The organism is Vibrio chanodichtyis, assembly GCF_028863985.1.
Classification (GTDB): domain Bacteria; phylum Pseudomonadota; class Gammaproteobacteria; order Enterobacterales; family Vibrionaceae; genus Vibrio; species Vibrio chanodichtyis.
On record NZ_JARBFT010000003.1, the window covers coordinates 288357 to 345615 of the forward strand.

Annotated in this window: 60 protein-coding genes, 1 tRNA gene and 1 riboswitch (2 of these 62 only partly in view); of the genes, 16 read left to right on the top strand and 45 right to left on the bottom strand. The window is 46.1% G+C overall.

From position 1 onward, the window contains the following. Positions 1-964: the 5' portion of a Na+/H+ antiporter NhaC family protein gene (locus PUN32_RS04945; RefSeq protein ID WP_274722048.1), read on the bottom strand. Its footprint begins 638 nt before the window's first position; the window shows 964 of its 1602 coding nt (coding positions 1-964); its start codon is at positions 962-964; its stop codon lies off the left edge, out of view. A 116-nt stretch (positions 965-1080) separates the two neighbouring features. Continuing rightward, a riboswitch (Lysine riboswitch) is annotated at positions 1081-1263 on the bottom strand. Between the two features lie 415 nt (positions 1264-1678). Between PUN32_RS04945 and PUN32_RS04950 the strand changes: the two genes are divergently transcribed. Next, on the top strand, positions 1679-2095 hold the full coding sequence (locus PUN32_RS04950) for an H-NS family histone-like protein (RefSeq protein WP_274722049.1): 417 nt from the start codon (positions 1679-1681) through the stop codon (positions 2093-2095). Positions 2096-2159: 64 nt separating this feature from the next. On the opposite strand, the gene PUN32_RS04955 is transcribed toward PUN32_RS04950, so the two are convergent. After that, positions 2160-3464 (bottom strand): inosine/guanosine kinase, encoded by a 1305-nt coding sequence (locus PUN32_RS04955; RefSeq protein ID WP_274722050.1) that lies wholly within the window; start codon positions 3462-3464, stop codon positions 2160-2162. A gap of 264 nt (positions 3465-3728) precedes the next feature. Between PUN32_RS04955 and mnmA the strand changes: the two genes are divergently transcribed. The 3 genes from mnmA to purB are packed head-to-tail and all read left to right on the top strand — an operon-like array spanning position 3729 to position 6910. Further along, positions 3729-4841: a tRNA 2-thiouridine(34) synthase MnmA gene (gene mnmA, locus PUN32_RS04960; RefSeq protein WP_274722051.1), complete on the top strand. Its 1113-nt coding sequence runs from the start codon at positions 3729-3731 to the stop codon at positions 4839-4841. A gap of 23 nt (positions 4842-4864) precedes the next feature. Further along, the gene (gene hflD, locus PUN32_RS04965; protein ID WP_274722052.1) at positions 4865-5482 is read left to right on the top strand and encodes a high frequency lysogenization protein HflD; all 618 of its coding nucleotides are present in this window, start codon (positions 4865-4867) and stop codon (positions 5480-5482) included. A gap of 57 nt (positions 5483-5539) precedes the next feature. Next, positions 5540-6910 (top strand): adenylosuccinate lyase, encoded by a 1371-nt coding sequence (purB, locus tag PUN32_RS04970; RefSeq protein WP_274722053.1) that lies wholly within the window; start codon positions 5540-5542, stop codon positions 6908-6910. A gap of 77 nt (positions 6911-6987) precedes the next feature. On the opposite strand, the gene PUN32_RS04975 is transcribed toward purB, so the two are convergent. From PUN32_RS04975 to PUN32_RS05015, 9 genes are all read right to left on the bottom strand, one after another. Next, the gene (locus PUN32_RS04975) at positions 6988-7515 is read right to left on the bottom strand and encodes a DUF3833 domain-containing protein (protein ID WP_166013202.1); all 528 of its coding nucleotides are present in this window, start codon (positions 7513-7515) and stop codon (positions 6988-6990) included. Then, positions 7512-8048, bottom strand: coding sequence for a chalcone isomerase family protein (locus tag PUN32_RS04980; protein ID WP_274722109.1), 537 nt, complete (start codon positions 8046-8048; stop codon positions 7512-7514). Before PUN32_RS04980 ends, PUN32_RS04975 begins: the two co-directional genes overlap by 4 nt. Positions 8049-8055: 7 nt before the next feature. Further along, complete coding sequence (locus tag PUN32_RS04985; protein WP_274722054.1) at positions 8056-8550, bottom strand: DUF2878 domain-containing protein; 495 nt, start codon at positions 8548-8550, stop codon at positions 8056-8058. Between the two features lie 4 nt (positions 8551-8554). Continuing rightward, complete coding sequence (locus PUN32_RS04990; RefSeq protein WP_274722055.1) at positions 8555-9796, bottom strand: SAM-dependent methyltransferase; 1242 nt, start codon at positions 9794-9796, stop codon at positions 8555-8557. An 11-nt stretch (positions 9797-9807) separates the two neighbouring features. Continuing rightward, positions 9808-10593 carry a DUF1365 domain-containing protein gene (locus tag PUN32_RS04995; RefSeq protein ID WP_274722056.1) on the bottom strand — a complete coding sequence of 262 codons (786 nt, stop codon included), beginning with the start codon at positions 10591-10593 and terminating at the stop codon, positions 9808-9810. After that, entirely contained in the window at positions 10580-11878 is a 1299-nt protein-coding gene (locus PUN32_RS05000) for an NAD(P)/FAD-dependent oxidoreductase (protein ID WP_274722057.1), read from the bottom strand. Before PUN32_RS05000 ends, PUN32_RS04995 begins: the two co-directional genes overlap by 14 nt. Positions 11879-11890: 12 nt before the next feature. Beyond that, positions 11891-12616, bottom strand: coding sequence for an SDR family oxidoreductase (locus tag PUN32_RS05005; RefSeq protein ID WP_274722058.1), 726 nt, complete (start codon positions 12614-12616; stop codon positions 11891-11893). Next, on the bottom strand, positions 12613-13032 hold the full coding sequence (locus tag PUN32_RS05010; RefSeq protein WP_274722059.1) for a nuclear transport factor 2 family protein: 420 nt from the start codon (positions 13030-13032) through the stop codon (positions 12613-12615). Before PUN32_RS05010 ends, PUN32_RS05005 begins: the two co-directional genes overlap by 4 nt. Before the next feature lie 281 nt (positions 13033-13313). Continuing rightward, positions 13314-14162: a nickel/cobalt efflux protein RcnA gene (locus PUN32_RS05015; RefSeq protein WP_274722060.1), complete on the bottom strand. Its 849-nt coding sequence runs from the start codon at positions 14160-14162 to the stop codon at positions 13314-13316. Between the two features lie 134 nt (positions 14163-14296). Here PUN32_RS05015 and rcnR point away from each other — a divergent pair, with 134 nt between their 5' ends. Continuing rightward, positions 14297-14569, top strand: coding sequence for a Ni(II)/Co(II)-binding transcriptional repressor RcnR (rcnR, locus tag PUN32_RS05020; RefSeq protein WP_274722061.1), 273 nt, complete (start codon positions 14297-14299; stop codon positions 14567-14569). A gap of 170 nt (positions 14570-14739) precedes the next feature. On the opposite strand, the gene htpX is transcribed toward rcnR, so the two are convergent. After that, on the bottom strand, positions 14740-15603 hold the full coding sequence (htpX, locus tag PUN32_RS05025) for a protease HtpX (RefSeq protein ID WP_274722063.1): 864 nt from the start codon (positions 15601-15603) through the stop codon (positions 14740-14742). Between the two features lie 282 nt (positions 15604-15885). Here htpX and PUN32_RS05030 point away from each other — a divergent pair, with 282 nt between their 5' ends. After that, positions 15886-16080 (top strand): hypothetical protein, encoded by a 195-nt coding sequence (locus tag PUN32_RS05030; RefSeq protein WP_274722064.1) that lies wholly within the window; start codon positions 15886-15888, stop codon positions 16078-16080. Between the two features lie 190 nt (positions 16081-16270). Here PUN32_RS05030 and bioD read toward each other — a convergent pair whose 3' ends face one another. From bioD to bioB, 4 genes are read right to left on the bottom strand one after another with little or no spacing between them, the layout of a single operon-like run. Beyond that, the gene (gene bioD, locus PUN32_RS05035) at positions 16271-16966 is read right to left on the bottom strand and encodes a dethiobiotin synthase (protein ID WP_274722065.1); all 696 of its coding nucleotides are present in this window, start codon (positions 16964-16966) and stop codon (positions 16271-16273) included. Further along, the gene (gene bioC, locus PUN32_RS05040; protein ID WP_274722066.1) at positions 16963-17781 is read right to left on the bottom strand and encodes a malonyl-ACP O-methyltransferase BioC; all 819 of its coding nucleotides are present in this window, start codon (positions 17779-17781) and stop codon (positions 16963-16965) included. Before bioC ends, bioD begins: the two co-directional genes overlap by 4 nt. Beyond that, positions 17778-18932, bottom strand: a complete 1155-nt coding sequence (gene bioF, locus PUN32_RS05045; RefSeq protein WP_274722067.1) for an 8-amino-7-oxononanoate synthase — start codon at positions 18930-18932, stop codon at positions 17778-17780. The genes bioC and bioF overlap by 4 nt, the downstream gene beginning before the upstream one ends. Beyond that, positions 18916-19968 (bottom strand): biotin synthase BioB, encoded by a 1053-nt coding sequence (gene bioB, locus PUN32_RS05050; RefSeq protein ID WP_274722068.1) that lies wholly within the window; start codon positions 19966-19968, stop codon positions 18916-18918. Before bioB ends, bioF begins: the two co-directional genes overlap by 17 nt. A 132-nt stretch (positions 19969-20100) precedes the next feature. On the opposite strand from bioB, the gene bioA reads away from it, so the two are divergent. Then, positions 20101-21381 carry an adenosylmethionine--8-amino-7-oxononanoate transaminase gene (bioA, locus tag PUN32_RS05055; RefSeq protein ID WP_274722069.1) on the top strand — a complete coding sequence of 427 codons (1281 nt, stop codon included), beginning with the start codon at positions 20101-20103 and terminating at the stop codon, positions 21379-21381. A 110-nt stretch (positions 21382-21491) separates the two neighbouring features. On the opposite strand, the gene serS is transcribed toward bioA, so the two are convergent. The 4 genes from serS to PUN32_RS05075 form a co-directional block, all read right to left on the bottom strand. Then, complete coding sequence (gene serS, locus PUN32_RS05060; protein WP_274722070.1) at positions 21492-22799, bottom strand: serine--tRNA ligase; 1308 nt, start codon at positions 22797-22799, stop codon at positions 21492-21494. A gap of 103 nt (positions 22800-22902) precedes the next feature. Beyond that, positions 22903-24252 (bottom strand): replication-associated recombination protein A, encoded by a 1350-nt coding sequence (locus PUN32_RS05065; RefSeq protein ID WP_274722071.1) that lies wholly within the window; start codon positions 24250-24252, stop codon positions 22903-22905. 24 nt (positions 24253-24276) lie between these two features. Beyond that, on the bottom strand, positions 24277-24873 hold the full coding sequence (lolA, locus tag PUN32_RS05070; protein ID WP_274722072.1) for an outer membrane lipoprotein chaperone LolA: 597 nt from the start codon (positions 24871-24873) through the stop codon (positions 24277-24279). Positions 24874-24951: 78 nt separating this feature from the next. Then, entirely contained in the window at positions 24952-25590 is a 639-nt protein-coding gene (locus tag PUN32_RS05075; protein WP_274722073.1) for a YecA/YgfB family protein, read from the bottom strand. A gap of 166 nt (positions 25591-25756) precedes the next feature. On the opposite strand from PUN32_RS05075, the gene dusC reads away from it, so the two are divergent. Then, positions 25757-26722, top strand: a complete 966-nt coding sequence (dusC, locus tag PUN32_RS05080; RefSeq protein WP_274722110.1) for a tRNA dihydrouridine(16) synthase DusC — start codon at positions 25757-25759, stop codon at positions 26720-26722. Here dusC and PUN32_RS05085 read toward each other — a convergent pair. The 3 genes from PUN32_RS05085 to PUN32_RS05095 all read right to left on the bottom strand — a co-directional run bounded on the left by PUN32_RS05085 (position 26708) and on the right by PUN32_RS05095 (position 29515). Next, positions 26708-27502: an ABC transporter ATP-binding protein gene (locus PUN32_RS05085; RefSeq protein ID WP_274722074.1), complete on the bottom strand. Its 795-nt coding sequence runs from the start codon at positions 27500-27502 to the stop codon at positions 26708-26710. The genes dusC and PUN32_RS05085 overlap by 15 nt on opposite strands. Then, entirely contained in the window at positions 27499-28440 is a 942-nt protein-coding gene (locus PUN32_RS05090; RefSeq protein WP_274722075.1) for an ABC transporter permease, read from the bottom strand. Before PUN32_RS05090 ends, PUN32_RS05085 begins: the two co-directional genes overlap by 4 nt. A gap of 109 nt (positions 28441-28549) precedes the next feature. Further along, positions 28550-29515 (bottom strand): ABC transporter substrate-binding protein, encoded by a 966-nt coding sequence (locus tag PUN32_RS05095; protein WP_274722076.1) that lies wholly within the window; start codon positions 29513-29515, stop codon positions 28550-28552. Between the two features lie 434 nt (positions 29516-29949). Here PUN32_RS05095 and PUN32_RS05100 point away from each other — a divergent pair, with 434 nt between their 5' ends. After that, positions 29950-30360 carry a VF530 family protein gene (locus tag PUN32_RS05100; RefSeq protein ID WP_274722111.1) on the top strand — a complete coding sequence of 137 codons (411 nt, stop codon included), beginning with the start codon at positions 29950-29952 and terminating at the stop codon, positions 30358-30360. 242 nt (positions 30361-30602) lie between these two features. Here PUN32_RS05100 and yfbV read toward each other — a convergent pair whose 3' ends face one another. Then, positions 30603-31058, bottom strand: coding sequence for a terminus macrodomain insulation protein YfbV (gene yfbV, locus PUN32_RS05105; protein ID WP_274722077.1), 456 nt, complete (start codon positions 31056-31058; stop codon positions 30603-30605). A gap of 349 nt (positions 31059-31407) precedes the next feature. Here yfbV and PUN32_RS05110 point away from each other — a divergent pair, with 349 nt between their 5' ends. Further along, positions 31408-32604, top strand: coding sequence for an acetate kinase (locus PUN32_RS05110; RefSeq protein ID WP_166013225.1), 1197 nt, complete (start codon positions 31408-31410; stop codon positions 32602-32604). A 189-nt stretch (positions 32605-32793) separates the two neighbouring features. Next, positions 32794-34938, top strand: a complete 2145-nt coding sequence (pta, locus tag PUN32_RS05115) for a phosphate acetyltransferase (protein WP_274722078.1) — start codon at positions 32794-32796, stop codon at positions 34936-34938. 123 nt (positions 34939-35061) lie between these two features. Here pta and oppF read toward each other — a convergent pair whose 3' ends face one another. The 8 genes from oppF to PUN32_RS05155 form a co-directional block, all read right to left on the bottom strand. Next, complete coding sequence (oppF, locus tag PUN32_RS05120) at positions 35062-36054, bottom strand: murein tripeptide/oligopeptide ABC transporter ATP binding protein OppF (RefSeq protein WP_274722079.1); 993 nt, start codon at positions 36052-36054, stop codon at positions 35062-35064. Beyond that, complete coding sequence (oppD, locus tag PUN32_RS05125) at positions 36051-37022, bottom strand: ABC transporter ATP-binding protein (protein ID WP_274722080.1); 972 nt, start codon at positions 37020-37022, stop codon at positions 36051-36053. Before oppD ends, oppF begins: the two co-directional genes overlap by 4 nt. A gap of 27 nt (positions 37023-37049) precedes the next feature. Beyond that, on the bottom strand, positions 37050-37952 hold the full coding sequence (oppC, locus tag PUN32_RS05130) for an oligopeptide ABC transporter permease OppC (RefSeq protein WP_274722081.1): 903 nt from the start codon (positions 37950-37952) through the stop codon (positions 37050-37052). 13 nt (positions 37953-37965) lie between these two features. Continuing rightward, the gene (oppB, locus tag PUN32_RS05135) at positions 37966-38886 is read right to left on the bottom strand and encodes an oligopeptide ABC transporter permease OppB (protein ID WP_274722082.1); all 921 of its coding nucleotides are present in this window, start codon (positions 38884-38886) and stop codon (positions 37966-37968) included. A 93-nt stretch (positions 38887-38979) separates the two neighbouring features. Beyond that, complete coding sequence (locus PUN32_RS05140; RefSeq protein ID WP_274722083.1) at positions 38980-40611, bottom strand: ABC transporter substrate-binding protein; 1632 nt, start codon at positions 40609-40611, stop codon at positions 38980-38982. 309 nt (positions 40612-40920) lie between these two features. Further along, entirely contained in the window at positions 40921-41583 is a 663-nt protein-coding gene (locus PUN32_RS05145; protein ID WP_274722084.1) for an HAD-IB family hydrolase, read from the bottom strand. 236 nt (positions 41584-41819) lie between these two features. Continuing rightward, entirely contained in the window at positions 41820-43115 is a 1296-nt protein-coding gene (locus PUN32_RS05150) for an OpgC domain-containing protein (RefSeq protein ID WP_274722085.1), read from the bottom strand. A gap of 503 nt (positions 43116-43618) precedes the next feature. Continuing rightward, a complete protein-coding gene (locus PUN32_RS05155; RefSeq protein WP_274722086.1) occupies positions 43619-43822 on the bottom strand; it encodes a hypothetical protein in 204 nt (67 codons plus the stop codon). A gap of 791 nt (positions 43823-44613) precedes the next feature. Between PUN32_RS05155 and PUN32_RS05160 the strand changes: the two genes are divergently transcribed. Continuing rightward, complete coding sequence (locus PUN32_RS05160) at positions 44614-44826, top strand: cold-shock protein (protein ID WP_274722087.1); 213 nt, start codon at positions 44614-44616, stop codon at positions 44824-44826. Positions 44827-44890: 64 nt separating this feature from the next. On the opposite strand, the gene arsJ is transcribed toward PUN32_RS05160, so the two are convergent. The 7 genes from arsJ to PUN32_RS05195 all read right to left on the bottom strand — a co-directional run bounded on the left by arsJ (position 44891) and on the right by PUN32_RS05195 (position 50743). Continuing rightward, positions 44891-46120, bottom strand: coding sequence for an organoarsenical effux MFS transporter ArsJ (arsJ, locus tag PUN32_RS05165; protein WP_274722088.1), 1230 nt, complete (start codon positions 46118-46120; stop codon positions 44891-44893). A 49-nt stretch (positions 46121-46169) separates the two neighbouring features. Then, positions 46170-46664: a cyclin-dependent kinase inhibitor 3 family protein gene (locus tag PUN32_RS05170; protein WP_274722089.1), complete on the bottom strand. Its 495-nt coding sequence runs from the start codon at positions 46662-46664 to the stop codon at positions 46170-46172. Between the two features lie 12 nt (positions 46665-46676). After that, positions 46677-47678: an ArsJ-associated glyceraldehyde-3-phosphate dehydrogenase gene (locus PUN32_RS05175; protein WP_274722090.1), complete on the bottom strand. Its 1002-nt coding sequence runs from the start codon at positions 47676-47678 to the stop codon at positions 46677-46679. An 11-nt stretch (positions 47679-47689) separates the two neighbouring features. Further along, on the bottom strand, positions 47690-48031 hold the full coding sequence (locus PUN32_RS05180; RefSeq protein WP_274722091.1) for a metalloregulator ArsR/SmtB family transcription factor: 342 nt from the start codon (positions 48029-48031) through the stop codon (positions 47690-47692). A gap of 144 nt (positions 48032-48175) precedes the next feature. Continuing rightward, the gene (locus PUN32_RS05185) at positions 48176-48409 is read right to left on the bottom strand and encodes a thioredoxin family protein (RefSeq protein ID WP_274722092.1); all 234 of its coding nucleotides are present in this window, start codon (positions 48407-48409) and stop codon (positions 48176-48178) included. A 2-nt stretch (positions 48410-48411) separates the two neighbouring features. Beyond that, complete coding sequence (locus PUN32_RS05190) at positions 48412-49425, bottom strand: permease (RefSeq protein WP_274722093.1); 1014 nt, start codon at positions 49423-49425, stop codon at positions 48412-48414. A 235-nt stretch (positions 49426-49660) separates the two neighbouring features. Next, a complete protein-coding gene (locus PUN32_RS05195; protein WP_274722094.1) occupies positions 49661-50743 on the bottom strand; it encodes a permease in 1083 nt (360 codons plus the stop codon). Between the two features lie 238 nt (positions 50744-50981). Between PUN32_RS05195 and PUN32_RS05200 the strand changes: the two genes are divergently transcribed. Next, entirely contained in the window at positions 50982-51272 is a 291-nt protein-coding gene (locus PUN32_RS05200; protein ID WP_274722095.1) for an ArsR/SmtB family transcription factor, read from the top strand. A 31-nt stretch (positions 51273-51303) separates the two neighbouring features. On the opposite strand, the gene PUN32_RS05205 is transcribed toward PUN32_RS05200, so the two are convergent. From PUN32_RS05205 to PUN32_RS05220, 4 genes are all read right to left on the bottom strand, one after another. Next, positions 51304-51882 (bottom strand): sigma-70 family RNA polymerase sigma factor, encoded by a 579-nt coding sequence (locus PUN32_RS05205; RefSeq protein WP_274722096.1) that lies wholly within the window; start codon positions 51880-51882, stop codon positions 51304-51306. Then, positions 51875-52939: an ACR3 family arsenite efflux transporter gene (arsB, locus tag PUN32_RS05210; RefSeq protein WP_274722097.1), complete on the bottom strand. Its 1065-nt coding sequence runs from the start codon at positions 52937-52939 to the stop codon at positions 51875-51877. Before arsB ends, PUN32_RS05205 begins: the two co-directional genes overlap by 8 nt. Before the next feature lie 45 nt (positions 52940-52984). Next, on the bottom strand, positions 52985-53326 hold the full coding sequence (locus PUN32_RS05215; protein WP_274722112.1) for a metalloregulator ArsR/SmtB family transcription factor: 342 nt from the start codon (positions 53324-53326) through the stop codon (positions 52985-52987). A gap of 225 nt (positions 53327-53551) precedes the next feature. After that, positions 53552-53628 (bottom strand) — tRNA-Arg (locus PUN32_RS05220). 200 nt (positions 53629-53828) lie between these two features. On the opposite strand from PUN32_RS05220, the gene folD reads away from it, so the two are divergent. Continuing rightward, complete coding sequence (gene folD, locus PUN32_RS05225) at positions 53829-54689, top strand: bifunctional methylenetetrahydrofolate dehydrogenase/methenyltetrahydrofolate cyclohydrolase FolD (protein WP_274722098.1); 861 nt, start codon at positions 53829-53831, stop codon at positions 54687-54689. A gap of 86 nt (positions 54690-54775) precedes the next feature. Here the strand turns inward: folD and PUN32_RS05230 are convergent, their stop codons facing one another. Further along, positions 54776-55759 carry a lytic murein transglycosylase gene (locus PUN32_RS05230; RefSeq protein WP_274722099.1) on the bottom strand — a complete coding sequence of 328 codons (984 nt, stop codon included), beginning with the start codon at positions 55757-55759 and terminating at the stop codon, positions 54776-54778. A gap of 25 nt (positions 55760-55784) precedes the next feature. Next, positions 55785-56063 carry a YcgL domain-containing protein gene (locus tag PUN32_RS05235; protein ID WP_166013239.1) on the bottom strand — a complete coding sequence of 93 codons (279 nt, stop codon included), beginning with the start codon at positions 56061-56063 and terminating at the stop codon, positions 55785-55787. A gap of 200 nt (positions 56064-56263) precedes the next feature. Here PUN32_RS05235 and minC point away from each other — a divergent pair, with 200 nt between their 5' ends. Together minC and minD are read left to right on the top strand one after the other, a co-directional pair. Further along, positions 56264-56926 carry a septum site-determining protein MinC gene (minC, locus tag PUN32_RS05240; protein WP_274722100.1) on the top strand — a complete coding sequence of 221 codons (663 nt, stop codon included), beginning with the start codon at positions 56264-56266 and terminating at the stop codon, positions 56924-56926. A 27-nt stretch (positions 56927-56953) separates the two neighbouring features. Further along, positions 56954-57259: the 5' portion of a septum site-determining protein MinD gene (gene minD, locus PUN32_RS05245; RefSeq protein ID WP_166013241.1), read on the top strand. It continues 507 nt past the right edge of the window; 306 of the gene's 813 nt are visible here — the first part of the coding sequence; the start codon lies at positions 56954-56956; the stop codon falls past the right edge of the window.

Sequence of the window (57259 nt, forward strand, 5' to 3'; positions counted from 1 at the left end):
CATAAACCAGTGAGGTACCTACATCGGTATTTTCAAAAGCACCAAAAATATCAAATGGTTTGCCACTTTCCGTTAACGCGCTCGCGCCAGTCCAAATCATGGCACTGATCGTCGCCACTACTAAAAACACAATCGGCAATACCAGATCTAATACACTGCCACGCGGGCTTTGTTCAATATCGAGCTCTTCATTAAGTTGATGAGCCGATGGCGCATCGGTACTCGGATCTTCATCAAATCCCCGTCCTTGAGAGGCTGCAATTTCATGTTTGCGCATCTGGCCAACATCGATTTTGAACCACACCACAACAAATACCATCAGCAAAGCGAAGATCGCATAGAAGTTCATCGGTACTAAACGTAGATAGGCACCTAACGCAGAATACTCTTCGATCCCGTGCGCCACCAAAATACCGCCAATAATGGTCATAATGTAAGCACCCCAACTTGAGGCGGGCATCACAACACACATCGGCGCGGCAGTAGAGTCTAGGATATAAGCTAATTTGGCGCGAGAAACGTAGAAACGGTCCGTCACTGGGCGAGAAATTGACCCCACCGCGAGGCTATTAAAGTAGTCATCCACAAAAATGAATACGCCTAAAAATGCCGCCAATAATTGAGAGCCGCGTTTACTTTTTACTCGAACTTGAGCCCACTGAGCAAAAGCATGCGTCCCGCCCGACAGGGTCAATAAAGCGGTCATCATGCCCAGCAGCAGTAAAAAGCCAACAATGCTCATATTCCACGCATTAATCGCACCATCTTCGATAAATACACTGCCGACTCGAGTCGCAATATATTGTGCCGATTGGCCGAGCGCATAATCCGCTAACAGTAAAGCACCTAAGAAAATACCCACTCCGAGTGACAGGAGTACGCGACGAGTAATAATAGCCAGACTCAATGCTACCAGTGGTGGTAAAACAGAGAGTGGCGAAGAAGCAAAATCGATTAAATTCATGATCTTCCTAAACCAGTAAAAAAATGGTTAGAGATCTACTGCAGACAAATTAAGCGACTTCATGTCCACTTAATTTATGTTGAACTAAGCGAAAGGGAAGCGAACACTTCACCCAACCCTACAGTAGCGCTCCATAGTTTAACAAAAATATAGACTATGGCAGTGTTACACCTATTTGATGCAACCCCAGCCAACTGCTGTGATCGGCAAGTTGACTTCGGCGACAACGCCTTTCTCCACCATTGATTGGCATCACCCCAATTGTGGATACTCTTCGTAATCGCGCCTCTACGGCGAAACCCCCATCTTATCAGACCCATTCATTTGGCTCATTCAAAGATGCTTTTCGCATTAGGTAGTGGTTATTTTACTGAACAAAAATCGCAATGCAACTAGCTTTCGCGTGGAAAAATTCGTGTTACGGCTCGCAAATCAATCACTTATTAGATACTCGTTTCATAAAAAAAAACGGAGGCTGGATATATCGCATATATATTATTTACTGGTGTGATAAGTATCAAGCAACCATGTTTATATGCATAATCGATGATCAACAAATCACAGCGACGACGGTTCTTTACCTTCTTTTACTCAATAATTTTTATATTTTTACTTTCTTACTATTTTGAATTATTATTTACAGCGAATAACTTGTCAGAATAATAAGCTAGGTTTAATATTAACTCGTATCCAATTTGTGAACAGGAAATGGTAATGTCGGAAATCACTAAGACTTTATTAAATATTCGTAGCCTACGTGCTTATGCACGCGAGCTAACTTTTGAGCAACTTGAAGAAGCGTTAGATAAATTAACGACCGTCGTTCAAGAGCGTAAAGAAGCTGAAGCGGAAGAAATGGCAGCTCGTGCTGAGCAAGATGCGAAATTAGCAGCGATTGCAGAACAAATGGCAAAAGATGGCATTGACCTAGAAGCGCTTATTTCTGCGCTGTCTGGCGAAACCAAAATGAAAGCCAAAAGCAGCAAAGGCAAACGCGCACCTCGTCCTGCTAAATACAAGTATATCGACACTAATGGTGAAGAGAAAACTTGGACAGGCCAAGGTCGCACACCTTTAGCGATTCAAAAAGCACTCGATGCGGGTAAATCTTTGGACGTTTTTGCTATTTAATTGCAAAGTAACTATTCCAAAGCGTTTAGTTATAAAAAAAGGCTCCGAAATGGAGCCTTTTTTATTATCGTTCCCAATACGCCTCTTCGAGGCTATCTTCACGCTCAGGAAGCCCGCGCGATAAACGAGGAGAATGTTGTGCCAATACTTCATAACTCGCACGGTTAGAATATTTACACACCTGAGAAAAAGAAGAATAAGTCAAAAATTCATGTTGATGCTTGCTCGAGTTAGGCACATTTTCTTTATGATATTTATTGGCCGCCATATCGTGTAATAAAGCTGATAATGCTGCATCTCCAGCACCATTAGTATTTTTTATCTTCTCTGGTCCACCCATATACGGCGAAATGTGCGAATAAACCCGAATAGGATTGATACAACTCTCTTTACGCACTGGGCGACTAAATTCATAGCGGTTAAATTCTGCCACTGAACCCGGTAATAATGGTAACGAGGTTTGACGTTTCGCGGAATCTTCCGTGTATCCGGCCATAAATAAACCCACAGGCCCAGCCGTACACAGCACTAAATCGACCCAATCCAAGGCCTTATCTGAAGCGGCTAGCGGATCACTTTCACCGGTGAGTGCTAAAGCCTCGTCCTCGTTCATCGCCACTACAGTGACATGTTCACGTAAAAATTCTTGCCAAAATTGTGGGTCATCTTGAATTACAAATTTTGTACCTAAAGTTAATACCACTGGCACATCATGTTTTTTTGCATACTCAATGGCACGCATGGTCGCCTCTGGCATCGGATCGCCAGATTTACAGCGCACTAAATAAGCGGTAATCACTAAAGCGGAGGCACTGGCAAATATTTTTTCTGGAATACTTTCTGGGCGTAATTGGTTCATTTGCCCTTCGCTGATCGCGAAAGTGCGTTCACCCTCTTCGGTGATCAACGCAAAACAGCGACCGATCGCACCATCAACACCTTGTAAATAGTTAAGATCCACACGACTAGAAGTGTTGCACAAATAACGATAGCCATAACTGCCAATTTTAATATCTTGGCTCATTACCCCAAGTAACGTCGAACGATCGTCAGCCAATACAGAGTAGTTATGTAGCGTATTGCCGATGGTACCACCCGCATACTCATTAGTGATTAAACCATGATGTTTTAATTCGTTATACAGTGCTTCTGCCGTCTGATCATCAATCACTAATGAATGCCCTTTACTCAAGCCATAACGCTCGATCAGAGCTGAATCAACCTTGGCCTCAATATCCACCAGAGTTTGATCAATACCGATAATATGCGTGCGCGCCATCTTTTTATTTTCTTGCGCTTGAATGACCAAAGGGTCACGCGCATGAACTGGAAAATAATGCTTAGATTTGCGTTGGCCAGGAAATTTCATAAAGGTTACTTGAGGTCAAGGAGAAAAAGAGCGCCGATTCTACCGTGCTGCTGGTAGTGCAGCAACTGAGGAAAAAATAGCAAACGTTTGCTCCGTGTGGTTTTTATTTGAAAACTTTTCAATAGCACTGGTAGCACAAGAGATTCAATGAGTTAGTAGCATTGTAACCAATGCCAGTGAAGTGTGATTGCGGTCGCGGATCTGTCCTCGAAAAATTCTTTCTGTTAGAATCTTGCTCCAAGTTAATTGAGTGGTAGATAAGTGATGTCTGTAGAGCACGCAAACAGCCAAAAAAAAGTGATTGTCGGTATGTCTGGAGGGGTTGATTCCTCTGTTTCAGCCTATCTTCTCAAACAGCAGGGTTACCAAGTGGAAGGCCTGTTTATGAAAAACTGGGAAGAAGACGATAACGAAGAATATTGCACTGCAGCAGAAGATTTAGCCGATGCTCAGGCGGTGTGCGATAAGCTCAACATTCCACTGCATACCATTAACTTTGCCGCCGAATATTGGGATAACGTGTTTGAGTACTTCTTGGCCGAATATAAAGCCGGCCGTACTCCTAACCCAGATATTCTGTGCAATAAAGAGATCAAATTTAAAGCCTTCTTAGAATTTGCTGATGAAGTGCTTGATGCCGATTACATCGCGATGGGCCACTATGTGCGACGCACCTTCCCGTCTGCAGGTGAAAAACCACAAATGCTGCGCGGCTTAGACAGCAATAAAGATCAAAGTTACTTCCTTTATACACTCAGTCATGAGCAGGTAGCGCGCAGCCTGTTCCCTGTCGGCGATCTGGAAAAACCGGAAGTACGCCGCATTGCCGAAGAACAAGGGCTGATCACCGCGAAAAAGAAAGATTCGACTGGTATCTGTTTTATCGGTGAGCGCAAGTTTACCGACTTCTTAGCTCGCTATTTACCGGCTCAACCAGGTAAAATTGAGACTCCGGAAGGTAAAGTGATTGGCGAACATCAAGGCTTGATGTATCACACGCTCGGACAGCGTAAAGGTCTGCATATTGGTGGAATGAAAGAGTGTAGTGAGCAGCCATGGTATGTGGCAAAGAAAGATCTCAAGCGCAATGTGTTGATTGCGGTACAAGGTGCCGATCATCCACTGCTGCAATCGCAGGGTTTGATTGCTTCACAACTGCATTGGGTTAACCGCATGCCGATCACCGAGCCGCTGCGTTGCAGCGTCAAAACGCGTTATCGCCAAACCGACATTGCTTGCACCATTATCCCACTCAGTGATGATCAGATAAAAGTGATGTTTGACCAACCACAAGTGGCGGTCACTCCGGGACAATCGGCGGTATTTTATCAAGATGATGTCTGCCTTGGTGGCGGTATTATTGAACAGCGCATTTGATAGTCAATTTTTAGGAGATTTACGTGGCTAACGCAATTTACGATCGTACCCTCGCTTTTGCTGGCCTGTGCCAAGCAGTGACATTGGTTCAACAGATCGCCAAAAATGGCCATTGTGATCCTGATGCGTTTGCAACTTCGCTAAAAGCTATTACCTGCACTAACCCAAGTAATACTCTGGCCGTGTTCGGCCATGAACATCAACTCAAACTCGGCTTGGCGTGTCTCGTCAAAGGTATTGATAGCACGCCCGCAGGTAGCGAAATTACGCGTTATTTGATCAGCCTGATGGCACTTGAACGTAAGTTAAGTGGCCGTCGCGATACGATGAACCAACTGGGTGACCGCATTCAAATGATCGAGCGTCAGCTTGAGCATTTTGACTTATTCGATGATCAGATGATCAGTAACCTTGCCAGCATTTATCTCGATGTAATAAGCCCGATCGGGCCGCGCATTCAAGTCACCGGCACCCCATCGGTGTTACAGCTCACCACTAACCAGCACAAAGTACGCGCGCTACTGTTATCAGGGATCCGCTGCGCAGTATTGTGGCGTCAGGTTGGTGGACGTCGTCGTCACCTGATTTTTGGTCGCAAAAAAATGATCGAACAGGCGCAGATTTTGTTAGCGCGAATCTAAGTGATGACCCCCTATTCGAATTACTCACACCTTTAACTCACTATTCAGGAGAAGAACATGGAACTGTCAGCATTGACTGCTGTTTCACCGGTCGATGGCCGCTACGGAAGTAAAACGATTGCGTTACGCAGTATCTTCAGTGAATTTGGTCTCCTCAAGTACCGCACTATCGTAGAAATCCGCTGGTTACAAAAACTTGCTGCCACTGCCGAAATCGCAGAAGTGCCTGCATTCAGTGCCGAAGCTAACCAATTCCTTGATGCGATTGCCGCCAATTTCAGTGAGACGGATGCACTGCGTATCAAAGAGATTGAACGCACCACCAACCACGATGTGAAAGCGGTGGAATACTTCCTGAAAGAGAAAGTGGCGGCAATGCCTGAGCTGCATGCGGTCAATGAGTTCATCCATTTTGCTTGTACTTCAGAAGATATTAACAACACATCGCACGCGTTAATGCTTAAAGAAGCGCGTGATACCGTGATCCTACCGGAAATTCGCAACGTCATTGATGCGATTCGCAAGCTGGCCGAAGAGTACCGCGATATTCCACTGCTTTCTCGCACTCACGGACAACCGGCATCGCCTTCGACCATGGGTAAAGAGATGGCCAACGTGGCTTACCGTATGGAGCGCCAATACAAGCAGATCGCTAATGTAGAAATTCTGGCTAAAATCAATGGCGCAGTGGGTAACTACAACGCACACCTTTCTGCTTACCCAGCGGTAGATTGGCACCAATTCAGCGAACAGTTTATCACCCAATCACTAGGGGTAGATTGGAACCCGTACACCACGCAAATTGAGCCACACGATTATATTGCCGAGCTGTTTGAAGCGGTGGGCCGTTTTAATACCATCTTAATCGATTTTGATCGTGATATTTGGGGTTACATTGCCTTAGGCCACTTCAAACAAAGAACCATTGCAGGTGAAATTGGCTCTTCAACCATGCCACACAAAGTCAACCCGATTGATTTTGAAAACTCAGAAGGCAACTTGGGACTCGCCAATGCGGTATTTACCCATTTAGCGCAAAAACTGCCAATCTCTCGTTGGCAGCGTGACCTGACTGACTCTACCGTACTGCGTAACCTAGGTGTCGGTGTCGGTTATGCCATTATCGCGTACACCTCAACCCTAAAAGGCATCAGCAAACTGGAAGTGAACCGCGCTGCGCTATTGGCAGAGCTTGATCACAACTGGGAAGTTCTGGCTGAGCCAATTCAAACCGTGATGCGCCGCTATGGCATTGAAAAGCCTTATGAGAAGCTGAAAGAGCTGACTCGTGGCAAGCGAGTCGATGGCGAAGCGATGCGTCAATTTATCGATGGTTTAGCACTCCCTGCTGAAGAAAAAGCGCGTCTGCAAGCGATGACTCCAGCCAGCTACATTGGCTATGCGATTGAAATGACCGATCAGCTGTGATCTGAATACCAGAGAAAACAAATGACCAAGGGGAGCCGCGAGGCTCCCCTTGTTTTTAAATCTCAGTGTGACTGATTTTACTCCTGCTTTTCAAAAAATAGCGTTATTCGCCCAACCTCAAAGCCAAATTTGCGAATTTTGGTTAAATTGAATAGCCGCTTTTCATCTTGTCGATACAACCAATCATCAAAGTGGACCAATACTTCGCTACTGTTGCGTTTCAGCATAAAATCATATTGCCAGCGCAACGCATTACCAACTTCTTCCCCGCGAGCAGCCCCGACGATATCATCGGCATGGCCTTGGTACTGATCAGCTCCAGTCCGACTAATCGTCCAGATCCGCTGATCCATTTCGCCATCATCAAAGACAAAGTCCTCCACCAGGATCAGTTGATCATTTTCCACTCGGCCTTCAATCGTTACGGTAAAACGTCGGGTTTGCTTATTGGTATAATCTTGTACCATTCCCCACGCATGAGTCGTACCTAAAAAATAATTAAATAGATCAAATTTAGGTGTGGCAGCGCGATATTCATGAATATCTGCCGAGCAGCCCCACAGCCAACCTAAAGTCAGCAGTAAACCACTTTTCCAGAGTTTCATTGTCGATTAACTCCTATTAATTGATTGCGTAGCATTAAATATTCAGTTTGTGGTGATAACCAGATCGAGAGAAAAGCATCATTAAATGCTTCATCACTGATCTTACCGATCGAACGCTCATCCTCTTGCTGGCGATAAAAAAAGAACTCTCCATCTTTTCCATCAGAAACATAGACCAAACGATCTCCGCTTAAGAGATTTGGAAAAATTTGCTGTAAATTGGCCAACCAAGCTTGGCTAATCGTCGAAGCAATGCCGAGCTTACGCCACTGATTTTGAGTGGCTTCAATCAATTCCTGACGACTGATGGCGCGCAAATAAGTAATTTCTAATGCCATCGGATGTGGTGAAACATCTTGAGATTCTTGGTATTGACCGGTCGGCGTTCTCAGTTGTGCAGTGTAAATATCAAACCAGATCCAAGAAAGTGTCGCTTGCCCAACAATCGGCCAGTCGTGCCATCGACTTGTGACGGACTCCACTGGGACGGCTACTTTCAGCATGCTGATATAACTGATACCACAAGCCAGCATGACTAATTTAACTATTGGTGGTTTTTTCATACTTCATGACCTTGATTAACAACCAAGTTATTGCGAGCCATTGCAAAAATACCACTCCCAATACCAGCCAGTGTGAAGATAGCCAACTGACCGCACCAGCTCGATAGCCAACCCAATAACTTAAACTACCTAAGCTACCACCTACGACACACAGTATCGGCTTTGGATAACGATTGAGTGGTGGGATTACATAAGCCGCGTACCATGAAAATGCGAACCATAGCGCAACCAACCAGAGTGGTAACTGTTGATCAGAAAAGATAAATAATCCCAAGCTTAGATTGCCATAATCAATCACAATGCCGAGTAAGGCGACCCAAACCATGTTGATTAATAAGGGATGGCGCTGGATCATCGCCCATCCATAAGCCACAACAACCAGTCCAGAGGTCAACCATAACCACCTTTGCTGACCGAATACGGCCATTGCCCATATCAAGTCAAACCAGATGGAACTTAATAGCAGAGACATAGACTTAATCTCGCTCAAAAGTGAGATGAATCGTGCTGATGCTGCGCGCTAAGAAGCCCCCTTCACAGTAGCAAAAATAGTAATGCCACATGCGAATAAAGCGTTCGTCATAACCGAGTTCACGCACTTTGGGTAACTGCTGTTCAAAACGTTCACGCCAATGTTGTAGTGTTAAGGCATAATCAAGCCCAATATCGAATAGATCACGCACAATAAATCCGGTGTGCTTGGTCGCTAAATCTGTCAGCACAGAGATAGAAGGTAAAAACCCGCCAGGGAAGATATATTTTTGAATAAAATCAACGTTATTGCTGTAACTCACATAGCGTTGATCCGCAATGGTAATCGCCTGTAGTGCCATTTTTCCATGCGGTTTCAATAGGGCATAGCATTGGCTCAAAAATGTGGGTAGGAAGGCTTTACCCACCGCCTCGATCATCTCGATAGAAACCAGCTTGTCATATTGTCCAACCAGCAAACGATAATCTTGTTTGAGTAAGGTGATGTGGTTATGCAAACCTAATGCACTAATTTTTTGCTGAGTATATGCAAACTGCTGTTCGGAGATGGTAGTCGTGGTGACCTTACAACCGTAGTTTTGGGCCATATAAATCGCCATTGCGCCCCAACCCGTACCAATTTCCAACACATGATCACTCGATTTAAGCTGTAACTGATCACACAAGCGCTGCATTTTTGCTTGTTGAGCTTGCTCTAATGAAAAATGTTTGTGTGTAAATAATGCGCTAGAGTAAAGCATCGTCTGATCTAGAAACAATTGGTATAACGAATTGCCCAAATCGTAATGTTGATGAATATTATCTTGGGCTTGCTCAAGCGTGTTGCGTTTTAGCCAATGCGCTAACCTATTGAGCCATTGAGTAACACGATTACTCTGTCTTTCCAGTTTATCTAACGCCGCAAAATTGATTGCCATTAATTGCATCAAGGCACTCAGATTAGGGCTATCCCACCAGCCATCCATATAAGCTTCTGCGGCAGCAATACTGCCACCTTTTAACACTCGCTGATAAAAATCCGGATGCTTGACTTCAATAACGGCATGAATGGAATTTAATCCATCTCGGCCAAATTGCTCACAACGGGGTTGTGTTTGACCCGCAATATGTTCGACGAGCGTTAAGTTGCCTTCAAGCGATGATAATGCGCGATAAATAACGCTACGGGCACCTTTTTGCCAGCGGCTGAAAGAACCTGAGATTGCCATCGATGAGCTATTTACCATCAAGAGACTCCTTAATTATTGTTGTGCTCTGATTTTGGATGTGGATAAACTGGCACACCCTTACGCCATAATTTAAAGGCGTGCCAATAGATCCCCACCATTACCTTTACCGCCATGATGGGAGTTTTGAACAACTGAAATAATAGATTCGTGGTGACCAATGGTTGTGCTTGCATGGCTAAAGTGGCATCAAACTCTTTATGGGTGCGATGACACTCAAGATGGATGAGCACAGAACGAGTTAATGGTCGGATTTTCCAACAATACCGCTGATCAATCGGATTAAAGGGCGAAACATGAAATGCCTTTGGATGCTGCCTTTCAATCACCGAATGGCTAGCTGCCTGCTCTTGATCCCGTGCGGAAATGGCATAATAGTGCCGTTCATTCCATGGCGTATTGCTCACTTCCGCAAGCAAATAACGCCAACGCAAATCGGTATCCTGCACATAATAAAAATTGACCGGACTAAAATAGATCCCGAGATAACGCATATGTATTAGAGCCACCACTCGCCCTTCAATTCGCTCCCCCGTCAACTGCTCAATTTTATCGAGAACCGCTTGTTTAAGTGAACCTTGACCAAGATAGTCTTCACGCCGCAAGCGTGCCCAATGCCACCAACGCTCACCCATTCCCCATACGGTACTCGCCAGTTGTGGCCATTCATCTAAATCAATACAGGGCATAAAGAGAGAATAGTTGAGATCATGTTGCACTGGAGTAAAGCGACGATGACGCACTTGACCAATCATTAAGCAACTTTGCCATTCGGTTTTACGATCAGATATCGACATTCGGCGACTCCCTACGCCCCGGCTCAGCGCGCTGTGCATAAGCTTGCAGTTGAGTCACCACATCCAATGCACTGCGTACGCCATCCTCATGGAATCCATTGTGCCAATAAGCACCACAGTACCAAGTATGGTTTACTCCGCTAATATGTGACTTTTTCTGCTGCGCTTTAATGGCACTGTGAGAAAACACCGGATGATGATAGCTAAAGCGAGCTAATACCTTATTGGGGTCAATATCCTCACTGCAATTAAGCGTCACGCACAACGTTTGTGGCGCTTGAATATGCTGCAAAATATTCATGTTATAAGTCAGCGCAGGTAAACGTGTCTGTTGATCAGCCTCACCTTTTAACCAATAGTTCCATGCCGCCCATGCGGCCTTACATTTTGGCAGTAGCGCACTATCGGTGTGTAAAACAACCTCATTGGTCTGATAAGTCAGAGCAGAAAGTAACTGTTGTTCACTCATGCTTGGCTCACTTAACATCGCCAGTGCCTGATCGCTGTGGCAAGCAAAAATAACTTCATCAAAAAATTCGACGTGATCATTCACCTGAATCTCAACCCCGGTTGCTAAGCGTCTCACCTGCTTAACCGCACTATTAAGATGGATCCGGTCGATAAACCCTTGAGTTAATGGCTGAATATAATTACGCGAACCACCAGGGATCACATACCACGGAGGACGCTGAGTCACATCCAGTAATCCATGGTTCAGGAAAAAACGGGCGAAAAACAGCAGCGGGAAAGCACGCATATCAGTCAAAGAGGAAGACCAAATCGCTGCACCCATGGGTAAAATGTAGTTTTCACAAAAATAATCATCAAACTTATGCTCAGCCAAAAACTCACCAAGGGTTTGTTCATTGAGCTGTCGATGCGCTACACAGGCTTTCGTTAAGCGATTAAAGCGCAATATTTCTGCGATAAAGCGGTAGAACCGCAGATTGAACCAATTACGTTTTTGGGCAAACAGTGTCGCCAAAGTATGTCCATTGTACTCCAAGCCATTGGTATCGTTACGTACACTAAAACTCATCTGGGTTGGTTTACCGTGCACCCCGACTTCATCCATCATTTTGATAAAGTTGGGATACGTTCTCTGGTTATACACAATAAATCCGGTATCCACCGCATATGACTTGCCCTCCAGCTCAATATCGATGGTTGCGGTGTGCCCCCCAATATAATCATTGGCTTCAAACATTGTGATATCGTGATAACGATGCAAATAGTAACCACAAGTTAAACCTGAAATACCAGAACCAATGATTGCAATCTTCATCCAAACTCTCCATTAATCAGTCAATATGCGCCGAACTAATTGACATTGCCAAGCATAAGGTAAGCTACCCAGTAGACGGATTAGCCAAGTAAACCGTCGCGGAAAATAGATCTGTGCCAACCCTCGATCTAATCCAGAACGGATCTCTTGGGCCGCTCGCTCGACAGAGATAATCATTGGCATCACAAACGTATTACGCTGAGTTAAGGGGGTCGCGACAAAGCCAGGAAAAATAGTCGTCACTTGAATACCGAGCGGATACCAATCGAGTTGCAGTGTACGTGCAAGATAGGCCACTGCAGCTTTGGATGCACCGTAGGCTTGTGCGCGGGGCAACGCCAACTCACTTGCAATCGAGCCCACAATCGCAACCCGATGACCACGCGCTAAATGAGGTTGGATCGCCTCAATAACCGTAGCAACGCCAAGCACATTAACGTTAAATACCCGCCTCATTACCGCGCTATCCATCTTGCCCTGGTTGATATATTCACAATCACCGGCATTTAAAATCCAAAGCTGTGGTTGACAAGGTAATTTTGCTAATGCGATTTTGGTGGCCTGATCATCGGTCACATCAAAAACCAGCGGATAAATGTTGGGGAAATCTAAATGCAGGGTTTGTAGAATCTGTTCGTTGCGCCCACAGGCGATCACTGTCCAGCCGTCTTTGGCATAATCTAGCGCCAGTTGTTTACCAATCCCGGAAGTCGCTCCGGTGATCAAAACCGATTTCATTGGCCTAGTCTCCGTTTGATGGTACGGATAAGTGACCCTAATATAGGCAACCGCTCATAAAGCATTTGTCCCATATCAAAATAATCACGGTGATAGATCACCTTGTCATCCGCAAAGCGCAAATAACTCACACCATTAACACGAATTAGTTGTCCTTTGGCTAATTTGGGATGCCGTAGGTACATTGTCCATATTAAAAAGGCCCCCTCGTCTACGCTGTACTGCTCGTCAATCACAAAACTACAACGTTCAACATTTTGATATAACGTTGCAAAATAGTCAGTGAGAGCTTGAACCCCTTGAATACGATGGGCGGGATCTTCAAATACCACATTGTGATGGTAGATTTCGGGTAATTTGTGTAATTGTTTTTTGTCGATATGCTGATAAAAACGCGCAACATGTTGTACGTCCATAATGCTAATCCCTAGCGTTATACAACGATAAGAAGTTAATCCTGCATTACAACCATAGTTGACTTTATAGCCTTGTACAATATTCGCTCGATATGCGGTTAATGACTTAAGGCTATAAAATAAATCGCTTGAGCAGGCAACTAACTACACTACCCGCATGCTTTATTGCCAATCGAAATTATACCCAAACCACTTGGAGTTGCAGGTAGGCGGCAAGTAAGAGACTCTCCATCAGCATAAGCAAACGATGTGATTGGGGTGAGCGAACGTAGCCAACAACGTTAACTCATCAGTGAAAGGTAACCATATACTCCCATGTATAAACCCACTGCACTAATCAATATGCCGGATAGATAGGGCGCTCGGCGTGCAACATCATTCAATCCACGCCATCTAGATGTCGCCTTTTGTACCCCGACTGAAGCAACAACACCTACCGCAACAAGGGTCAGTGCTAGGCCGATACTAAATGAAATAACTAAAGTCGCACCCAGTATCATCGCTTTAAGCTGTAAACAAATAAGTAGGATAGTGATAGCTGCGGGGCATGGAATCAGCCCTCCGGTTAAACCAAAAACAAGTATTTGCCCATTCGTTACCTCTCTATTTTCAAAATGCTTTTGAATATCCAGAGCATGGGCTCGCTCATGAGCATCTTGATACTCTTTATGATCACATTCTGAGCAAGAATCACTATCAAAGTGCACATCGAAGTCATGTGTATGACCATGCTCAGTATCGACAATTTGATTTGTCCATTGATGATCATGGTGCTGATCCTTATGCCAAGCTCGTTGATGACGCCATGTTATCCAAAACATCCATAAACCAGTCAAAACAATAATTACCCCAGAGATAAGCTGCATCCATGGCTCCACAGCTTCAGGCGTAAATTTACGACTGATATACATACCTCCAACCGCAATTAGCCACACTACAGCAGTATGCGATAGTGTGGCGGCTAACCCCAACATCACAGCCTGCTTAACAGTCCCCTTAACCGCCACAATAAAAGCCGCCATCATCGTTTTTGAATGTCCTGGCTCAAGACCATGTAGCGCACCGAGTAAAATAGCGCTAGGAATAAAGAACCATCCATTACCTTGCTGCAGTAGTTCGACAAAATCCATTATTGTTCCCAGTGATCATTTCAAATTTGAAACAAACTATACTCCCCCCCCAGTAATCAATACTACCCCCCAGTATAATCAAATGCTACATTACCGCTAGCGCCACTCATTTAGCCACTCAAAGAAGATAAACCATGTCACATACGACCAGAGATCAAAAGAAACTCAAAACCCGGGTAAACAAAATACAGGGACAAGTGAATGGGCTAAAAAAAATGCTGGAAAGGGAGCACGAATGCCAAGATGTGCTGCAGCAGATTGCGGCCATTAGAGGGGCAGTTAATGGCTTGATGCGCGAAGTGATTAAAGGCCACCTACTTGAACACGTCGTACTTGAAGAAGACAAACAACAACGTCAAGTCGATATGGACATTGTGTTAAAAGTTCTAGACTCCTATATCAAGTAATCTACACCCATCGTTTTTATGCACAAGCTGGATTAAAAAGTGGGCAAACCTATCTCTGCCTAACAAAACGGCTTGATGATTCATCACGCTGCTGGCTGATAAGGTGAAAAAGGTCTGACATGATTGCCAGACCTTTATTTTATAAATTAAGAAGAGAGTACAGTTTTTATTTACAGATTACGCAGTGCGGCAATCCGTTTTTCGAGTGGCGGGTGAGTCATCATCAGTTCGGATAGAGAGCGCTTACCGTTGATGCCAAATGCCATCATCGAACCTTCAAGTTGCGACTCTTGGCCCATTTTTAGGCGCTCTAGGGCGGCAATCATTTTGTGCTTACCGACCAATTGCGCAGCACCTGCATCGGCATAAAACTCACGGCGACGGCTATACCACATGGTAATAAAGCTGGCTAACAAGCCAAATACCAACTCAAGAACCATAGATACCGCAAAGTAAATCATGGTGTTACTGCCCTGACCTTCTTCTGAATCCCGTGAAGCGACAATATTGGCAATAAAACGCGATAAGAAGATCACGAAGGTATTCACCACACCTTGCATTAAGGTCATAGTCACCATATCTCCATTAGCGATATGGCTCACTTCGTGGGCTAAAACCGCTTCCGCTTCATCGCGCGTCATGTTGTGCAGCAAACCTGTCGAAACGGCGACCAGTGAATCATCACGCTTCGCTCCGGTCGCAAATGCGTTGATATCGGGAGAGTCATAAATCGCCACGGTTGGCATACCAATACCCGCTTGCTCTGCTTGGCGACGCACGGTATGTAGTAGCCAGTGCTCAATTTCGTTACGAGGATTTTCAATCACCATGCCATTGACTGAACGCAGGGCAATACTTTTCGACATCAGTAGCGAGATAAAAGCCCCACCGAAACCAAACACCGCCGCCATAACCAGTAGCCCAGACAAACTGCCTGGTTGCATGCCGGTCACTGCATACACAATATTCAAAACAACACTTAGCACCATAATTACAGCAAGGTTGGTGGCTAAGAATAACAAAATACGTTTCATGACTTACTCTCCGAACAACACGGCTCAACTAGGATGATGCGCCAATTTATCACACATCATTTATTATTATTTATAAACCTATGTTCTTCGATTTAAAAAACAAGGTTAAGCAATAAATTGCAACATTTAATGTCTTACCTACAGTGGCTCAACGCTGAGCTATACTCAAAACACTTGAGTATAGACAGGAGTCATCTTGAGCCAGAGTTCGCCAAGTCATCAAGGGCGACAAAAATACAATGCCAACGTCACCACCATTTCACCATCAGCAAAGGAAAACTTATGGTTGAAGCAAATAGCTACCAAATGGCGATTGATTTACTTTGCTGCCATTTAGGTATTGATGAACAACAAGCACGGATCCAACTTGGGTTAGCACCTAATCCACAAAATCTGCAACAGCGCATTATCGATACACAGCAATCGTTACTGGGTTTCGATAGCAAATCTTCTACCAACTATACCCAAACAACTTGAAGTTGCAGGTAGGCGGCAAGTGAGTCCCCATGAGCATAGACAAACTATGTAATTGGGGGGAACGAAGGTAGCCAACACAGCTGCAGCTTCAAGTAAGAAGGGGGATAGATAATCAACGCCGCAATGGCGGATAAGTTTACCGACCGATACGAAAAAGGCGGCTCGTGTAGAGCCGCCTTACAATTTTAAATCACGCGACGGTGACAGAAGCTAACAGAGGTTGCAACTGGATATATTTGCCCAACTCTTGGCGTTTAGCCTTCGGAATATAGGGAATTTCACCCAGTTTAGGAGCCCCGATCCGAGCTTCAAGGTGTTCGATGATTTCAGCATAATGTTCGGTGCCAGGATTGACTCGGTTGGCAACCCAGCCAATCAGTGGTAAACCATCCGCTCGGATCGCTTCAGCAGTCAGAATAGCATGACTTAGGCAGCCAAGCTTAATCCCAACCACCAAAATAACCGGCAACTGCTGTTGTTTAACCCAACTCGATAAACAATCTGCATCGGATGTTGGTACACGCCAACCACCTGCACCTTCGACCACGACCAATTGTGCCTGTTGTTGATGTTGAGCCAGTTTATGACTCAATATCGCATAATCAATCGTCACATTTTCATGTTTAGCGGCAATATGGGGAGAGGTCGGTAAGGCTAGCGGGTAAGGATTGACATCCTCATAAGGCATCGCCACTGTGGCGACTTGCATCAGATGCAGTGCATCACAGTTTCGATAACCAAACTCTGTTTTCTCGCTTCCCGCTGCGACAGGTTTATAACCAATCGTGGTGATATTGTGTGCTGCTAGCGCCTGTAAAATCGCTTTTGATGCGACTGTTTTCCCTACGTCGGTATCCGTCCCTGCGATAAAAATTGCATTTTTCATCGGTGAATAACCCCTAAACAAACCTGATACGTGGCTGGCACAAGACCGTGTTGATTACGGAAAGCTTGATAAGCAGACTCCACTTTTGCCAACGTTCGACGGCTAATCAGCCCTGTTGAACGTTCACTGACATGAGTCGCACCGATCCCTTTTAGATCGCGCATCAGTGCAAAGGCCGTCTCATACCAAACTCTCATGGTTACCCAGTCTAAGTGATGTTGCATACATTCAGCTTGCGCTAACGCAAGGTTTACCTGATTGCTGGTGATGAATGAATTGATATGACGATGCTGATCAACGCTGCGCCAAGCTTGTTCTAATTCAAATAGCGACCCCTCCAGCAAGGTAGAAATGAATGCTTGGCCACCAGGTTTCAGTACCCGGCGAATTTCTTGTAGCGGCAAGGATAAGTCGTCACACCACTGCAAGGCTAAGCTGGAAAACACCATATCAAAGCGAGCGGAGATAAAAGGCAACAGCTCAGCATCGGCCAACTGGTAATCCATGCCGCAATCACCACAGCGTTGATGCGCTTGCTCAAGCATGACAGACGAAAGATCAGCACACATTACCACCGCACCACGCTCACGCAATAGAGCAGAAAAATAACCGGTCCCACAACCAAGATCGAGCACTTGTAGCCCATCTAACCGAGTCGGCATTTTGTCCAGTAAACGCCAGCCCACTTGGCGTTGAAAGGCGGCATGTTGATCATAATGCGCCGCCGCTTTACCAAACGCTTGGGCAATCGCTCTTTTGTCTTTCAATCCTGCGCTCAATTGGCCCGCACCACATAATTCAGCCACAATAGTCATGCTCTAAACTCCATCACAGCCGCTAATTGCTCCGCCAAATGTTGTACTTGTCGCTTAGTGTGGGCGGCGGTCAAGGTAATCCGTAACCGTGCGCTACCCTTAGCAACCGTTGGTGGACGGATCGCACTGACCCAAGTTCCTTGCTGTTTCAACTGATCAGCGACCCTCATCGCATGCTCACTACGGCCTAATAACCAAGGTTTGATCGGGGTTTGAGTGGCGATAAAACCAGGAAGATCTCGACACTGTTCATCAAAGTACGCCATCAGCTCAGCCAGCTTTTCTCTGCGCCAAGCTTGGCTTTGGATCATACGTGCCGCTTGAGTTAAAGCGTACGCCTGCGCGGGAGGCATTGCGGTGGAATAGACATGATGGCGCGCAAATTGGGTCAGATAATCGCCCACTTGCGCATCGCACAAGACTGCCGCTCCAGCCAAGCCAAACGCTTTGCCAAAGGTGACCACCAAAATATTCGGTTGAATGCCAGCGGCTTGGCAACTGCCTGCGCCCTGTTCGCCAAGCACACCAATCCCATGCGCGTCATCGACCATCAACCAAGCGCGCGGTTTCACTAGCGCCGCGATTTGTGCCAAAGGTGCGCAGTCGCCATCCATGCTAAACACCCCTTCAGTGACCACTAACGTATTGGCAGCTTGACGCAGTAATTGACCGAGATGATCAATATCATTGTGCTTAAAACGTTGCATCGTGGCAGGGCTTAAGCGGCCCGCTTCGATCAATGAAGCGTGATTGAGTTTATCTTGCAGCAGCACATCGCCTTTTTCGAGCAACGTAAACAGCACGGCTTGATTCGCACTAAATCCTGAGCTGAATAAAATCGCGCGCGGATAGCCCAGCCAATCACACAGCTCGCGCTCCAACTCTGCATGCGCGGTACTAAAACCCGTGACCATCGGTGATGCGCCACTGCCAGCACCAAAACGGCTCAACCCGGTTTGCCAAGCTTGGATCAGTTGAGCATCATTGGCCAAACCAAGATAATCGTTACTGGAAAAATTTGAGTAGCGACGATCAAACAGAGCCAACTCACCCGCGCCACTTCGCTCTAGCTGTTGCAGTTGGCGAGTCAGCCCACCCTGCTCACGTTGGGTGAGCGCTTGTGTAATGCGTGATTTAAAGTGCGGCATCATAGAATAAATCATTGGCAGTTGGACGTGCAGCTACGCGTTCAACCACTCGATCCAGTAGTTCATTTTCGGTGATTTGATCAGGTTTTTGCGCGACGGATTCACGGTTAATACCCAGCTTTTTAAACAGCAACATATCGCTGTCTTCGGCTGGATTGGGGGTGGTCAGCAGTTTACAACCATAGAAAATCGAATTGGCGCCAGCCATAAAACACAACGCTTGCATCTGCTCATTCATCTGCTCACGCCCTGCTGACAGGCGCACCGCGGATTTCGGCATCATGATCCGCGCCAGCGCAATCAAACGTATAAAATCAAACGGCTCGACATCATCCACTTGCTCTAATGGCGTGCCCTTCACTTTAACCAGCATATTGATCGGGACACTTTCAGGCTGTGTTGGCAAATTCGCCAGCTCAACCAATAATCCAGCGCGGTCATTGACGCTTTCCCCCATGCCAATAATCCCACCCGAGCAGATCTTCATCCCGGCATCACGCACATGTGACAACGTATCCAAGCGATCTTGGTAGGTTCGTGTGGTGATGATGTTGCCATAGAATTCAGGTGAGGTATCGAGGTTATGGTTGTAGTAATCCAGCCCAGCTTGCGCCAACTGCTGCGCTTGATCTGGCGTGAGCATACCGAGTGTCATGCAGGTCTCTAGCCCCATCTCTTTCACACCGCGGATCATCTGTTTGAGCAGTGGCATATCACGCGGTTTCGGGTTTTTCCACGCTGCGCCCATGCAAAAACGGGTCGAGCCTGAATTTTTGGCCTTTTGCGCCGCATCCAACACGCGTTCGATTTCCATTAAACGCTCTTTTTCCACATCAGTACGATAATGAGCACTTTGCGGGCAGTATTTGCAATCCTCTGGACAAGCACCGGTTTTGATCGACAGCAGTGTGCTGACCTGCACATGGTTGTGTGGATGATGCTTACGATGCACCTGCTGCGCTTCAAACAGCAAATCCATAAAGGGTTGATCCAGTAACGCGTTAACCTCCGCGACCGTCCAGTGATGACGAACTTCCACGTGTAATCCTTATTGGGGTGATGAGTTTTATGCTTGGCTAGTCTACTGAGCGACGCTAGACTGTCAACAATAAGAAAATCACATTATTTACATGTGATTATTAATTGTGCTTTTATTGATTTTGGAATGATGATGGATTTAGCCTTCGACCGTTGCCATATTTGGCATCCCTACACATCTACCCTAACACCTCTGACCTGTTATCCCGTGAGTCGCGCCAATGGCGTGATGATCACGCTCGAAGATGGGCGCAACTTGGTTGATGGCATGTCCTCTTGGTGGGCTGCCATTCACGGTTACAATCACCCCATACTCAACCAAGCCGCACATCAGCAAATTGAGCAGATGTCGCACATCATGTTTGGTGGTTTGACTCATCAACCAGCGATTGAGCTTTGTCAAAAATTGCTCAAACTCGCGCCGCAAAATTTGCAGCAAGTGTTTCTCGCGGATTCAGGTTCGGTAGCAGTGGAAGTGAGCTTGAAAATGGCGTTGCAGTATTGGCACAGCAAAGGCCAACCGAGAGCAAAATTTCTCACCCTACGCCACGGCTATCACGGCGATACTTTTGCAGCCATGTCGGTGACCGATCCAGATAACTCGATGCACAGCCTGTACAAAGGGTTTCTGCCCGAGCATATTTTCGCTAACTCGCCAGAAGGCGGATTTTTTGATGCGTGGGATGAGCGTGACATTGCCGATTTTCGTGACAAAATCACTCAATATCACCACCAGATTGCCGCGGTGATCCTTGAGCCCATCGTACAGGGCGCGGGTGGTATGCGCATTTATCATCCTGAGTTTTTACGCCAAGTTAGAGCTTTGTGTGATGAGTTTGGTGTGCTGCTGATCTTAGATGAGATTGCCACCGGCTTTGGCCGTACCGGCAAAACCTTTGCCTGTGAACATGCGGGTATTCAGCCGGATATTCTGTGCGTTGGCAAAGCGCTGACTGGCGGCTACATGACTTTGTCCGCCACCCTCACCACCCAACAAGTGGCCGATACCGTGTGCGCCGGAGAAGCGGGTTGCTTTATGCATGGCCCTACCTTTATGGGCAATCCGCTGGCTTGCGCAGTCGCCAGCGCCAGTTTATCGCTGCTTGAGCAAGGAGATTGGCAACAACAAGTAGCGAATATCGAAGCATTTTTTGCTGAGCAACTGCCTAAACTCAACCTTTTGCCACAGGTCAAGCAGACTCGTTGGTTAGGCGCGATTGGAGTGGTGGAAACCCATCTTGCGGTCAATATGCAAGTGATCCAGGCTCTATTTGTAGAGCATGGAGTGTGGATTCGCCCTTTTGGTCGGCTGATTTATCTGATGCCTCCCTACATTAGCCAACCTGAACACTTACAAAAGCTGGTGGAGGCGATTGCCGCTGCATTAAACCACCCAGACTGTTTTAAACAATAGCCAATACGCTGCGCAACAAATGACACGCACAAAAAAGCCGACATCAGTATGCCGGCTTTTTTCATGCTTAGCGCTTTAAGCGCTAATTTTCCGTTTATCGGAAAAGCGGATTAACCAATATGGGTTAAACCGCCCATGTAGTTTTGCAGTACCGCAGGGATCGCAATCCGGCCATCCGCTTGTTGGTAGTTTTCCAAAATCGCCACCATAGTACGACCGACTGCCAGACCAGAGCCGTTCAGCGTGTGCACCAGCTCAGGCTTCTTCTCGCCTTTGCGACGGAAACGCGCTTGCATACGACGCGCTTGGAAATCCCACATATTGGAACAAGAAGAGATTTCACGGTAGGTTTCTTGCGCTGGAACCCAAACTTCCAAATCGTAGGTTTTGCACGAACCAAAGCCCATGTCACCAGTACATAGGATCACTTTACGGTAAGGCAGCTCGAGCAGTTGCAGCACTTTTTCTGCATGGCCAGTCAGCTCTTCCAATGCCGCCATAGAATCTTCAGGGCGAGTGATTTGTACCAGTTCCACTTTGTCAAACTGGTGCATACGGATCAAACCACGCGTATCACGTCCGTAAGAGCCCGCTTCAGAACGGAAACATGGCGTATGCGCGGTCATTTTCAGCGGCAGTTGCGCTTCATCCAAAATCGTATCACGCACCAGGTTGGTCACAGGTACTTCCGCGGTTGGGATCAAAGACAGACGGCGTGGCTCTTCGTCACTGGCTTTCTCTGTCAAAGGCTCAGTATGGAACAGATCTTGGCCGAATTTCGGTAGCTGACCAGTACCAAACAGCGTTTCCGCGTTGACTAGGTAAGGCACATACAACTCAGTATAGCCGTGTTGATCGGTGTGCAAATCCAACATAAATTGCGCGATCGCACGGTGCAGACGAGCAAATTGGCCTTTCATTACCACAAAACGTGCGCCGGTGATCTTAGTTGCGCTCGCAAAATCCAGACCATCAGCCATTTCACCTAAATCCACATGATCTTTAACTTCGAAATCATAGGTTTTTGGCGTGCCCCAACGAGAAACTTCGACGTTTTCGCTGTCATCTTTACCGTTAGGTACCGCATCATCTGGAAGATTAGGTACGATTTGGGTGATCGCATCTAACTGTGCCATGATCGCATCCAGTTCCACTTTTTTCGCATCCAGATCGTCACCCAAAGTGCCAATTTGTTGCTTCACTGCTTCTGCACCCGCTTTATCACCAGTCGCCATCAGTTGACCGATTTGCTTGGAGATCGAGTTACGCGTGGATTGTAAATTCTCAACTTCTACTTGAATGGACTTACGTTGTTCTTCAAGAGTACGGATAGTCTCCACGTCGAGTTTAAAACCGCGACGTGCCAATTTTGCAGCTGTTTCGTCCAGCTCAGTACGAAGTAATTTAGAATCCAGCATTGCTAATCCTATGCTTTAAGAGTTGCGAGAAAGCGCGTGTGCTTCCTTTTTAGCCAAAGCCACGCGTATTGAAATTTACCCTGCCAAAGATAACCAAAAGGCACTACTTTTCATAGCGCTTTTGTGGGCTTTTTGCGTCCAAATCCGCCAGATACGCTAACTTTTCAGCAATCTTAGTTTCTAGCCCACGTTGCGTCGGTTGATAGTAGCGAGTTGTACTGATTTCGGGTGGCAAATAGCACTCACCTGCGGCATAAGCACCCGGCTCATCATGGGCATAACGGTACTCTGCTCCATAACCGAGATCTTTCATCAGTCGAGTCGGTGCATTACGCAGATGCGGCGGTACTTCAAACTCAGGCAGATTCTGCGCATCGGACAGCGCTTGTTTCCAAGCGGTGTACACCGCATTGCTTTTCGGTGCGCACGCCAAATAGACAATCGCTTGGGCGATCGCGCGTTCCCCTTCCGCAGGACCGACCCGCGTAAAGCAATCCCAAGCCGCTAGTGCCACTTGCATCGCTCGCGGATCCGCATTACCGACATCTTCTGAAGCAATCGCCAGCAAACGACGGGCAATATACAGCGGATCACAGCCAGCAGAAATCATCCGCGCCGCCCAGTACAGCGCCGCATCGGGATTTGAGCCACGAATCGATTTGTGCACAGCGGAAATCAGGTCGTACCAAATATCGCCTTTATTATCAAAGCGCGACACTTTTTCACCCGCCACTTCGGCCAGCAACGCCAGATCAATCTGTTTACGACCTTGCTCATCTTCATGTGCCATGTCATACAGCAGCTCAAGATAGTTGAGCGCCATCCGCGCATCACCATTGACCAATTCCGCTAAGCGATCCAGCACATTATCGACAAACACCGCTGACAGTTGGCCAAGGCCACGTTCACGATCGGCAATCGCCTGCTGCACCGCTTGCAGAATTTCTGACTGGTTGAGCGAGGTAAGTTTATACACCCGCGCACGGGACAGCAGCGCGTTATTCAGCTCAAACGAAGGATTTTCGGTGGTTGCACCAATAAAAGTCACCGTACCATCTTCGATGTGCGGTAAAAATGCATCTTGCTGCGATTTATTAAAACGATGCACTTCGTCGACAAACAAAATGGTGCGCCGCCCACTGAGTTTATTTTCTCGGGCTTTTTCGATCGCGGCGCGGATCTCTTTGACTCCAGAGGTTACCGCTGACACTCGCTCCACTTCGGCATGGGCATAATTAGCGGCCACTTCGGCGAGGGTCGTTTTGCCGGTACCCGGCGGCCCCCACAAAATCATCGAGTGAATATGCCCCGCTTCTAAGGCGCGGCGCAGTGGTTTGCCTGGCCCGAGAATATGTTGCTGACCAATATACTGCTCGACCGTTTGTGGCCGCATCCGAGCGGCGAGCGGACGAAAATCTTCGTCACCAGAAAAATCTAAGCTGTAATTACTCACGCCCATCGATCCCTTGTTGCTGATTTAGTCACGCTGATCGTCCACTTCTACCCCTTTGGGTACTTGGTATTGGAATAAACTGGCGGCTGGTTTTTGCAGCTTAACTTGGCTAAAGGTGAAAGCGCTCTGCTGACCATCTTGCTCGATCACTTTAAAACCTTGCACTATCCCTTTCGCACTGATGGTGATTTGAAAACGACCTTGGTTAGAATCGAGGGCGGTAGGTGTCAGGGTAAACACATCACCTTGCTCTTCAACGTGGTAGGCATCCCAATCACTGGCTTTATTACGGGTCAGTAATACAAACGGCGTTTGCTCAAGAGCTCGCTCAGCACGGTACAGTGTCACCTGCTCCACAAAAGGATCAAAATGCCACAAAGTCGTGCCATCAGAGACCAGCAAGTTTTCATCTGGGGCTAAGGTTTGCCAACGAAATAGGCTCGGGCGCGCGATATCAAGCGTGCCATGCCCAGTCATGATCACCTTACCTTCTGGGCTTAAGACTTGCTGGTTAAAGGTCGCGCTAAAGCCGTCACTGATCGCTAAACGCTCACTTAAATTTTCTTTAGGGGCGGCAAGCGCCGAAAAACTACAAAATAATAAGGCTAACCATTTGTTCATGCTGACTCTACTCCAAGCGATTATTGCCATCAGAATAATAACACAGCAAAAGAGTAAGCTTTTGCTGTCACTCACATGTCAATCATGGGTAAGAAACGATTGCCCACAACACTGTTTGAATTTTTTACCGCTGGCACAAGGGCAAGCATCATTGCGACCAATGCCTTTAAACGGATTGACACTTTGCGCTTTCGCACCAAGCATGGCTTCATCAGCCGCGAGCGCTACTTCATGCACCATCAAATTCAGTTGCTCGATCAAATCGGCCAAACTTGGCACTTGCTCGTAGCCAGCCGCTCGCATTTGTGCTTGGGTCTGCTCTTCATCCATCGCCAGCATTAAGCTGGTCAGCAGAGCTTGCAGCATGCGGATCGAACCATCTGCAAACGCGCCTTGCTGCCACATCTCTTCCACGGCTGGCCATAGTTGCATAAAGCCTTGAGCAAAATCGGCTAAACCTTGCTCACGGGATGGAGCATGCTCAGCCAATAGCGCCAATAAATCATACTCGTTGGCTTTAAGCTGCTGGTATTGCAGATGAATCTGCTCGGTCACCGGCGATAATAACGCCTGATGTTGCTCGGCAAACAGCTCTGCTAGCCATTGCTCAGGATCGAGCGGACGAGTGGCAAAATTCGCCGCCAGCACCACGCCTTCAACAAAGAGTGCCGATTGAGGGCACTCCAGCACGCTAAGATCGATCAAGGAATAATTCATGAAAAATGCTTAATACAAGGAAAGTTGCGGCGCATTATAACTCAAAGCCGGCGAAGTGGCAGCTGGCAAGGCTGCGGGATGGCAATTCGAATCGATGGGTGACATTTGTCAATGCTGCTACTACAATCTCGCTCCCTTTGTTCAGCGCAAGCCGGTATTGATCACTATGCGAGTTATTTTAGGCCCAATGGAAGGCGTGTTAGACCATTTGATGCGTGACATGCTGACCCAAATTAATGACTACGACTTCTGTGTTACCGAATTTGTGCGCGTAGTCAATTTACGGCTGCCGGATCATGTGTTTTATCGTCTCTGTCCTGAGCTGCAATATGGTTCGAAAACGCCCGCTGGAGTCCCGGTTAAAGTGCAACTGCTAGGGCAAGATCCACACTGGATGGCAGAAAATGCTATTCGCGCTGCCGAACTCGGGGCCGATGGGATCGATCTCAATTTTGGTTGTCCAGCCAAAATGGTCAACCAAAGCAAAGGCGGTGCGGCGTTATTGCAGCATCCAGAGCTCATTTATCAAGTGGTCAAAGCGTGCCGTGACGCGGTACCTGCGCACATTCCGGTTTCGGCGAAAATTCGCTTGGGCTGGCAAGATCCGCAAGATTGCTTTGAAATTGTCGATGCTATCGCGCAAGCCAAAGCGGATGAACTCACCGTGCATGCGCGCACCAAAGCCGATGGTTACAAGGCCAATGAAATCAAATGGCATTACATTGATCAAATTCGTCAACACTGCACCATTCCTTTAATTGCTAATGGTGAAGTGTGGAATTACGCCGATGGTCAAGCTTGTATCCAAACCACCGGTGTCGATTCACTCATGGTGTGCCGCGGCGCACTCAACGTGCCCAATTTAGGCAATGTGGTCAAACACAATCACCCCCCCATGCCATGGCACGAAGTGGTCGAGTTGCTGCTGCGTTATACTCAATTCGAAGTGCGTGGCGATAAGGGAAAATACTATCCTAACCGGATCAAACAGTGGTTTGCTTACCTACGCCACGCTTACCCTCAGGCTAATGAGCTATTTGGTGAGTTACGCGCCTTGACTCAAGTTGAGCTGATCGTTGATCAGTTACAGCGTTATCGGGATCAACTCCAGTCATCCTCAACCGAGCAATAGGCTGTCGTCGGCCAGCTCTTCGCCACGGACTTTGCTAAACATTTCAAGCAGTTCAGTAACGCCCATCTTGGCGCGTTGCTGACCGCTGACATCTAACACAATTTGGCCTTGGTGCAACATCACGGTGCGATCGCCACAAGCTAGCGCGTCTTTCATCGAGTGAGTCACCATCATCACTGTCAAATTGAATTCGCTAACGATTTTTTTGGTAAGATCGATAATAAAAGCCGCCATACGTGGATCGAGCGCCGCGGTGTGTTCATCAAGCAGCAGCAGTTTACTGTCGGCTAAGGTGGCCATTACCAAACTCACCGCTTGGCGCTGCCCACCAGAAAGTAAACCAATATTGTCGGCTAAACGATCTTCTAACCCTAGACCAAGAATGCTGATCCGCTCTTGGAATAATTTACGCCGCTGACTCGATAGTGCCAAACTCCAGCCACGCTTTTTCCCGCGCATATAGGCCAGCGCCATATTTTCTTCGATGGTCAGCGCCGCACAAGTTCCGGCTAATGGATCTTGAAATACCCGCGCACAAAGATTGGCACGCTGCGCCACACTCTGTTTCGTCACGTCCATCTCATCAATCACCACTCGCCCAGCGATGATCGGTGTTTCACCAGTGACAGCGCCAAGCAAAGTCGATTTCCCCGCGCCATTGGAGCCGATCACCGTTAAAAATTGCCGCTCTGGTACATCTAAGCCGACACCGCGTAACGCGCGATTCTCCAAAATCGTCCCTGGATTAAAGGTAACTTGAATATCTTGTAAACGAATCATAGCTTTTCTCCGGATGCGTTAGTTGGCTGATCAGAGGACGAATGCAGCGTGGTATTGCGTTTTTTCGCCTGCCAATTTCGCTTCACTTTCGGCATGATCAGCGCTAAAGCCACCAACACCGCGGTGACTAAGTTAAGATCTGAAGCTTGCAAACCAAACATGCCAGAGCTAAGCGCAAACGCCACCGCTAAACGGTACAGCACCGAGCCGACGATCACCGCCACGACGGCTACCCAAATTTTGCGGCCAGGGATCAAGGTTTGGCCTAAAATTACCGCGGCCAGCCCTACCACTATGGTCCCCACTCCAGAAGTGACATCGGCAAAACTGTTGGTTTGCGCAAATAAAGCCCCAGCAAAACCGACAAAACCGTTAGAAATCGCCAAACAAAAATAGGTGTAAAAAGCTGTGTTTGCCCCTTGGGCTGCGACCATACGCGCGTTAACGCCGGTGGCACGCAAACCCAAACCAAAATCACTATTGAGTAGCCTAACCACCAGCAGCGCTGAAATGAGCACCAATACCCCGACCACCAATGGACGGATCAGTACCGCATCGCCCAACGTCTCAAATGGCGTCAAAATCGTCTCTTCGCCAAGCAAAGCAAGATTGGGACGCCCCATAATGCGGATATTGATTGAAAATGCCGCGATCATGGTCAGGATCGAGGCCAATAGATGCAAGATGCCGCAACGCACGGTCAAAAATGCGGTGACCCATCCGGTGGCTGCGCCAGCGATAATCGCTAACCCTGTCGCTAGCCAAGGATTCACCCCTGAAATAATCGCGGTTGCAGCCACCGCCGCCCCCATAGGAAAGCTGCCATCGACACTCAAATCAGGAAAGTCGAGCACCCGAAAAGTAAGATAAACACCCAGAGCCACTAAGCCATATAATAAGCCGAGCTCCAGCGCGCCAAAAAAGGCAAAAGCAGACATAACCACTCCTTTCTGCTTATCGAAGTTGGAAAGCGCCAACGTGTTGAATAAACGCTGACCACTCGGTGCAGGGCAAGCCACAGCACCCAGTGGTTAAAACATCGCTTAATTATTTGATGCTGGTCGCACGAGTCAATACAACTTCAGGAATGGTGATCCCAAGCTGTGCTGCCGCGGTTTGGTTGATCACCAGATCAGAGCCTTTGGCAACTTGTACATCCAGCGTTCCTGGCGCTTTGCCGGCCAGAATCGCGACAACATAGTCCGCGGTTTGCACGCCGATCTGGTAGTAGTCAAACCCTAAACTGGCAATCGCACCACGCTCTACATAAGAGGTTGCCGCGCCAAACACCGGGGTGTTGGCTTGATTAGCAGCCACGATCATGCCTTCAATCGCACTGGCCACCGTGTTATCAATCAGCGCATAAATTACATCGGATTTTGCGGCAATCGCTTGAGTGGCGGATTGCACATCGGCGGTTTTCAGCGCGGTCGCTTCCACCAACTGTAAACCGTGCTTAGCAGTCGAGAGTTTCAGTAATTCGATAAGACTCACCGCATTGGCTTCACCGGGGTTATACACCACGCCGATCGATTGCACATTGGGCAGGATCTCTTTAATCAATTCAATGTGCTGTTCAACGGGGGAAAGATCCGACAAGCCGGTCACATTTTTACCCGGTTGCGTCAGTTGCGAAACCAACTTAGCCCCGACAGGATCGGTTACCGCAGTAAAGACAATCGGAATCGTTTTGGTTGCGGAAGCCAGAGCTTGCGCGGTTGGGGTGGCAATCCCGACTAATACATCCGGTTTTTCACCGACCAATTGACGGGCAATTTGTACCGCAATGGCAGGGTTGCCTTGCGCGGTTTTGTAATCAAACTCTAGATTTTTGCCCTCTTCATAGCCTTTGGCTTTCAATCCATCGAGTAGCCCTTGACGTGTCGCATCTAAAGCGGGGTGTTCCACAATTTGTGATACCGCGACTTTGGCTGTTTTGGCCATGATACTCTGGGAAGACAGTAGTGCCGCTCCGGCTAGAACGGCGGTAGCAATAACTTTGCCTGCTTTCATCTTAACTCCTTGATATAAAGCATAGTTTTTATGATGTTGTGAATGTTGTTGTTTTAATTATCCTTATTGGACACTTAAGGTGTCGCTGACAACATTATTACCCGTAACTTTAGACAAATGGAAGTGGGATTTAACAGTTAGATAACAGAAAAAGCTCGGAATTTAGTCAATGTCGAAAATGGAAGTGAAGTTAACAATCTCTCTTCCCAAACGACATGGAGCGGCAGAAGATGGTAGGTCAATTCACTCTCATCAGCCGAGATAGACTCTATGATTAAGATGGCCCGGTAAAAGATGATCCCGATAACAGATAACCATAGGGAAGTAAGAGCAACTCTGCTAGAATGCGCTCCCTCTATAGGGTTCAACAAGTGCATGTGCCAAATCTTGATTTACCGACCCTATCTACCGTTTATCCTTAGGAGCCGATAATGATGACCGATCAAGAAAGAATCGAACTACAAAAAAACAACCCATTACACGGCCTTAAGTTAGAAACCTTACTGCAAGAGCTGGTGGATTTTTATGGCTGGGATATCTTAGATACAGCAATGCGCTTTAACTGCTTTCATACCAAGCCTTCGATTGCCAGCAGTATCAAATATTTAAACAAGACCGAGTGGGCACGAGAAAAACTAGAAAATTTTTACCTCTATCGCTTTAAACGCATGCCTCGCGCTTCCAGTGAAGAGTTTAATCTCCCACCACGCGCACGAACTTTCCCTCACGGCCTACAGCCTAAAGAACCAATGCAATTAACGGTAGACTCTATTTTGAAATCTCAGGCGAAAGCGGCCTCTGCTCATAAAGAAAGAACGTCTCGCAGTCGCCACACTCAGCGCTAACTTATCTTGATCTCATGGGATGGGTTGCCTTGGCGCACACTGCAAGTTTCTGTGACCAACTATACCCAAACCACTTGGAGTTGCAGGTAAGCGGCAAGTGAGTGAGTCCCCATCAGCATAGGCAAACTATGAGATTGGGTGAACGAACGTCGCCAACACCGCTGAAGCTTCAAGTCGGAAGGGTATATTCGATATTCGTTGGTCACACTGATGGGACAAACAGCCTAGCCTACACGGCAGCCTTAAAACCAACGAGTTAATGCGGTGTCATCCAATTGGCGAAATGCACGATTTAATACCTGTGCCAGCTCTTTATAACGTGGTTTACTTTTGATCGGTTCCAATGCAAAACCGGTTTCCACAATCTTCATATACAGTTCGCGATACCAACTCGCCAACGCAGGGGGTAGCAAAGTATTGGCGCGATTACCCAACCACCAAATTCCTTGTAGTGGCAAGCTTATCGCAAACAAAGCGACCACAATCGCTTGCGGCATCGCTTGCGCATTGGTAAACACCATTTGAGTCAGTATGCTAATCGCCGCCACCGCAGGCATCACTTTAATCGCAAAACGAGTCGCTTTAATCACACGCAGTTCAGGAAACAAAGGATTTAACTCTTTGCGCATCGGCCAACTATCCATGTACTTTTGGCCATCTTTTAGGCTATGCACTATGCCGACTCTATTATTACTCATCTCGACTTCCTCGCTGCTCTTGGTTCAAACTACTAAAATTTAGTTGAATGATTCAACAAAAGACGCAAAAACTTGACAAAAGCTAATATTGATTCAAATTTTTTTTGTTATCTTGGTTTATTATCGCTATGCTTTGCGAACTCTCAATCTCATTGTTGCCGTTAATTACCATTTAGGCAATATTGGGACGATTTCTGCACGGATTGCATCGACGCTTTATACTGACTTTGTCACGTCGCCACGATATGGAAATTGACGTTTTATTGACCTAGATTAGCGCGTATTCACTGATGCGTCGTCTAATCTTGGTACTGATTTTATCCTAACCGATTATTACAGGTAGTCACTCATGTCTAAGCTGGTTTTAGTTTTAAACTGCGGTAGTTCTTCACTTAAGTTCGCGGTTGTTGACGCGCAAAGTGGTGAGCAACATCTTTCAGGTCTTGCTGAATGTTTACACCTTCCTGAAGCTCGTATCAAGTGGAAATTGGATGGCAAGCACGAAGCTCAACTGGGCGAAGGCGCAGCACACGATGAAGCACTGTCTTTCATCGTTGAAACTATTCTTGCTTCTAAGCCAGAACTGGCAGCTCAGCTGAAAGCCGTTGGTCACCGTGTTGTACACGGTGGCGAGCAGTTCACTCAATCTGCACTGATTGATGATGCAGTACTGAAAGGCATCGAAGATTGTGCAACTCTGGCTCCACTGCATAACCCAGCACACATCATTGGTATCAAAGCGGCACAAAAAGCGTTCCCTGCACTACAAAACGTTGCAGTATTCGATACCGCATTCCACCAAACTATGCCTGAAGAAGCATACCTGTACGCTCTGCCATACAAACTATACCAAGAGCACGCTATCCGCCGTTACGGCATGCACGGTACTTCTCACCTGTTCATCGCACGTGAAGCGGCTGAGCGTCTAGGTAAGCCAGCTAACGAGCTGAACATCATCAACTGCCACTTAGGCAACGGCGCTTCAGTTTGTGCGATCAAAAACGGCCAATCAGTTGACACTTCTATGGGTCTGACTCCTCTAGAAGGTCTGGTGATGGGTACTCGTTGTGGCGATATCGATCCTGCGATCATTTTCCACCTGCACGATGCACTGGGTTACTCTGTTGAACAAATCAACACTATGCTGACCAAAGAATCTGGTCTGCAAGGTCTAACTGAAGTGACTTCTGACTGCCGTTTCGTTGAAGACAACTACGGTCAAAAAGAAGAAGCCACTCGTGCGATGGATGTGTTCTGTCACCGTCTAGCCAAATACGTTGCAAGCTACACCGCTTGCCTAGATGGTCGTCTGGATGCGATCACCTTCACTGGTGGTATCGGTGAAAACTCTGCACCTATCCGTGAAATGGTACTAAACCGTCTCGCGATCTTCGGCATTACCGTAGACAGCGCAGCTAACCTAAAAGCCCGTTTCGGTGGCGAAGGTGTGATCACGACTGCTGATAGCCGCATCCCAGCGATGGTTATCGCCACTAACGAAGAGTTAGTGATTGCAGAAGATACTGCACGTCTGACTAACATCTAATTCGACTTACACTGGCTAACTTAAGTTAGCCAGTGTCATTTAGGGGCTCAGCGTAAGCCTAATCTACGTTTGAGCTTGGTCTCTTTCAATCTAAACAGCTTAGATTGCTATACCTAAACAACTTAGCGTTACCGCTAGGCGGCAACAGTAAGTCGCAAAGGTATATCAATAGTGTGAGGTACTTTGCCAATGTCCCGTACTATTATGCTTGTCCCAATTAGCGCTGGTGTCGGTCTGACTAGCGTGAGCATGGGTCTCCTGCGCGCCATGGAGCGTAAAGGGGTTAGCGTTTCTTTCTATAAACCGATTGCACAGCCACGCACTGGCGGTGATCAACCGGATCTCACTTCGACGATCATGGGCCATAACAGTGACATCCAGATCGGTGAACCGATGAGTATGTCAGCTGCAGAAGCACTGATCGGTAGCGAAAAGATGGACGTGCTGCTGGAAACCGTGGTTGAGCGTTATAACCAAATCAATAAAGATGCAGAAGTCACTCTGATCGAAGGTCTGGTTCCGACCCGCAAACACCCTTTTGCAAACCAAGTGAACGCAGAAATTGCCAACACTCTTGGTGCTGAAATTGTGTTCGTTGCCACCCCAGGCACAAACAATCCAACCCAGTTAAAAGAGCGCATTGAAGTTGCATGCTCTAACTTTGGTGGTACCAAAAACAAGAGCATTTCTGGCGTTATCATCAATAAACTCAATGCTCCGGTTGATGAAGCAGGCCGCACCCGCCCTGACTTATCCGAAATCTTTGATGATGCGGACAGCGCTAAGCAAGCCAACCTTGAAGTAATGCAAATCTTCAACACCAGCCCAATCCGCGTACTGGGTTGTGTGCCATGGAGTATCGATTTGATCGCAACTCGCGCGATTGATATGGCCAAGCATCTCAAAGGCGAAGTGATCAACCAAGGCGATATCAACACTCGTCGTATCAAGAGCATCACTTTCTGTGCCCGCTCTATTCCACACATGATTGAGCATTTCAAACCTGGCTCATTGCTAGTGACTTCAGCCGATCGCCCAGATGTGATTGTTGCCGCAGCACTGGCGGCCATGAATGGTGTGGAAATTGGCGCCGTCTTGCTGACCGGCGGTTACGATATTCCAAATGAAATCGTTAAGCTGTGTAAACCGGCTTTTGAAACTGGCCTGCCTATTTTCAAAGCGCAAGGTAACACTTGGCAAACGTCGCTCAACCTGCAAAGTTTCAGCCTTGAAGTACCAGCAGATGACAAAGAGCGTATCGAATTTATCAGCGAGCACGTGGCAAGCCACATTGATGGTCCATGGGTTGACTCGCTGACTGAAGGCGCACAAGCGTCTCGTCGCCTAAGCCCACCAGCCTTCCGTTATCAGTTAACCGAACTGGCACGCAGCGCCAACAAACGTATTGTTCTGCCTGAAGGTGATGAGCCACGTACCGTAAAAGCGGCGGCCATCTGTGCTGAACGTGGTATTGCCCAATGTGTGCTACTCGGTAACCCTGCGGAAATCAAACGTGTTGCAGCGCAACAAGGTGTTGAGCTGGGTGCAGGTATCGAGATTATCGATCCTGCGGTAGCCCGTGAGCAGTATATCGCTCGTCTGGTTGAGCTGCGTAAGAGCAAAGGCATGACCGAAGTGGTTGCACGTGAGCAACTGGAAGATACTGTGGTACTCGGCACTATGATGCTAGAGGGTAACCAAGTCGATGGTCTGGTTTCTGGTGCAGTACACACTACCGCCAACACCATTCGTCCACCCCTACAAATCATTAAGACTGCGCCAAACGCGTCTCTGGTTTCATCGATCTTCTTTATGCTACTGCCAGATCAAGTACTGGTGTACGGTGACTGTGCAATCAACCCAGATCCTAACGCTGAGCAACTGGCTGAGATTGCGATTCAATCTGCCGACTCAGCTGCCGCTTTCGGTATTGATCCTCGCGTGGCGATGATCTCTTACTCGACCGGAACTTCAGGTCAAGGCGCGGATGTGGATAAAGTTCGTGAAGCGACCCGCATCGCCAAAGAGAAACGCCCTGATCTGGTGATTGATGGACCTTTGCAGTATGACGCTGCAATTATGGAAAACGTTGCCGCCTCTAAAGCACCTAACTCGCCAGTCGCGGGTAAAGCAACCGTATTTGTCTTCCCAGATCTGAACACCGGTAACACCACTTACAAAGCGGTACAGCGTTCAGCGGATCTGGTATCAATCGGTCCAATGCTGCAAGGTATGCGTAAGCCAGTCAATGACCTGTCGCGTGGCGCATTGGTTGACGATATCGTCTACACCATCGCCCTGACCGCGATCCAAGCCGGCCAAGAGCAGAAATAAATCGGTACGATTCAGCCCTTAATCTGCCAAGCCCCTGAAATTTCAGGGGCTTTTTTTATGCAAACAAGATAAAAAAGCGCGATCAGAGTTTAAGATCGCGCTTTAGTCTGTCACAGACTGAATTTATGCTTCAGCGTATAAACAAGCCACCGAATGTCTATCCGAGCCTTTAATCATAGGTTTAGTTTGTGCACATTCAGCCGTTGCTTGAGGGCAGCGGGTACGAAATACACAACCTGAAGGTGGATTGATTGGCGAGGGTAAATCCCCTTCCAACATTTGGATGGTTTTATTGCGCTCAAGGTTAGGGTCGGGAATCGGTACCGCAGACATCAACGCTTTAGTATAAGGATGCAGAGGGTTGGAAAACAGGGCTTTGGTGACACCAAGCTCGACTGCATTACCTAAATACATCACTAATACGCGATCGGAAATGTGCTTTACCACTGACAGATCATGAGCAATAAACACCAAGCTCAACCCCAGTTCTTTTTGCAAATCTTTCAGTAAGTTAACCACTTGAGCTTGAATCGAGACATCCAATGCTGATACCGGCTCATCACAGATAATCATCTTCGGCTTGAGGATCAATGCCCGCGCAATACCAATCCGCTGACATTGACCACCAGAGAACTCATGCGGATAACGGTTGATCACATTCGGTAGCAGACCGACTTTGGCCATCATCTCTTTGACGCGATCTTTCACCTCTAGCTTGTTCAGAGCAGGATAGAAGGTTTGCAGCGGCTCCGCGATAATATCGCCCACCGTCATACGTGGGTTGAGCGAAGCTAAAGGATCTTGAAAAATCATCTGAATTTGCTTGCGAGTGGCGCGGCGTTTGACTTCCTGCATGCGAGTTAAATCTTCCCCTAACCACACTACTTCACCGTGAGTCGCTTGCACTAAACCGATTATGGCTCGCGCAAAAGTCGATTTACCACAACCCGACTCCCCCACCACACCTAACGTTTCCCCTTCATATAGGCGCACATTCACCCCATCCACCGCTTTTAGTGTCAACGGTTTGGTCCATGGCCACGCTGATTTAGGGGTGATGCTAAAGTGAACTTTGAGATCGTTAATCTCTAATAATAATTTTTTTTCTGCGTTCATTTGGCCCATGCCTCCCAATCCGAAAAACAAGCACGTTGACGATCATCACCGAATGGCAGCAAGATCGGTGCTTGACGCGTACAGCGATCCATCACTCGGTGACAACGTTCTTGATAAGGGCAGCCAACCGGTAAACGCAATAAGTTAGGTGGATTACCCGGGATTGTCGGCAACACATCGCCTTCAGTATCCAAGCGAGGGATCGCCCTGAGCAGACCTTCTGCATAAGGGTGACTCGGGTTGTAGAAAATATCGTTCACCGAACCATACTCCATGGTACGGCCAGCATACATTACCAATACTTTGTCACAAGAGCCGGCCACTACTCCCAAATCGTGGGTGATCATAATGATCGCGGTATTGAATTCACGCTTAAGTTCGTTCAATAGCTCCATGATCTGCGCTTGCACCGTCACATCCAGTGCGGTGGTCGGCTCATCGGCAATCAACAGTTTCGGGCGGCACAACAGCGCCATCGCGATCATTACCCGCTGGCGCATCCCACCTGAAAACTCATGTGGATACATAGTGATACGCTGACGCGCTTCAGGAATTTTTACCGCTTCCAGCATACGTACCGACTCTTCAAATGCCTGCGCCTTACTCATCCCTTTGTGCAGCATCAACACTTCCATCAGTTGATCGCTCACTTTCATATAAGGGTTGAGTGAGGTCATCGGATCTTGAAAAATCATCGCGATTTGCTCAGCGCGCACTTTATTCAGTTCACGCTCGGGTAAGTTGAGGATCTCTTTGCCTTCAAACTTAGCACTACCAGTAATGGTACCGTTTTTCGCTAGCAGGCCCATGATCGCAAATACGGTTTGTGATTTGCCTGAACCAGACTCGCCAACAATACCTAAGGTTTCTCCCTGCTTGAGCGAGAAATTGAGATCATTGACTGCGGTGACCGTACCATCTTGAGTGGCAAACTCGACACGCAGATCTTTGACATCTAATAAACTCATTATGACTTCCTTTATTTTAAGCTTGGTTTATCTGTCTTTAGGATCCAGCGCGTCACGCAGACCATCGCCGACATAGTTAAAGCAGAACAGCGTCAACACCATAAATGTCGCCGGGAACAACAGTTGCCAAATTGCCACTTCCATTGTATTTGCGCCCTCTTGCAGCAAAGCGCCCCAACTGGTCATCGGCTCTTGCACACCAAGGCCAAGGAAAGAGAGAAAAGATTCGGTCAAAATCATACTTGGGATCAACAAAGTTGAGTAAACCGCCACAATCCCCAGTACGTTTGGCACAATATGGCGAGTGATAATATTCCACTTACTCACCCCACACACATGCGCCGCTTCAATAAACTCTTTACTGCGCAGGCTTAGGGTTTGGCCACGAACAATCCGAGCCATATCCAGCCATGCAATCGCACCGATTGCCACAAAAATCAGCACGATATTGCGGCCAAAAAAGGTGACTAATACGATCACCAAAAACATAAATGGGATCGCGTATAAAATCTCCAAAATGCGCATCATCACTCGGTCAGTTCGACCACCAATAAAACCGGAGGTCGCGCCATATAAGGTGCCGATCAAGACCGCCACCAATGCGCCCATGATGCCAACCATCAGCGAAATTCGTCCCCCGACTAAGGTACGCACAAACAAGTCACGTCCAAGTGCATCCGTACCAAACCAATGTTCAGCAGAGGGTGCGGCATGCATCGCATACCAATCAGTATCTTCGTAGCTATAAGCGGAAAACATCGGCAGGAAAATCACCGCCAAGGTGATCAACATCAGTATCAATAAGCTCACCATCGCCGCTTTATTGCGCATAAAGCGAATCTTGGCGTCTTGCCATAAGCTGCGACCTTGAATCTCGAGATTTTGTGAGAAATTTTCAATCGCCGCTAAGTGTTCTTTTTTGGTTAACATGATCGTAGTCCTATTAGTAGCGAATTTTCGGATCGATATAAGCGAGCAGAATATCGACAATCGCGTTAAACAGAATAAATAGGAAGCCGATCAGAATCGTGATCCCCATAACCAGAGAATAATCTCGGTTGAACGCAGCGTTCACAAATAACTTGCCAATGCCGGGTAAGCCAAAAATGGTCTCAATCACCACAGAACCGGTGATAATGCCAACAAATGCCGGCCCCATATAAGACACCACTGGCAGCATGGCTGGCTTGAGCGCATGTTTGATCACGATATAACGGTAGCTGAGCCCTTTGGCACGCGCAGTACGAATAAAGTTACTGTTGAGTGTTTCAATCATCGAGCCGCGGGTGATACGCGCAAAGGTGGCCACATACAACAATGACATACCAAGCACTGGCAGTGCCATATAGCGCAAGCCGCCATCTTGCCAGCCACCAGCTGGAAACAGATTGAAGTGAATTGAGAACAGATAAATTAAGACCGGAGCCAACACAAAAGAGGGCATCACCACCCCAATCATTGCGGTCGACATAATGGTGTAGTCAACCCAAGTATTGTGCTTCAACGCCGCAATGGTGCCGACGGTGACCCCCATAATGACCGTGAAAATAAACGCCGCCAGACCAATTTTTACCGAAACCGGCAATGCACTGCTGATCAGTTCATTCACCGTATAATCTTTGTATTTAAACGAGGGGCCAAAATCGCCCTGTACGATATTGGTTAGATAGGTCAGGTACTGCTCTGATACCGGTTTATCGAGACCATATTTGGCATTGATATTGGCCATCACTTCCGGCGGTAGCGGACGCTCTGAAGAAAATGGGTTACCTGGCGCGTAGCGCATAAGAAAAAAAGATAGTGTGATCAATACCAACATGGTTGGGATTGCTTCAAATATCCTTTTTGCAATGAATTTAAACATAAACTCACTCTTTCAATCTGTGACAAAAATGAAAAGACCCTGCATGTGAATTTCACATGCAGCGCCGAGATTACTTATAGTTTTATAGTTCGATTATTGAGCTTTAATGTAGAGATCTTTGGCATAGACCTTATCTTCCGCGTTATTGGTTGGATAACCGCCAACGGTTGGAGAGACCAGTCGTGAGATGACATATTGATAAATTGGTGCAATCGGCATATCACGCGCCAACAACTTCTCCGCATCCGCATACAGTTTTTGACGCTCCTGCTCAGATGTAGACGTCATGGCTTTTTCGAGCGTCGCATCATACTCAGCACTGTAGTACTTAGCATCATTCGACGAGTTACTTGACATCATCAAGGTTAAGAACGACGACGCTTCGTTATAGTCACCACACCACCCTGCACGTGTTGCATCAAAATTACCTTGACGACGCGTATCGAGGAAGGTTTTCCACTCTTGGTTTTCCAATGCGATATCGACCCCTAAGCCAGTTTTCCACATCGATTGGATCGCAGTGGCAATTTTCTTGTGGTTTTCGGATGTGTTATAGAGCAAAGTAAATTTGAGTGGATTGGCTTTATTGTAGCCTGCCGCTTCCAACAATTTTTTGGCTTCCGCAATTCGCTGTTTCTGGGTCATTTTGCCGTAAGCAGGCATTTCAGCAGCAAACCCTGCGGTGATTTCCGGCGTCAAGAAGAAAGCGGGCTTTTGACCTTGCCCCAAGATTGCATCTGAAATCACATCACGATCAATCGCATATGATAGGGCTTGACGTACTCGGACATCATCAAATGGTGCTTTAGCGGTATTAAAACCGTAGTAATAAGTACAAAGTTGACCTTGTACCAGTACCGATTGTGGATGCTCTTTTTTCAAACGCTTGAAATGCTCAAGTGGTAGTTCGTTGGTGATCTGAATTTCACCAGACAAGAAACGGTTCATTTCTGCTACTTGGTTTTCAATCGGCAGATAAGTCACTTTGTTAATGACGGTGTGTTTATCATCCCAGTATTGGGGGTTACGTTTAAGCTCTAAACGCTCGTTAACCACCCATTTATCCAGCACATAAGCACCATTACCGACATAATTTTCAGGCTTGGTCCACTGTTCGCCATATTTTTCAATGGTCGCGCGGTGAACCGGTTTTACTGTGGTGTGTCCCATCATCATCACAAAATACGGTACTGGACTTTCCAATTCAAAGCGCAGCGTTTTGTCATCCAGCGCGGTGACACCCAAGGTGGATTTGTCTTTTTCCCCAGCGATGATCTCTTTGGCATTCTTCATCTTGGTGTATTCCATATACCAAGAATAGGGTGAAGCCGTTGCCGGATCGACCGCACGTTGAAAGCTGTACACGAAATCGTGTGCCGTCACCGGCTCACCGTTAGACCACTTGGCATCCGGACGAATATGGAAAGTAAAGGTGGTGTTATCGGTTGTTTCCCAACGTTCGGCTACTCCAGGAACCACATTGCCATTGGCATCCTGATTGACCAGACCTTCTAACAGATCACGGATCACGTTGGATTCAGGAACACCTTCGGTTTTGTGTGGATCGAGAGAGGCTACTTCGGTACCGTTACCGCGCACCAATTCTTGCACGGGAGCCAGTTTTGTACCGGCAGGGACGTTTGCAGCAACAGAGGTCAATGATGTGGCGGCCACCGCCAAGCCAGCACTGAGCAGCAGTGCTTGGGTGATTTTGTTCTTATACATGCATAAACTCCAAGTTTTAATATTGCATCCATGACATCCATGTCAGGTATTCAGAACGGCTGATAGTTGTTGTATAAGTATTGAACAAAAACAACTTATACCTGGCACGGATCGCGAATCACCATAACAACCCTTGCATTAATTTGCCATAAAAATGTCTTATAAACCGACTATCCTCTTCGATTACCTCAAATATTAGTAAAAAATTTCACCGCTTGGGTTTATCTGCCGTAGATATCGATTTTCCGAGCAGCTCGCTCACCACATTGATTAACTGGTGCACCAGCCGATACAACAAAACCATAGACTCTACACTGCCCAATCTAACACTGGCCAACCATACTGTGCACCTTGTGCTCGTAATTGTGGACAAGGATTGACCAGATAAGTGAAATCTGCGTGTAGGCATAACGGCAGATCATTGATCGAATCGGTATAAAAATGAATGTGTTGGTAGGTTTCACTCTGCTCGGCGAGCCACTGCTGCAAACGCAGCACTTTACCTTCACGATAACTGGCTATCCCGGCAATTTCCGAACTATAGCAACCTTGCCTTTCGACTAAATCAATTCCCAATGCATGCGCAATACCAAAATGCGCAGCCACCTCTTGCACTAAAAAAGAGACGGAAGCAGAAATGATCAGGCAGGTGCTGCCCTGCTGTTGTAACTGAGCCAACAATGTTCGAGCTTGAGCAAAATGCTGCGGTACAATCAACTGCGCCACGCACTCTTGTGCCCAAGCTTGTACGGCGGCAATCGGCACATTGGCTAACGGCTGCATGGCAAAAGTAATGTACTGTGCCATATCCATTTTACCTTGCGCATACAACGCCATACGTCGCCGATCTTCTGCCACAAAATTATGATCCGTCGCAATCCCTTTCTCGGCTAAAAAGGCATTCCAAATCATGGCGCAATCCCCATCAATCAGGGTGTCATCCAAGTCAAACACATAGAGGGACTTACTCATTTGAGACTTTCACCTATTACCATATCATCGATTAAACCAGTGACTGTAAATCGAGAATATGACGATTGATAGGTTGTCACACGAGCGAAATCACCACTTGAGATAAATATCGCTATCCAATCCTCAATGAATCAAATGAATTGTTAGCATCACCGTTCATCGAAATAGCCGTGAAATACGCAAGGTCACTTTGCCGTGGCACTGGTGGTCTGAACAATCACCACAACTACAGCAGATTAATTGAGGGGCGTCTCATCACTGACCTGCGGTAAATCATGCGGTTCATTACTTGAAACGTCGCTACTCAACAACGGTGGATTGATCACTTGGTCACTGCTCGCGACGGTGTCGGTTTTTTCCAAAGGTGGAAAGCTTGCCCAACGAGTAGTGGCAACTAATACTAGAGCCAAGCCAGCCACGGCAGTAGAGGAAATATGGATCACTTTATCTTGCCGCCAATTCTGTAACCACGCAGCAAGCCATAAGCTGGTACACAGTACCAGAATGATCGGTGTATGCCAGAGTGATTCACGGGTGGTCAGCAGCCAAGGGGCAGAGAGGAAAATCAGTAGTGTTTGCCAAGTAAAGACTTGTAACGAATGGCGACCAAGATAACTGAGCGGCTCATACACTAAAGCACTAGGGTATAAACGGATCACGGTGGCGATCAAATAAATCCATACACTTAGGCTTAATACGCGCAGCCAACCGAGTTCAGGCTTACTCGAAGCAGAATAAACCATCTGCTGAGTGATACCCAACGGTGTTAATAAGTCACGATAAGCGGCAAAAATCACTAGTGCCACAACAACACACAACCACATCAGCCGAGGGGTAAACCAAGCTAAATCATCTTGTCGCTGGCGATAACCCAATGCCGCACCAAAGAAAAACAGCAGTTGCCAAGCAAACGGGTCAAAATAACCGAATTCAGGAATGTAGGTGGGGGAAAGCGCTTGAAATAACGGTGTCAAAAGTGAAGCATTAATCCAACCGCTACTCGCCCATACACTGACACTAAATATCAACACCGCTTTGAGATAACCACGCCGAAATGCATAGAGTGCAAATGGAAACAACCACATATACATGATATACAGCGGCAAAATTTCCAGATATGCAGGCTTATTGAGCAGCAGGAAACTCATCACTAAAGTCATTAAAGGCAAGGTAAGCAGGTTACTAAAACTGCCACCAAACACACTCACTTGTTCAGCAAAATAAACGCGACCGAATAAAAACCACAACATCGCGATAAACAGACCAATCAGATGATACTTATAAATAGTAAACGCTCGTCGCCATACTTTATTGGTCATTTCACAGTTAGAATACTCACTACGGCTATATACCATGCCAGCCAGTAGCCCTGACATAAAAATAAACCCTTCCGCAGCTCCAAAGACTCCAATTGGCTCATGGGTAACACGTTGCAAGATGGTAGTACCACCGCTATACCAGATCAGATGGTTAAAAGTGATCAAGACCAACAATAATCCTCGAATACTGTCCAATGCGGGGATGCGTTTCATGGAAATCTCCCTGCAGTTTTAGTCCAGCAGATCGACTATCGACCAATACACTAACTAAAAATGCGGATAAGCAGTTGAATTAATATGATAATAGCAGGACTGTGACCATTTGTTGGGTTTGCCTCTTCCTGAGTGCGCAAATCCTTACACCACTGAATCAGTTTGTAAATAGAATGTATCGAAAAAGCGGAAAGGTCGCACAGCTAGCGCATGATACAACTGCAATATTCATCGCGAAATGCCAGCGACTATCCCCAAACCACTTGGAGTTTCAGGTAGGCGGCAAGTGAGTGAGTCCCCATGAGCATAGGCAAACTATGTGATTGGGATGAACGAACCTAGCCAACACCGCTGCAGCTTCAAGTAGGAAGGGAATAACGAGTTGATCTAGGCCAAAATGATGACAATCATCTATAGGATTAGAATTAGGTGAAATGATAATGATGCGCAGATTAATAAAATACTTACACACCACAATCAAAAGTGTCGTTACTTATTAATCTTTATTGATTCTGTTTAAAGAAACGTTCGGCCTGAGCAAATAGACTGTCACAGTTTTTTTTCTGTTGGATATACTCATCACTGCCTTGTGTCATCGATTCCAAGACAGCTTGAGCCTCATGGTACTCTTTGACCATAAATTCAAATTTAGCTTCATACGCAGCTTTTTTATTCTTATTAGGCGATCTCGCTCTCTTATTTTTCATAATTATACCTCTATAAAACCATTTAATAGGATTGAATTATCTGCATCCAGAACTTATGGCAATGAAAATAAAACAATCAATATTTAGCTCTTAACACCATCAAGAAACCAAAATAAAACCTTATAAAAAACCCAATAATAAATAATATTGTTGGCCATCTTGAAAACAACCGTCAAAACCATTTATAAAACTTAATCATTTAGGGTTTTTAAATATTTATCAATCGTTAATCGCTAACAAACAAATAACATTCAACAAAACCATTGAACGACCTTTAATATATGCTCAATTAAAAATCAGCCACAATATACAGAGCTAACAAAACTAGAAAATACAATTTGATAAAGTGTTCAAAATAAAAATCGAGGCTCACTATACACCGATAAAATGAAATAGATAGGTATTTTCTCGCCACTAGGGTGGTAGATGGAGATGGTCAGCGCTGGCAAAAAAGCCGAATAGAGAACCTCAAGTTGCTAGTGTTCAATGACGATTGCTTAGAAAACAGTGTGATAGTATCAAGCCTAACCTTACCGCACGCACAACTTAACATCTTGAGTTCATCCACCAATAAAAATAAAAAATAAAAAACTAGCTATTCTTAATCGTGTCGGTATACTGCACCACAGCTCTTAAGAAGAGAGCTATTTATGTAATTTAAGATCAAAATTTCTCTCAAGTACTTCATCGATTACCTCGTTACGTTCCTGCGATAAAATATTCATCTCTAAATCATTGAGTAGCACTTCAGTTAGCTAAATTTTTCATTAAAAATCAATATAGAGGTATCTATGTCTGCTAAATTAACTGGTTCAGTAAAGTGGTTCAACGAAACTAAAGGCTTCGGTTTTCTTTCTCAAGACAACGGTGGCGATGATGTATTCGTACATTTCAACTCAATCGTTTCTACTGGTTTCAAAACCTTAACTGAAGGCCAAAAAGTTTCGTTCATCGTTGAACAAGGCAAAAAAGGCTTACAAGCTGCGCAAGTTACTGCACTATAAGAATTTTGTGGCACCATAATTATTTGGTGCCACACTTCTCTCCCTACCATTATTTCATTTATCGTTATTCATTTTGTACCCGTTCAGATTCGGCGCCCCTTGGCAACCAAAACGAAATCAATGTTGTCAGCGCTAAAAAAGCAAACGAAACCCACAAGCAAGCTGCCAATCCCGATCTTTGAAACACCCATCCAGACAAGATAGTGCCAATCAAACGTCCCATCGCATTCGCCATATAGTAAAAACCGACATCCAGTGACACTCCATCACTTTTGGCATAGCGGACAATCAAATAAGAGTGCAGTGATGAATTGACAGCAAATACCGCACCAAAACTCAATAATCCCACGATAATCACCATTTCTGGGTACCATTGCTGCTGAACACTATACGCAATCCCGGCCGTCACTAATGACAACAATAAAGCCCATTTGATCGCCGCTTGACCATCCGGCGCGTGGTTCGATTGACTGCCGGTGATCTTAGGGGCGATACCTTGTACAACACCGTAGCCTATCACCCATAAGGCCAAAAAACCGCCTACTGCGCTATGGCTCCAACCAAATACCGTAGCCAGATAGATCGGAAGCGCAATCACAAACCATACATCACGTGCACCAAACAAAAACAGACGCGCCGCCGATAAGATATTGACACGACTCGACTTAGAAAAAATTTCAGCAAACTTTGGCTTATTTTTCGCTTTGCCCAGATCCGATTTAAGGCTTAACACGCTGCCAATAAACACCAACAGTAACACACCAGCCATAGCCGCAACCGCATACTGAAAACCGATCAAGGTAAGCAGCGCGCCACCGATGAAAAACCCCGCCCCTTTCAGGGCATTTTTCGAACCGGTGAGGATAGCGATCCATTGGTAAAGCACACCTTGTGCATTATCCGGTACTAAGCTTTTAATCGCGCTTTTGGCACTCATCTTATTCAGATCTTTGGCAATCCCAGAGAGTGCTTGCGCCGTCATCACCCATGCAATCGACAACCAACCAGCGGGAGCGGCAAGCATGATAAGCGCTATGATTTGCATACCAAGACCAATGTTCATGGTGCGATTCAAACCCAGACGCGCCCCAAGCCATCCCCCCACCAAGTTAGTAACCACTCCAAAAAATTCGTAAAACAAAAACAGTGACGCAATTTGTAACGCGGAATAACCTAAATCGTAAAAATAGAGCACCACCAACATCCGTAGTGCACCATCAGTAATGGTGAAATTCCAATAATTAAAGGTTACCAGCATGTACTGGCGCACATTTTGATTGCATTGCGATAGCATAAATCACTCTTTTAGCAAAAGAGCCACCAAAGGCAGCTCTTAAAGGCAGTTATTGATTAACCTGTTTGATGTATTCAAGTTGCACATCTTTGGTAAATGCGCCCGGCCTTAATGACTGCACTTGAGTGATAATCTCGGCCAGATCCCACCCTTTCTCCAACAATAAATGAGCCGCAAGTAAACCCGTACGACCCGAGCCGCCCATACAGTGCAAGGCAACTTTATCACCGTTAGCGAGCGCTTGATGTAACGCTGGAGAGATAGATTGCCAATCCGCTTGAAACCCAGCATCCGGCGCACAATCATCTTCAATGGGTGCATGGAACCATTGCAAACCCATTTGCTCTACCACTTGCGGCAAATCACCAACACCTTTGGCCTGCATCTCTTGATGGCTTAAGGCAGTGACCACCACAGTCACCCCTTGCGCTTTCAGTTGTTCAATACTTTCAACCAACCCAAGTTGTTTAGTGCCCGGACAAGGGGTTAATACTAAAGTGGCATGATTATCTGCCACTGGCAGTTCCCATGTAGGATGTGTCATTGTTCTGCTCCTTTATGCTAAACCGACTTTACGCACCAGCTCTGCCGTGCGGGTGGCGTAGCCCATTTCGTTGTCATACCACGCATAAATTTTCACCATACGTTTACCAACCACCATGGTGGATAGCGCATCAACGATGGTTGAACGTTGATCACCCTTATAATCGATAGAAACGAGCGGGCGCTCTTCAAAACCGAGAATGCCTTTTAACTCGTTTTCTGACGCTTGTTTGAGTAAAGCATTAACTTCTTCTACGCTCGTATCACGCTTTACATCAAAAATAATATCGGTCAGTGATGCATTCGCCAGGGGTACTCGTACCGCGTGACCATCAATTTTACCTTTTAGATCAGGGAAAATTTCCACAATCGCTTTGGCAGAACCGGTGGTGGTTGGGATCAAACTCATACCACAGGCACGAGCACGACGCAGATCTTTATGTGGTGCATCAAGGATAGTTTGAGTATTGGTTAAATCGTGAATGGTGGTAAACAGCGATTGCTCAATCCCGAGCTTTTCGTGGATCACTTTAACCACAGGAGCAATACAGTTGGTAGTACAAGAAGCCGCCGTCACAATTTGATGTATTGCTGGATCAAAAATATGATCATTAACACCAACCACGATATTGGCGATGCCATCTTCTGCTACCGGTGCAGAAACCACCACCCGTTTAACACCTTGTGTTAAATATTGATTGAGAAACTCACCTTTACGGTGCTTACCTGTCGCTTCAATCACCACATCACATCCAGACCAATCTACCTCATCAATTGCTTTTTTCTGCGACGTGCGGATCGTTTTGCCAGCAATGATAATCCCATGATCTTGACTGCTCACCGCATGGTGCCAACGACCTTGCACCGAATCAAACTCCAGCAGATGCGCTAACGTTGCTGCATCTCCTGCTACATCATTAATCTGTACAAACTCCAGTTCCGGCCAATCAAACGCGGCTCTCAGCGCCAAACGCCCAATTCGGCCAAAGCCATTAATCCCTACTTTGATAGACATTTATTTATCCTCTAAATACAACACGTTGGGCGAGATTGCATCTCAGATAAACGCAGAATATCTGTCTGATATTCACGTTTAAGACAATTCGATTCAACCAAACCTTGGATCTGTTTTTTCATCCAACCAGGCAGTTGATCCGATAAACGATAAAAGACCCACTGCCCTTGACGGGTATCCACCACCACACCACTTGCACGCAGCAACGCCAAATGACGTGAAATTTTTGGTTGGCTTTCTGCAAGTGCTTCAGTTAACTCACCAACACACATTTTCTGTTCACGAGCAATCATTAATAAGCAACGCACTCGCGTTTCATCGGACAGTAATTTAAAAAACTGATGCGGCAGCATATGAATATATCTATATATGGACTTTCATATATATTAAAGCGCAAAGAAAAATTTATCTAGAAGTAAAATACGATGTCATAAAAAATTCATAACGCTATTGTTAGGCTAGGATGTTGTTTACCTAGCCTAAAAGAAAATAGCTATCTATTTTAACCAATCTAAAATTGCTTCAGGCTTTGGAACCCCGCCTGTGTGAACCACTTCTTCATCCATGACGACGCCTGGCGTAGACATCACGCCATAATTCATAATCGTTTCAAGGTCGGTTACTTTTTCAACCGAAACATCAATGCCTTGCTCTGCCGCAACTTTCTCAATCAGTTTCGCGGTATTAACGCAGTTGGCACAACCTGAGCCTAGTACTTTAAATACTTTCATTTTTATCTCCTAAAATTGCCAGAATGGTAAGTTAAATATCTGCATCCCATAACAGTAAACGCTGTCAGCAGTAGACCAAAAAGAAGTCCCAGTAAGCGCCATTGCATCACTTGTTTTAGCATGACAAATTCAGGGACACTTGCAGCGACAGTGCTCATACAAAACGCTAATGTCGTACCAATGGGAAGACCATTTCTCAGTAAACTCTCCATGATGGGGATCACACCCGTCGCATTAGAATACAAAGGGATACCAATCAATACTGAAGCTGAAACTGACCACCACTGACCTGCGCCTAAGTGGGCTTCTATCCAGCCATCGGGTACAAAACCATGCAAGCCAGCTCCTATACCCACACCAATAAACACCCACTTCCAAACCCGACCGATGATTTCAACCATTTCTTGTTTGGCAAACTGATGTCGATATGAAAGCGTGATTGCAGACTCTTCGTTACTAACGTTCAGATTGTTCTGAGTATGTTGTTGGGCTTGGGCTTTTTGCATGACTTTTGCGGCAAATGGCTGTAACCAACGCTCTGCTCTTATAAGATCCAGTAACCAGCCACTCAACATCCCGATAAGCATCCCTATCAGCACATACATGATGGTGAACTTCCATCCCAGTAAGCTAAACAGAAGCAATACTGCGATTTCATTGATCAATGGCGAGGTAATCAAAAATGCCATGGTGATCCCAAGTGGGATACCTGCTGATGTAAAGCCAAGAAAAACGGGAATACTTGAACATGAGCAAAATGGGGTGATTGCACCGAAAACACTACCCGTCACATAGCCAAAAAGACGGCGCTTTCCCGCAAGATAGTGGCGCACTTTTTCAACATTTAAAGAAGCACGAAACAAAGCAATGACGTAAATCATGAAGACCAGCAACACCATGATTTTACTAGTGTCTTCTATAAAAAAGTGGATAACATCTGCCAGCTTAGTACCTTGCTGCATAGCAAATAGCTGGTAGGTTATCCAATCAGCAAGATGGGTAAAGACTTCAAACATATCGGCTCCTTCAACCTCATAATTTGTCTTTGATGTCACTAAGACGAAGTTAGTGCCGAAAGGATGCAAAGAATTTTTTATTATCTTTGTGCTTGGGAAAACTGATTTAGCTATGTTTAAGTTATAAGTGGGGGATGGTGTGATGGAGCTTATTGTTAGGTTGACCACGGCTTGTCTAGAGCCGTGGTAATTTTCCTTTAGTTCCTTCCTCTAAATCTAAGGAATAGCTTGATGTTTAAATGAAGAAGTAGCTATACAAATAGCCCGCAGAGATTGCCATACTGAGAATGACAAACAAAAACGCGGCAATCATTTGGTTCTTAAAGATAGATTTCAACAAAACCACCTCTGTGAGGCTTGCACCAGCACTACCTATGATAAGTGCCATTACTGAACCGAGAGCCATACCTTTTTGCACTAAAGCCGCACTTAATGGTATTACCGCTTCCGCTCGGATATACAACGGAATACCGATAATTGCAGCGACGGGGATCGCATACCATTTGGTTTCACCCGCGTATTTCGCAATGAAATCTGTTGGCACAAAACCATAAATAATGGAGCCAATTGCAATCCCCATCATGAGGTATGGAAACACTTGTTTAAAATCTTTCCAAGTAGAATTCCAGACTCGCATCCAACGACTTGGTTGTTTTGTTTCAACGAATGTCGCACTTGAACTGCCATTGGCAGAGCAACAAGATATTTCCACTTTAGGCTCAGCTTTTAGCGTACGCTCACCACAACATGATTTTGTGGTGGCAACTGGTGTTGGTTCACAACAAGAACGAGGACTACAGCTTGATGCTGATTCCTCTTCTTCTTGCTTACTTGGCTCCCCACATGAAGATCCACCTGCTGCTTCATACGCCTCAGGTTTTACATAGCGCTCAAACCCCAATTTTTCAAGCACATATCCCGAAACCACAGACACGGTCATTGCAATCACGAAATAGAACACTGCAACTTTCCACCCAAAGGTGATGACAAACAAACCAATGATCACAGGGTTAAGCAATGGGCTTGCAAATAAAAACACCATCATGGGGCCAAAACCAGCTCTCGCTCTTAACAACCCTTTTAAGAAGGGGATTGTAGAGCAGGAACAAAACGGTGTAATCGAACCTAGTAAGGCAGCGATAAACCACCCTTTTCCTCCCTTAGAGCTAAGGATTGATTGGATCTTTTCTGGTGTAAGTACTTCTTGCAACGCACCTACAATATAACTAATTACTAGGAAAAGCATGGTTAGCTCTATCGCTAAAAAAGCAAACATATCAATTGCTTCTTTTGCCATGGTGGCAATTTCTTGGTTCATATTGAATCTCCGAATCACATTCTTTGCGGTATCTTGGTCAACTTGTTGCACTTTTCGTTTCGATAATTCTGGAATTATAGTATTAATAAGGTGTTCGTCAACCTTATATTTCCATAAAAATAGGAATGTAAGACATTTCGCTTCTCACTGTATCGACGTCAGCCTGTCATGTTTGCCACGCATTAATGTTTCCATTATCATCGAAGTATTTTCGAAGCGATTATTTAAAGAGACTACAATGGAACTAGAAGCGGTAGCGAAAGCGCTTAAAGAGTTAGGGCATGCCACTCGGTTAAGTATCTACAAGGTTGTGGTTAAAGCGGGTCATCACGGGATAGCGGTGGGAGTCATACAAGAGGTACTTGGCGTTCCAGCGTCTACACTTTCACATCATATATCTAGCTTGGCCTCAGCAGGTTTAATCTCTCAACGTCGTGAGGGGCGTACCTTATATTGCGTAGCCGAATATGATTGTTTAGAGGCAGTAATCAACTTCTTACGGCAAGAGTGTTGTTGTGATGAAGAATAGATCGACTTAGCGAGTTCGAATTAATGCGATTTTAGAGACTATCGCTATCTTTGAAAAAGCAACAAACACGCTGTTGTTCGTCGAAACGTATATGACATTGCGTTTGCAAAATGTGTTGAAGTTTCTGTCTAGCGCGTTGAATGCGTGATTTGGTTGCCACTAAAGTAAGTCCATTTTGCTTGGCAAACTGCTGTTGAGTAAGACCTTGTAGGTCACACTGTTTGATAATTTCGCTTTCAGACTCAGTCAGTTTTGATAGCGCTTTAGGTAGGCATTGCGCAAGGCTATCGACGGTGGGAAGTTCATACTCTTCCCATATCGACGTATTATCACTCAGATCCTGAACTTGTTCTTTATTCGCCCTGCGTTGCTTATCAATGAGCATATTCCGTGCTACCCGATATAGCCATGCTCTTTGGTTTTGAATATCGCAAAACGCTTGCTTCTGCTGTAACGCCTTCAAGAAGGTATCTTGTAGTAAATCAAAGCTCAGCTCAGGATCACCTGTTTGCTTAAGCAGCCAGTAGTAAAGCTCTGACTCGGAAAGATGCCATGTCTCAATAAGACATGGCACTGCTGAAGTTTGTTTCGAAATACGGCTCTTAGGCATAATATTTACGCTTCATTCTCAAGGCGACGTTGACTAAAGCAATTAAAACGGGGACTTCAACCAAAGGTCCAATCACACCTGCAAACGCTTGGTCAGAATTTAATCCAAATACAGCGATTGATACGGCAATAGCCAGCTCGAAGTTGTTACCAGATGAAGTAAAGGCGATGGATGCATTTTGGTCGTAAGGAATACCCATACGTTTCCCGATGTAAAAGCTCACAAAAAACATCACCATAAAATAGATGATAAGTGGCACTGCAATACGGAATACATCCATCGGTAACTCAATGATCAGTTCACCTTTCAGGCTAAACATCAAAACGATGGTTGCCAAAAGCGCAATCAGGGTGATTGGCGAAATACGAGGGATGAAGACTTCGTTATACCACGGTTCACCTTTTGCTGAGACCAAGAGTTTACGGCTTAGGAAACCAGCTAAGAAAGGGATGCCTAAATAAATTAAGACGCTTTGTGCAATAGCCCAGATAGTGATGTCAACAACGAAACTGTCAAGACCAAAGTAAGGGGGCAAAACAGTAATAAACAGCCATGCCATAAAACTGTACGTGATAATCTGAAACGCGCTATTTAAGGCAACTAAGGTTGCTCCGTACTCTTTGTTCCCGCCGCTGATATCATTCCAAACCAACACCATTGCGATACATCGAGCAAGGCCGATCAGAATGAGTCCCATCATATAGCCAGGCTGATCGCGCAAGAAAATAATAGCCAAGATGAACATCAAAATCGGTCCCACGAGCCAGTTCATCACTAAAGAAAGCGTTATCGCGCGTTTATCACGAGTTACCTCACCTAAAAGGCTATAGTTCACTTTCGCCAATGGCGGGTACATCATTAAGATTAAGCCAATGGCAAGCGGGATATTGGTTGAACCAACAGATAGGCTTTCGTTCCACTGAGCGACCTGAGGAAATAACACGCCAATCCCGACACCAACTGCCATTGCAAGAAAAATCCATACGGTTAAGTATCGATCAAGAAAACTCATTTTTTCAGATGCGCTGGTTTCGACACAGCTTAAGACATTACTCATACAAACCTCTTTCATTTAAAATTGATAAATCAACGGAATAGAGCATTATTCGTTCACACCATTCGAACATGATTTGCCTTTGATGAACTGCAACTCTGACTCGATAAATGTCAAATTATGCTTAAGGGTGATTTCCAGCACTTGCTTGACCCAAGGAGCTAGCGCGGGGTTGATTTGGTAGTAAACCCACTTACCACGTCGCTCATCCAGAACAAGCTCGTGCTTCCGCAATTCGGCAAGATGCCGAGATACTTTGGGTTGACTGAGATTCAGCGCTTCCATGAGATCACAGACACACAACTCTCCTTGCTTCTGCATTAAAAGCAGAGACTTAAGCCGAGTTTCTTCAGAAAGTGCTTTGTACAAATTAAGCGCTCTTTGTTGCATATTATAATTAAAGGTCATTTAACATGCGAAATGTCATATATATGAAAATTCACATGTCAACGATGCTATCGTAAATAGTGTGTTTAAATTTGAGAACATCGACAAGCTGACAATTTGCAAAATCGCCCTATAAACAACCTAGCGAGCTATTGAGTTGGGTAATTTGGCAAATATTAGAGATAAAAAAGCACCAGCAAGAATCAACTTGCTAGTGCTGAGAAGAAATGGCACGCCCTACAGGATTCGAACCTGTGACCACATGCTTAGAAGGCACGTGCTCTATCCAACTGAGCTAAGGGCGCACTACAGGGTGAGGATTATACGAGTAAAACCATTGAGATCAATGCCTTTATCTTACTTTCTGTTGCGAACGAGCAATATTTTACCAATCGATGTTTCACTGCTGAAAAATACAACTAAGCAAACGTTTGCCTGTGGATGAAATTCAAATTATCTGCCACAATGCGCACAAAAATTTCGCTCCAAATCTGTAAGGAAAGTCATGATTGCTCAAAATATTGATGGAACGCTGGTTTCGCAAACCGTCCGTTCAGAAGTCGCAAACCGAGTTAAAGCGCGCATTCAAGCTGGATTACGAGCGCCGGGGCTTGCCGTTGTGCTGGTGGGCGAAGACCCAGCCTCACAGGTCTATGTCGGTAGTAAACGACGCGCTTGCGAAGAGGTCGGCTTTATCTCTAAATCTTACGATCTCCCGACCAGCACTCATGAAACAGAATTATTGGCGCTGATCGATGAACTCAATCATGACCCACAGATTGATGGCATTTTGGTGCAACTTCCTTTACCAGCAGGCATTGATACCACCAAGATATTGGAAAGCATTGATCCTCAAAAAGATGTTGATGGCTTTCACCCGTACAATGTGGGTCGCTTAGCACAGCGGATCCCCAAACTGCGCTCTTGCACCCCAAAAGGCATTATCACGCTGCTGGAGCGCTACCATATTCCACTGCATGGTAAACATGCGGTGATTGTTGGTGCCTCTAATATTGTCGGCCGCCCGATGACGCTTGAGCTACTGTTAGCCGGCTGTACCACCACCACTTGTCATCGTTTTACTCAAGATCTTGAAAGTCACGTACGTCAAGCCGATCTTTTAGTGGTAGCGGTCGGTAAAGCGAACTTTATTCCCGGTGCGTGGATTAAACCCGGTGCGGTCGTGATCGATGTTGGTATCAACCGTCTTGCGAACGGCAAATTAGTTGGCGATGTGGAATATGAGGTTGCACGCAGCCATGCCAGTTTCATTACTCCAGTTCCAGGCGGCGTTGGCCCGATGACAGTGGCCAGTTTGATTGAGAATACCTTACTCGCGTGCGAACAATTCCATACCCATGATTAAAAAATCATTGCGACACGAATAATTAAGCGTTAGCAGTGACTATGGCTGGCATTCTAGTGAAGAACCTCAAGAATGCCAGCTCATACTCAAAACTTGATCCGATCAGCTAAATGGCTCACCGCGAGCGCGAAGTAATGTGAACGGTTCCATTTCATCAGCACATGGTAATTGTTGTAGACCAAATAAATACGCCCCGCTTCATCATCCGGCATGATCAACCAAGCTTGAATATCGTCAGTCAGTTTGGGCAATGGCTTACCATCATAACGCGTCACTCCGAGCTTGCTCCACTGCTGCAAGGTTTTGCCTTTTTCTGGCTGACGACCTTCTAGGTTACGGTCAAAACCTTGCGGAATTTTTACTTGACGTCCCCAGGTATATTTATCATCCCAACCGGATTGACTGAGATAATTGGCGGTGGACGCAAATACGTCCGAGCGGGTGCCCCAAATATCTTTTTTGCCATCGCCATTACCGTCAGCAGCAAAATTCAAAAATGAGCTAGGCATAAATTGACACTGACCCATCGCTCCCGCCCAAGAGCCTTTCATCGCGGCGGGATCAATATGGCCTTGTTCGAGGATCTGCAATGCTGCCATGGTTTCTTTGCGGAAAAACTCTTCACGACGACCTTCATAAGCCAGTGTTGATAAAGCATCAATCACCTTAAAATTACCGGTTAATGCGCCAAAATTACTCTCAACACCCCACAGTGCGACAATAAAACGCGGTTGCACACCGTACTGCTGGCCAATTTTCTGCAATTCTGCATAGTGCTTTTGATACAAAGTCTGAGCCTGTTTTACTTTCCATTCAGGCACTGCCCGTGGAATATACTCATCCAAGGTGAGTTTTTTTTCAGGTTGATTTTTATCGGCAACCACCGCACGAGGTCGATATTCAACATCACCAAACGCTTGTTGGATAATATGTTCGGAAATACCTTGTTGCCGAGCTTGCTGTTTTAAGCTTTCGATATAACGTTCAAAACTGACTTCGGTGCTGACTTCACTGGCGTGTAGTGGTGCTGACAAAGCCAAGCCCAATACTATCGATAATAATTTTTTCAAGATGCCCTCCTTGAGCGATCTTTAATCAAGTATTTGAGTGCGCTTGGCGCTCCTTATATTGCTCAAGTATATTTTCCGCAGGAGGTGGTAATTGTAGGAAGAATCCCTGAGTCTGCAGTGACTGCTTGACGTTCTCCACACTCACCTGCGCAAGTTGACGCTGCTCTAAATTCACCAGCATCACAAAGATAGGTTTACCAAACATCTGCCGTAAGGTGTCAGGAACCTGTGAAAAATCGTCCCGTTTGGGAATATACAGATAAGCGCCTTCTTTTTTGGCACTTTTATAAATTGAACAAAGCATGACAAACCTTTTGATTAGATGTGCGCCCGATTAGGGCCTTTGATCTTAAATTCAATTAACTTTGACCAAAGTTGATGCCAAATCACTTATTTCACCGCAAGATAACTTGCCGTGTTTTAGCACTGAATATAACATGACAGCCCTGTTCCCAGCCAATGCTCTCTCTGCAAAGCATAGAGTTTCTTGAGGTCAACCTGGCTATGTCGAAAACCCCTGACTTGAAAGGTAGTAGCTTTACTTTGTCGGTATTACACCTTTCTGACCACCAAATTGCGCACACGGTACAATTTCTGCAAGAAAAGGTCGCGCAAGCCCCGGCTTTTTTTGCTAATGCTCCAGTGGTGATTAATGTGGCAAAAGTCACTGCAGATCTGGATTATCCGGCTTTAAAACAAGGGATCACTGACGCTGGTTTAATCCCAGTCGGCATTACTGGGTGCAAAGATAAACGCAGCCAAAATCTGGCTGCTGCGGCAGGTTTTGCGGTGATGAGTGCCACCAACTCTGCCATTCAAGCTCCGATTGAGCTAACCCCGACCAAAGTGGTCAGTACGCCGGTGCGCTCAGGGCAACAGATCTACGCCAAAGATAGCGACTTAGTGATTTTAAGCCATGTCAGTGCGGGAGCAGAAGTGATTGCCGATGGCTCAATCCATATTTACGGAACCTTACGTGGCCGAGCAATTGCAGGAGCCAGTGGGCAAACCGCAGCACGAATTATTTGCCATGATTTGCAAGCAGAACTGATTTCGATTGCTGGCCATTATTGGCTAAGCGATCAAATTGAGGGTCAGTTTTGGCAACAGAGAGTGATGCTCAGTATGACTGACGAGTCACTTCACCTCGAAACGCTCACGATTTAAGATTTAAGATTGAAAGGAAACCATAACATGTCACGTATTATTGTCGTCACGTCAGGAAAAGGCGGGGTTGGCAAAACCACCTCCAGTGCTGCAATTGCTTCTGGTCTCGCGCTGCGAGGCAAAAAAACCGCAGTGATCGATTTTGATATCGGTCTGCGCAATCTCGATTTGATCATGGGCTGTGAGCGCCGAGTGGTGTATGACTTTGTCAATGTCATCAACGGTGAAGCCACCCTAAATCAGGCGTTAATTAAAGATAAACGCAATGAAAATTTATTCATTTTGCCCGCTTCACAGACCCGTGATAAAGATGCGCTGACCAAAGATGGTGTA

Coding starts and splice junctions, on each gene's coding strand:
- PUN32_RS04950 (WP_274722049.1), top strand. CDS start 1,679: ATGTCGGAAATCACTAAGACTTTATTAAATATTCGTAGCCTACGTGCT.
- PUN32_RS04955 (WP_274722050.1), bottom strand. CDS start 3,464: ATGAAATTTCCTGGCCAACGCAAATCTAAGCATTATTTTCCAGTTCAT.
- mnmA (WP_274722051.1), top strand. CDS start 3,729: ATGTCTGTAGAGCACGCAAACAGCCAAAAAAAAGTGATTGTCGGTATG.
- purB (WP_274722053.1), top strand. CDS start 5,540: ATGGAACTGTCAGCATTGACTGCTGTTTCACCGGTCGATGGCCGCTAC.
- PUN32_RS04975 (WP_166013202.1), bottom strand. CDS start 7,515: ATGAAACTCTGGAAAAGTGGTTTACTGCTGACTTTAGGTTGGCTGTGG.
- PUN32_RS04980 (WP_274722109.1), bottom strand. CDS start 8,048: ATGCTGGCTTGTGGTATCAGTTATATCAGCATGCTGAAAGTAGCCGTC.
- PUN32_RS04985 (WP_274722054.1), bottom strand. CDS start 8,550: ATGTCTCTGCTATTAAGTTCCATCTGGTTTGACTTGATATGGGCAATG.
- PUN32_RS04990 (WP_274722055.1), bottom strand. CDS start 9,796: ATGGTAAATAGCTCATCGATGGCAATCTCAGGTTCTTTCAGCCGCTGG.
- PUN32_RS04995 (WP_274722056.1), bottom strand. CDS start 10,593: ATGTCGATATCTGATCGTAAAACCGAATGGCAAAGTTGCTTAATGATT.
- PUN32_RS05000 (WP_274722057.1), bottom strand. CDS start 11,878: ATGAAGATTGCAATCATTGGTTCTGGTATTTCAGGTTTAACTTGTGGT.
- PUN32_RS05005 (WP_274722058.1), bottom strand. CDS start 12,616: ATGAAATCGGTTTTGATCACCGGAGCGACTTCCGGGATTGGTAAACAA.
- PUN32_RS05010 (WP_274722059.1), bottom strand. CDS start 13,032: ATGGACGTACAACATGTTGCGCGTTTTTATCAGCATATCGACAAAAAA.
- PUN32_RS05015 (WP_274722060.1), bottom strand. CDS start 14,162: ATGGATTTTGTCGAACTACTGCAGCAAGGTAATGGATGGTTCTTTATT.
- rcnR (WP_274722061.1), top strand. CDS start 14,297: ATGTCACATACGACCAGAGATCAAAAGAAACTCAAAACCCGGGTAAAC.
- htpX (WP_274722063.1), bottom strand. CDS start 15,603: ATGAAACGTATTTTGTTATTCTTAGCCACCAACCTTGCTGTAATTATG.
- PUN32_RS05030 (WP_274722064.1), top strand. CDS start 15,886: ATGGTTGAAGCAAATAGCTACCAAATGGCGATTGATTTACTTTGCTGC.
- bioD (WP_274722065.1), bottom strand. CDS start 16,966: ATGAAAAATGCAATTTTTATCGCAGGGACGGATACCGACGTAGGGAAA.
- bioC (WP_274722066.1), bottom strand. CDS start 17,781: ATGACTATTGTGGCTGAATTATGTGGTGCGGGCCAATTGAGCGCAGGA.
- bioF (WP_274722067.1), bottom strand. CDS start 18,932: ATGATGCCGCACTTTAAATCACGCATTACACAAGCGCTCACCCAACGT.
- bioA (WP_274722069.1), top strand. CDS start 20,101: ATGGATTTAGCCTTCGACCGTTGCCATATTTGGCATCCCTACACATCT.
- serS (WP_274722070.1), bottom strand. CDS start 22,799: ATGCTGGATTCTAAATTACTTCGTACTGAGCTGGACGAAACAGCTGCA.
- lolA (WP_274722072.1), bottom strand. CDS start 24,873: ATGAACAAATGGTTAGCCTTATTATTTTGTAGTTTTTCGGCGCTTGCC.
- PUN32_RS05075 (WP_274722073.1), bottom strand. CDS start 25,590: ATGAATTATTCCTTGATCGATCTTAGCGTGCTGGAGTGCCCTCAATCG.
- dusC (WP_274722110.1), top strand. CDS start 25,757: ATGCGAGTTATTTTAGGCCCAATGGAAGGCGTGTTAGACCATTTGATG.
- PUN32_RS05085 (WP_274722074.1), bottom strand. CDS start 27,502: ATGATTCGTTTACAAGATATTCAAGTTACCTTTAATCCAGGGACGATT.
- PUN32_RS05090 (WP_274722075.1), bottom strand. CDS start 28,440: ATGTCTGCTTTTGCCTTTTTTGGCGCGCTGGAGCTCGGCTTATTATAT.
- PUN32_RS05095 (WP_274722076.1), bottom strand. CDS start 29,515: ATGAAAGCAGGCAAAGTTATTGCTACCGCCGTTCTAGCCGGAGCGGCA.
- PUN32_RS05100 (WP_274722111.1), top strand. CDS start 29,950: ATGACCGATCAAGAAAGAATCGAACTACAAAAAAACAACCCATTACAC.
- yfbV (WP_274722077.1), bottom strand. CDS start 31,058: ATGAGTAATAATAGAGTCGGCATAGTGCATAGCCTAAAAGATGGCCAA.
- PUN32_RS05110 (WP_166013225.1), top strand. CDS start 31,408: ATGTCTAAGCTGGTTTTAGTTTTAAACTGCGGTAGTTCTTCACTTAAG.
- pta (WP_274722078.1), top strand. CDS start 32,794: ATGTCCCGTACTATTATGCTTGTCCCAATTAGCGCTGGTGTCGGTCTG.
- oppF (WP_274722079.1), bottom strand. CDS start 36,054: ATGAACGCAGAAAAAAAATTATTATTAGAGATTAACGATCTCAAAGTT.
- oppD (WP_274722080.1), bottom strand. CDS start 37,022: ATGAGTTTATTAGATGTCAAAGATCTGCGTGTCGAGTTTGCCACTCAA.
- oppC (WP_274722081.1), bottom strand. CDS start 37,952: ATGTTAACCAAAAAAGAACACTTAGCGGCGATTGAAAATTTCTCACAA.
- oppB (WP_274722082.1), bottom strand. CDS start 38,886: ATGTTTAAATTCATTGCAAAAAGGATATTTGAAGCAATCCCAACCATG.
- PUN32_RS05140 (WP_274722083.1), bottom strand. CDS start 40,611: ATGTATAAGAACAAAATCACCCAAGCACTGCTGCTCAGTGCTGGCTTG.
- PUN32_RS05145 (WP_274722084.1), bottom strand. CDS start 41,583: ATGAGTAAGTCCCTCTATGTGTTTGACTTGGATGACACCCTGATTGAT.
- PUN32_RS05150 (WP_274722085.1), bottom strand. CDS start 43,115: ATGAAACGCATCCCCGCATTGGACAGTATTCGAGGATTATTGTTGGTC.
- PUN32_RS05155 (WP_274722086.1), bottom strand. CDS start 43,822: ATGAAAAATAAGAGAGCGAGATCGCCTAATAAGAATAAAAAAGCTGCG.
- PUN32_RS05160 (WP_274722087.1), top strand. CDS start 44,614: ATGTCTGCTAAATTAACTGGTTCAGTAAAGTGGTTCAACGAAACTAAA.
- arsJ (WP_274722088.1), bottom strand. CDS start 46,120: ATGCTATCGCAATGCAATCAAAATGTGCGCCAGTACATGCTGGTAACC.
- PUN32_RS05170 (WP_274722089.1), bottom strand. CDS start 46,664: ATGACACATCCTACATGGGAACTGCCAGTGGCAGATAATCATGCCACT.
- PUN32_RS05175 (WP_274722090.1), bottom strand. CDS start 47,678: ATGTCTATCAAAGTAGGGATTAATGGCTTTGGCCGAATTGGGCGTTTG.
- PUN32_RS05180 (WP_274722091.1), bottom strand. CDS start 48,031: ATGCTGCCGCATCAGTTTTTTAAATTACTGTCCGATGAAACGCGAGTG.
- PUN32_RS05185 (WP_274722092.1), bottom strand. CDS start 48,409: ATGAAAGTATTTAAAGTACTAGGCTCAGGTTGTGCCAACTGCGTTAAT.
- PUN32_RS05190 (WP_274722093.1), bottom strand. CDS start 49,425: ATGTTTGAAGTCTTTACCCATCTTGCTGATTGGATAACCTACCAGCTA.
- PUN32_RS05195 (WP_274722094.1), bottom strand. CDS start 50,743: ATGAACCAAGAAATTGCCACCATGGCAAAAGAAGCAATTGATATGTTT.
- PUN32_RS05200 (WP_274722095.1), top strand. CDS start 50,982: ATGGAACTAGAAGCGGTAGCGAAAGCGCTTAAAGAGTTAGGGCATGCC.
- PUN32_RS05205 (WP_274722096.1), bottom strand. CDS start 51,882: ATGCCTAAGAGCCGTATTTCGAAACAAACTTCAGCAGTGCCATGTCTT.
- arsB (WP_274722097.1), bottom strand. CDS start 52,939: ATGAGTAATGTCTTAAGCTGTGTCGAAACCAGCGCATCTGAAAAAATG.
- PUN32_RS05215 (WP_274722112.1), bottom strand. CDS start 53,326: ATGCAACAAAGAGCGCTTAATTTGTACAAAGCACTTTCTGAAGAAACT.
- folD (WP_274722098.1), top strand. CDS start 53,829: ATGATTGCTCAAAATATTGATGGAACGCTGGTTTCGCAAACCGTCCGT.
- PUN32_RS05235 (WP_166013239.1), bottom strand. CDS start 56,063: ATGCTTTGTTCAATTTATAAAAGTGCCAAAAAAGAAGGCGCTTATCTG.
- minC (WP_274722100.1), top strand. CDS start 56,264: ATGTCGAAAACCCCTGACTTGAAAGGTAGTAGCTTTACTTTGTCGGTA.